The organism is Rhodococcus sp. ACPA1 (genome assembly GCF_002300195.1).
In the GTDB taxonomy this organism is placed as follows: Bacteria; Actinomycetota; Actinomycetes; order Mycobacteriales; family Mycobacteriaceae; genus Rhodococcus_F; species Rhodococcus_F opacus.
The window spans coordinates 1-57,671 of sequence record NZ_NSDX01000016.1 but is presented as its reverse complement, the minus strand read 5'-3'; the positions used below and the strand labels follow the sequence as shown (position 1 = coordinate 57,671).

Below are 57,671 nucleotides of genomic sequence, written 5' to 3'. Positions count from 1 at the left end.
CGTCGCGTCGAAATGACCTCCGGCCACAGCAGGACCACTGCGACGGCGATGAGCAGCAGTAGCACCGCGAGAAAGCCCCTCGAGGGTGTGCACTCTCATGACTGGTCCCTGTCGAGAATGCTGGACGCGGTTGTGGTGGCTGATTTCCCACCGGCCGGCTTCGAGGTCCTTGAGGAGGTCGCGGCACCGCTCATCGGTCCTCACGTCCACGCTGTGTGCGATCACGTTGACCGGGCCGCGGATTCCGTTGCGCCAGTCAATGACCGTGTAGACGAACTCACCTGTGGTGGCGAAGTCGCGTTGGCAGGCTCAGTTGAAGACGTCGACGTACCAGCGTCCGTCGACCTTGTGGGTGGTCACGGTCTGGGTGCCGCGTTTGACCGGCTGGGCGGGTTGCATCACGGACAGATCGACGAGGTAGACCCCGTCGGACAGTTCGACGGCGCGCAGGCAGTAGTTGGTGCCGATCGGGACCGCGTCGATGACCTTCTGCAGCTCGGGACCTGGCAGCACCGATGAAGTGGATGTGGCGAGGCCGCGGGCGGCTTCGCCGTTGCGCTGGCTGTAGTAGGCGTGGTTGAACGCTGCGATCACTCCCGCGCCGCTCTTCTGGTCACCGCGGTCGGCCCGGCACTCCCCGTCCGACGCGGATGTCTGTTCGACCTGTTCGGGTTCGGGCAGGTTCAGGATGGGCAACCCGTTCGCGTCGGCAGCTGCGGTGGCGCTGGTTGTGGCCGCGGTAGCAGCGGATTCACTGTCTCCGTTGCGCAGGTGGCTGATGGCCACCCCGCTGGCCACGGCGACGGCGGCCACCGCGACGGCGGCCACCGTCTTCGTTCCCGGCCCGCGGCCGCCGCGTGGGGACGGTAGAGGCGACCGGGGTGGGGGCGGTGGGGTGGCCGGGCCGCCGAGCGCCGTGGTGCGGGCGCCCGGCGGGTGGCCGGCGGTGGGTGAGCCTACGAGGAGGTCGATCACGGCGGGATGCCGCGGCGGCTTTCGGCTCAGGGTCGGCTTCTTCATGGTGTGCACCCGCCTTCTTCGATGTCAGTTGGCGGTCGGAATGCCGCCGCCGATGGCGTTCGAGAGCAGGTTTCCGGCCAGGCCAGGGGTGGCGTCGGTGAAGAACGAGTTCAGGGCGCCATCGACCTGGTCGATGATCTGCTCGCCGCCGGGCTGGGCGGCGACGAAGTCGCGGGCCTGCTGGTCGATCGCGGGCGCAGCCAGGGCGGTGTCCTGGACGGCGTCGGCGGCTGCCTGACCGACCGGGCCGAAGTTCTCCCAGTTGCTGAGCACGGTCTCGGTCTGCGTCGTCACGGCCTCGGAGTCGATGTCCGGGACCTCGATCTCCCGGGGTTCGCCCTTGTCGCCGGCGGCGATCGGGGTGACCGCAGCGACCGCGGCCGCTCCGCCGACGACGCCGCCGAGCGCTGCCGCGGGAAGCCCGAATGCCGCGGCCCCGGCCGCAGCACCGGCGCCGGTCGCGATGGCCCCGACCGGTGCCCAGCCGATGCCGGGGATGAACGCGTTGCCTGCGGTAGCGCCTACGAGTCCTGCGACGGTGCCGACAGCGGCCCCGCCGGCGATGGCGGCAGGAACACCGGCGGCAGCAGCACCGGTGACCACTCCCAGTGCGCCGGCGCCGACCTGTGCGGCGGCGATTCGGTCGGCCCGGTTCGTTTCCACGCCGATCGACCGCCAACCGGTCGAGACCCCTGCCTGGACAACCGACATCGTGTTGTTGGTGCGGTCCCGGTCCAGGTCGCTGATCCAGTTCGGCTGCTTGATGTGCAGCTCACCCAGACGAAGGGTGTCTCGGGGCGCGATGAACGGTGCGGTCGGCTCCACCGGGGTCGGCAGGTGCAGCTGGTCGAACGCCACCGGCGCGAGGTAGTAGTTCTCCGGCTCGACATATGCATTGGTGTCGTAGTCGTAGTTCGGGAGCGGCTGGTACTCGATGTCCTGGTACTCGGCGGGCGGGGTGGCCCAGTACACCGGTTCCGCCGGGGTCTGCGGCACAAATGCGGTCTCGGGCTCGGGTGCCGGTGTCGGGGCGGTGGTTCCGCTCTGGGTCTCTCCTCCGGTGACACCTTCCTGGGTCTCGCCGCCCGTGACACCGCCCTGGATCGGGTCGGCGAATGCGGACGGGGACAGAGCGATTCCGGAGGCCAGGGCAGCGGTGATCACCGCGAGCGCGGTGGCGGACTGGGTGGCGCTGCGGCGGCGGTGCCGGGCGCGGAGGGCGGCGCGGCTACCGGTGTTGATGTCGTTGCTCATCGAGCATCGCCTTTCATCTGGGTTCGCCCCTCGTGGGAGGGCCGGATCTTCATGGAATGGGAAGGATCGGAGGTAGGACGGTCACGCCCGAGCGGGCTGGCCGGGCCAGCGCATCAGCCCACGGCGCCCGCCATCAGGTCGACAACGGTGGCCGCGAGCACGGACAACGCGTCCTGCGTCTCCCGCCGCAACTGGCTCAGTGCAATTCGCTCGCCGGAGGCGAACAACGGCTCGAACGGCATCCGGCACACCCGCAGCGCGGGGAGCGCGTTGACAACCTCGATCTCGACCATCGGCACGTCCCCGGGCCCGGCGGTGATGACCACGACGGTGTTGGTGAGAACGTCGGGCCGGACTGCTGCGATCGTGGCGAGGGTGCGCTGGGCGGCCGCGGCGGCGTCGCGGCGCAGCGGAACCGGGAGTATCACCGCGTGCGCGGCCGTGATCGCCCAGCGCCAACTCCCGGCATAGCTGGAATTTCCGGTGTCAGCGACCAGGACGTCGCGGTGCCGGCCGAGGATCGCCCCGAGCGCTGCGGCGTCGTCGTAGCTCAGGGGCGAGTTGGCCCCGTCCCGCTCGGCGATGATGTCGGAGCCGGACGGCTGACGCGTCAGGTAGCGGGCAAGCGTCGACGGCCGGACGTCGGTGGCCGCCGGGTCGAGCGCGGCCAGCAGGCCGACCATGTCCTTGCCCGCGGCTGGAGGAACGGCCACGCGATCAGCGAAGCTGCCGCCGACTTCGCCGAGGTCCATGCACGTGACGGTGGCGGGGCCTCGGTGCTCGGCCAGCGTCTCGGCCAGGCTGATCGACATCGGGGTCTTGCCGACGCCGCCCTTGAGGTTGGCGAAGGTGATCACTGCGTCCTCGGGGAGCGGGCGGGCGATCGTTGTCTGCGAATCGCGCAGTCGCCTCTCGAGGGAGTCCGTCTTCGGTGCGAGCTCGAGTCCGAGTATGGCGTTGAGTCGGCCACGCGCACCGAGCCGAGCAGGGTCGCTCGCCGCGGGGTTCGCGCGCGGCGCGGACAGCTGCCCGAGCACGTCCAGCGGGCCCGCGATTGGGCCTGTGATCGGCTCTGCCGGCCGCTGCCCCACTGGGGAAGGTGCGGAGGCATCGGAGGGTGGCGGGGTCGCCTCGTAGGCGATCTGTTCGGCCGCCCCGACCACCGGCCCGTGCGGCGGCGTGGAGACAGGCTCCGCCGCCACCGGTTCGGGCGCGGTCTGCGTGAGGGTTGGCAGGGGCATGCTCGGGGCGCGTTCCTCCGTCTTCCCGTCCGGGCCGACGGTCAGAAACCGAGTGTCCTTTGCCGTCCGGTAGACGACCTCGACGTCAGCGCCCTGCGTCTGCGCCATGGTGTGTAGGAACTCGTGCACAACAGTGGAGAGGGTTTTGCTCTCGTTCGCCTCCAGGTTCATCGGAGGCACGTTTGCGTCCGCCAGGGTGGCGCGGGCAGTGGTTGTGGAGGTGATCTCGACATCAACGGTCGGCGGCGTCATCGTCAGCTGACCCCGAAGGCGCTGGCGCCGGACAGTGCCGTGTCCATGTCGTCGACGACGGCCTCGGCCGTTTCCAGCTCGGCGAGGGCTTTGTCGCGGGCGCTTCCCTCGGGCAGCGCTTCGATGACGACGCGACGCTTGGACGAGGCGTCCCGGATCTCTGCGAGCCGCTCGCGGGTCAGCTCCTGCTCCTCACTGAGCTTGGCCAGCCATGCGGGGACCGAGCTCTTGAAGTACTCGCGCAGCGATTTGATGACAGGGTCGTTCGCCCCCTTGGCGACGAACGGTCCGCGCAGCGCGGCCACGTCCTCGGTAGTCGGGGTGATCGACTGGGAGATACGGCGGCTCATGGGTGTTCCCTTTCGGTGGTGGTGTTGATGGAGCTGAGGTCAGTCGCATCGGGAGACGTTGTCGAGGAAATTCGGGAGTTCCCGCGAGTACCAGGTCATCGCCGTAAAGGTTGTTTCTGCGGGGGCCTGCTCAGGGGCTCGGATCTGCACGGCAGTGGGCCGACCGTCGTCGCCGAGCGCGACGCCGCGTCCCTTGACTGAGGCGTCGACCTCACGGCCCACGGTCGAATCGCCCCACATCATCAGCGCACCGTCCTGCGACAGGTTGCCGAGACTGATGCGGGTACCAAAGTTGTCGCGCGCGTTCCCGGACGCACCACCGAACAAACTGGCGTCGGGACGCTGCACACCAAGCAACAACCGGATACCAGCCGAACGGGCAAAAACAGCGAGATCGGCCCACGCCCCGAGCGGGTCGAGTTCCGTGAGCTGCGCCCGGGTCTCGTCGTCACCGGTCTTGGCCAGGCGCTGCCACTTACCGGAAAGGATCAAGAACTCGTCGACCGCGACCATGAGCGGCTGAAGGTCTGTCGGTTGTGCCCGGTTCTCCTGAACCCATTCCACCCGCGCGTGCATCTCGCGGTGCAGTGCTCGGATGAACTCGGCGGCATGCAGGGCATCGCCGATGATCGTGACGCAGTTCGGTTCGGTTTCGAGGCCGTCGAATTCGATCGTCTTCGGGTCGATGCCGACGAAGGGAATGCCGCGGCGGGCGGCCTGGGTCAGCAGGGTGCGGATCACCGACGTCTTGCCGCCCCCGGTCGGGCCGACGATCAGGCAGTGCGGCCAGGCTGCGTGGGAGGAGATATTCCAGGACAGGGTTTCGCCGTTGGCGGCCGTCGCGTAGGGCAGATGCATGTCGGTCCTTTCAGGCGGGTTCGCGGCGGTCATGCAGGCGCTCCTACGAGGTCGGGTTCGGGGAGGACGACGACGCCGGTGGCGTCGAAGGTGATGCGGGTCTTCACACGGCCGGTGCCAACGGTCAGGACGGTCTCGACGACCTCGCCCTTGACGCCGCGGCGGACGTCGACCGAGTCGACGGTGACGGGGACGAGTTCGCCGTTGTCGTCGTCGACGAGGACGGTCTGGCCGGCCTCGACCGCGGAGGCCGGAATGACGTCCGAGAAGTCGTCGTCGCCGGTGGGCGCGGCGTCCACAGTCGGTGACGAGACGGACGTGCCGTCGTCGGTGGCGGCGGTCGCCCCGATGACGATCGGCTCGGGAGCACGGCCGTGCTTGCGTACTCGCGTGGCCAGGGCGCGCTCGGATTCGATGAACGAGGCCAGCTCCTGCGAGTAGCAGGTGAACTGCGGGGCCTCGGTGGGTTTGAGGCCGTCGATGATCGCCTTCTCACTCTCGGCGAGCTGGTTCCACTTGTTGGGGTGGCGGTCGACGTTGGGGGTCCACCACATCTGCGCGTCGACGGGCCGGCCGTCGTCGCCGAGCGCGATGCCGCGTCCCTTGACGGAGGTGTCGACCTCACGGCCGACGGTCGAGTCGCCCCACATCATCAGCGCACCGTCCTGCGACAGGTTGCCGAGACTGATGCGGGTACCGAAGTTGTCGCGCGCGTTACCGGACGCGCCACCGAACAGGCTGGCGTCGGGGCGCTGCACACCAAGAAGCAGCCGGATACCGGCCGAACGGGCAAGAACGGCGAGGTCGGCCCACGCCCCGAGCGGGTCGAGTTCTTTGAGCTGTTCGCGGGTCTCGTCGTCACCGGTCTTGGCCAGGCGCTGCCACTTGCCGGAGAGGATGAAGAACTCGTCGAGGACCGCGATCATCAGCGGCAGCTGCGAGCCCTCGATCTTCATCTGGTGGATGTAGGCGTTGCGGGCCATCATCTCGGTGTGCAGTGCGCGCACGAACATCGCTGCGCGCAGGGCGTCGTAGATGATCGCGCCGCAGCCGGGGTAGCCCTCGAGGCCGTCGAGTTCGATCATCTTCGGATCGACGCCGACGAACGGAACCCCGCGGCGGGCGGCCTCGGTCAGCAGGGTGCGGATCACCGACGTCTTGCCGCCACCGGTCGGGCCCACGATCAGGCAATGCGGCTTGTTGGAGCTGGTGGAGACGTCCCAGTACATGATTCGGTCCGCGGCACCGGTCGCATACGGCAGGTGCCGCAGGTTCTCGTCGACCAATTCGAGCGGGTGGTCGACGCGCGAGGGCATCGCGGTGACCAGACGCATCACCAGGTAGCCCTTGTCGGGGTACCAGTCGGTGGTCCAGTTGCGGCCGGACTCGTGCTGCCCCGCCAGGGAGGCGAGGGCTTCTTCGACCTTGAGCTGGAAGCCTTTGGCGCCTGCGTTCATCGACTTCTCGAACGCGATCCGGTAGCCGGTCTCGACGCCGGCCTCGTCGACAGTCTCTACAGTGACCTTCGGGTCCTTGAAGATCGAGGCGTCATCGAGCGCGCTCTGGAGGACCTTCTGGCGGTCGGAGCGGGTGTCCGGGGTGATGGTCTTACGGGCGATGATGATGCGGTCGTGGTGGGCCTCGTGGCGGACCTTGACCTCCCACTTGTCACTGCCGGGGAACGCGGCCGCGATCGCGCGGGAGACCTCCTCGAACTGCTTGGGCCGAATGACGGTGCCGCGGTGCAGTGTGATCGTCGCGCGTCGGATCACACGCCACCCGGGCGGGAACGGGACGGCGATCGTCTTCGGCAGGCGTCCGGTGCCTTGCCGGACCACCGATTCGAGCATCTGCGACCACCTGTGCGTGCGGTGGCGCAGGACGTCGACGATGACGAGCAGGGCAGCGGCGGCGACGAGCAGCACCCGGTGGCCGTGCAGCTTCGTCAGCACCTCGACGACGGTCTCGTTGTCGGTGGCCGCCGACATCAGGCGCGGGGAGTACACAGCAAGGCCGGCGGCGACGATGGTGATCGGCGAGAGCGGGGTAAAACGGCGGATGCGGGTCGGCTGGCCGTCCTCCCTGACCTGGTTGCCGCGACCGTCGCCGGAATCGCCGAAGATGTCGCGCCACGCCGCGACCAACCAGTCCTTGAGTGGGTCGTGATTTCCGCTCACCGCCTGTGCCTTTCGATCGTTTCGATCCTGAACGCCGTCCGGGGGACGTCTTTGAGCACAGTGACAGAAACCCGCGATTTTCCTCAACGGGGTGTTCCCCTCGTGCGGCGCACCCCGGCGGTGCGACGAACACCGCTCTCGCGAGATCTCCAGGCCGGATTGCCGAACCCTCAACATGTTCGACTCGCACCCTGACGGGCGCCGTGTTCACCGCCTGTGTGAGCGGTGGTTGCATCGGTATGTCGACCGCTGCGCCGAGGCACTCTGTCGACCACTGTTCGGCACGCTCGTTCGAGCGCTCTGCGGGGGCGTTCACCGAGTGCTCCACGGGGCAGTGTGAGGCGCGGGATTCAGCGCTCGCGCGAGTGCTTTGTCGAGTGCTTCGCCACGTGCCTCTGTGGGTGGGTGTGCCAGTGCGATCGAGCGGTGTTGTGAGCGCTGCGGAACGCGTAGACACGCGTCGGCGGTGAGTGCTCGCCGCCGCACTGGTTCGAGCACTGCTCATAGCGTTCTACATGGGCGTTCCGAATAACGTTGGCGCTGAGCGCAATTCTGGATTACACTCCCCCCCAAGGAACGCCGGGGGGGAGTGGCCCCCGGAGGGGGTGGCCGCGGGAGGCGCTTTTCCGAGCGCTCGAATCCACCGCCGAAATCCATCGCCGAATCCGGCGCCGTTTTCACCGCGCAACCGAGCGCTGTCTCCACGCACCGGCGCACTGGGTGCTCGAGCCGCTCGCTGCGCACCTGCCGCGACAGCCCGTCTGGGCGCGGCCTTTGGACCCGCCGTCTGCACCGGGTGCGCACACCGCCCGACCTGACGCCCACAGAGCCCGTGTGGACCCATAGCTCGACGCTCCATCGCACTCCTATACGCGAGCCTCCAACCCCTGCGCCTTATAGGGTCCTGATCGCCGCGCCGACACACGGGCCGCCCCCATCGTTCGAATCACCGCGGGGAATCCCCTCACGCGCAGCCTGATTGCCGGCTGCCCATCGAGATCGTTCCGGCCGCGCCGCGCCGCCGCTTCGCACCCATCGCTGGAAACGACATTCCCGATGCCGCACCGCCCCCGTTCACCTGCACCGATGACCCGATCCCGGCGCGGACACCCCGTTGAGATGAAAAGCGAAATCGACTTACGGTCGTGCGCATCCACATTCAGATGCACCTACCGAACTCAGCGATGGAGAGTGCTCATGTCCCTCACGTCCGCAGTCATCGAACTGGCGACCACCCCGCCCGGAAGCATCGACGTACTCGCCCAGAACACCGAAGTCACCACTGGCGGCCTGCGCGCGTGGATCGGCGACAACATCATCTTCACGATCCTCGCCCTGATCGCGTGCGTCGTCCTCCTCGGCGGCCTGCGCGGCAACCTGTCGAAGGTCTTCACCGTAGGCGGTCTGTCGCTCGTCGGTATCGCGTTCTTTTCCCTCGCGAGCAGTGAGAGCGCCGCGACCGGCATCGGCAACTGGATTCTCGGCCTGTTCGGCATCCGAGTGGTCTGACCTGCCGTGCCCGATCACCAATCGACGATCGAAGGGAGCCGACTGTGATCGACAACGACGACCTGCTGCACCGGGTGGATCAGCACTACCTCGGCCCAACCGGGTTCACCCTGCCCGTCCGGATTCGGTACGCGGCGCTCGGACTCGGGGCCGCATTCATGGTCACCGTCTTCGTCCTCGCCCGCGCCGTCGTGCACGTGCCGCTGGGTTTCAAGTCCCTCGTCGTGATGGTGGTCATCACCGTCGTGCTCACCGCGCGGGTGACGAAGTTCGTCAACGCCGACCGCCCGGTCCGGTCGGTGATCCGGGCCGCGTGGAACGACCTGAACGCACCGCGCCCGCCGAAGCCCGACCAGACCGTCGTGCTCCGCATTCCCGCCATTTCCCGCGCCGCCGGCAGCGCGCATGCCGTCACGCCGATCGAAGGTGAGTACTCCCGATGACTTTGCAGCCCGACAACGAGATCGCCGCACTGTTCGATCCGAACTTCGCCGAGCCCGAGCCGGCCATCGTTGCGCCCGGTGCGTTGCCACCATCGTGGGCGGCGGCGATGGCGGCGAACCGAGCGGCCGCCACACCGGCCCCGGCCCAGGAATTGGCTTGGTCACAGGCTCCGAACAGCAACATCGCAGCCCCCACACCTGACGTGGCCCCCTCCCCCGCACCTGACGCGGAGCCAGAACCCACCGCGAAAGGCACGCGCCGCGGAAAGAAGCGCCGCAGCCGCGCCGACCCGGCGGCGGAGTTCACCAGGCAGGCCGCGGCGGCGAAAAAGCGCGCCGACCGCGAACGCAAGGCGGTGCGGCTCGCGCTGGTCGGGGTGGAGGGCAACGTCACTCGCACGCGCCGGCAGTCGACGGCGTGGTTCGTGCAGCCGCCGGGACCGTGGAACATGCGTCCGGTCGGCAAGCAGCGCCGCTACATCCAGAACGAGGGGTTGGTCGTGGCGAACCTCGCCGAGGCCGGTGTGACGGGGCTGCACCGGCGGCTGGTGCGCACACCGTGGCCGGTGCGGCAGTGGGCGCAGGCGCATGACGCGTGGGCCGATCCGATCCCGGACGTGCCGGGTGCGTTGTCGTGGGCGGATTACCTACGCGGGCAACAACACGCGATGTTGTGGGGCAACCCGACCCAGAAGGGCCGCTACTGGGGCGTGGAGCTGCCGCCGCGCTCGGTGCTCGCGCAGGGGCTCGACACGGTCGGGCAGTGGCTGGTTCCTGTCGTCGACTGGCCACTGCTGGGCACGTTCGCTCAGCTGTGGCGCAAGTGGGCGCGCGATGCGTTCCTCAATGAGCAGAAGGCGATCGCGGACCATCTCGCCACGATCGAGCGGCACCTGTCCGGGCAGGGCGTGAACGCCACACCCGCGACGCCGGCGCAGATGGACTACCTGATGCTGCGCTCGGCGACACTCGGGCTGCCGCTCGATGCGGACGGCGTGATCTGCGGCGGCGGCGACTGGGAAGAATCCGACGTCGCCGCACTCGAAGACCTCACCACCCTCGAGCTGACCCCCGGCGACGGCTACACCACGGCGCGCGGCCAGGTCGGCGGCCGGGACTACACCGGCTACGCGATCGTCCTGACGGTCGGGCGCATGGCGCCGCTGCCGATCCCGGAGAAGATGTTGCCGTGGCAGGTGATCGGAGATCCGTCAGGCGAACCCCTCGAATGGTCCGAGCGGATCTCGCTCATGACCAAGGGGCAGACGCTGCGCGGCCTGCGCCGGTTGACGTCGAAGATCGAGGCCCAATTCGACCACTACACCGTCGAACACGACCAGGTCCCGCCGCAGGAACTGGCCGAACAGCACGCACTCGCCCAACGGGTGATCTCCGACATCGAGGAGGACCACTCGGGCCTGTCGGTGCGCACCCAGGGCTGGTACCGCGTCCTCGTCGTCGGTTCGTCGCCGGAGGAGGCCAAGGAGAAAGTCGCGCTGCTGCAGGAGATGTACGCGCCGCGGATTCGTCTGGAACCCGAGCACGGCCAGTACCAGCTGCTGCGCGAGTTCATCCCGGGTGAGCCGCTGGCGAACATCGCGCACTGCCGGCGGATGAACGTCGAGGCGCTGTCCGCTGGCATGGCCGCGGTCGGTGACCGGATCGGTGACCGCACCGGCGTGGTGGTCGGGCAGACCGCGTCGATCGCTCCGCGGCCCGCGGTGTGGGATCTGTTTGCCGCGCACGAGAAGAAGCACAAGTCCGGTCTGACGCCGATCGTCGCGGTGCCCGGCTCGGGTAAGACATTCCTCGCCGGGATGCTCGTCTACCAGGCGGTGCGGGCGGGCGCCTACGGTGTGGTGCTCGACCCGTCGGGGCCGCTGAAGAAGCTTGCGCAGCTGCCCGAGTTTCGGGGTATCGCCGAGGTGCAGGCGCTGACCGGTCGCACCTCGCGTCCGGGATCGCTCAACCCCTACCGTGTGATCGTCGACCCTCGGCGCGAGGATCCGGAGTACGACTCGTCCAATCCCGACTACGCCGACGATGCCGATCCGGTCGCCGCGGCGCAGTCGCAGTACGAGGCGGATCTGCGAGCCGCGGAGGCGGAGCGGATCTCGGTGGCGGTGTCGGTGTTGAAGATGATGCTCACGCCCTCGCGCCTCGACCATCAATGGACCGAGACGGTTCTACAGACCGCGGCGAACATGGTCGGCGGCGACCGCCGTCACAACCTGAGCGAAGTCCTCGCCGCCATCGCCACGATCGGCGAAGGCAAGGACGAGATCAACGTCGACCTGATTTCCTGCGCCCGGTCCATCCACCAGGACCTGGCGATGATGTCCCAGCTCGCCGAGGCTCGCGTGCTCTTCCCGGAGGAGGGGACCATCGGCGACGGTGAGGACGGCGGGCGCAACGTGCGCCTGACGGTCCTGACGATGCCGGGCCTGCAACTACCCCCGGAGGGCACCGATCCGGCGCAGTGGACCCCGCAGCAGCGGATGGCCGGCCCGCTGATGCATATGGCGGCGTGGATGGCGAACCGGCTCGTCTACGAGCTGCCGCGTTACGAACGCAAGGTGCTCTTTCTCGACGAGAACAAGTATCTCGAGCAGACCGGCGCCGGACGCACCCTGAACCTGCGGATCGCCCGCGACAGCCGCAAGTACAAGGTTCGCGCGCTGGTGTGCTCGCAGCTGCCCGACGACTACCTCGGCCTCGACGGCACCGACGACAAGTCCGCGCTGACGTACGAGGTGGTCATCGGTGATCTCGGCGGCAACGCCCACGCGATCGAGGGTGCGCTCAAGCTGTTGAATCTTCCGCTCGGCGAGGGCTACGAGTCACTCCTGGCCGGCCTCGGCGGCGGCGGGGAGGACACCCTCGATGAGGACGCCGACACCGAGCATCTGGACCAGGCCCGCCGGTTCATCGTGAAGATGGCCGACGACATCGAGCTGATCCGTTCGGACTGGACGCACTACGTGCACCTGGCCCACGTGTTCGACGCCCTGGACTCACGAGCTACCCGCGCGGCGATCGGGGGTGGGGCGTGAGCCCACTGCGGCCCGGAGCCGCACTGATGGACCGTTCCCCTTCCCCGCGCCGTTTCGGGTGGCGTACGGGGCTCGTAGGGCGTGTTCTGGTGGTGCTGATGCTGGCCGCGGTGTCGCTGATCGGACTCGGTGGCGCTGTCGCGGCGGCCGGCGGGTTCGACTGCCAGGACGTCCCGCCGCCGGAGTTCCCGAACGAGGTCATCGAGATCACCTTCGACTCGACCAGCGCCGACCGGCCGACCACCGGCGGCACCGGCTATCAGACCTACGGGTGGGCCGGGCTCGAGTGGCACACCTACGACCTCGGCTGCGGCGCGGACCTGGTCAAGGCACCGGGTGCGGTCGGCGACACCACCCTGGGCAACACGTTCTTGACCATCGGCAAGTCAATGGCGGCCGCCGCGTTCTGGCTCGACGACCAGACCAAGACCGGCCAGGACGCCACCGCGGCCGGGGTGACGCCCGCCCTGGAGCGGTTCGACCAGATCGTCTTCTCGATCACCGAGGGCATGCGGGACCTCTACGGGCAATGGGTCGGCATCGGCCTGGTCGTCGTGGCCTCGATGATCCTGTGGAAAGCCCTGACAGCCGACACAGCCGGGGTCACGAAGACCGCGGCGATCGCCGCCGCTGGGCTCGCGCTCGGCGCGTTGATGGTCGGGGCCCCGCAGAAGGCGCTCCAGGTGGCCGACGAGACATTCGGGGCGCTGATCACCGAGACGCAGGACCAGATTTTCGCGGTGCAGTTCGGCGACGACGGAGGCACGCTCGCCGGCGGCAGCACCGACCCCCGAAACGTGTTGGTCGACCAGATTTTTCTTCCCGACTGGCGCAAGGGATGGTTCGGTACCAATTACGACCCGGAGGATAAAGCTGGCCTCGGTGTGAAGCTCCGAGACTCACTGGCGTTCACCTATGACCAGCAGAACGCGGTCAAGGACGATCCGAAGGCCCAAGCGCAGCTCGCCGAGGAGAAGGCCGACCAGTTCCGGGAGATCGTCACCGATCTCGAAACCGACTACCAGCTCTCCTACTACCAGTTCCAGGGCAAGGACTCCGGCCGCACCTCCACCGGCTTCATGGGCATGATCAAGCTGGCCATGCCCTCGCTGCTGTGGATCGGCGCGTCCCTGCTGAAACTGACCGCACTGCTGGCGATCCGGTTCGCGGTCCTGTTCGCCCCGATCTGGATTCCGGTCGCGATCGCCTACGGCGGGTGGCTGGCCCGGGTGATGCGCATGCTCGCCTCGGCCTACATGTGGGGCGTGGCCGGCTCGGTGATCGTCGCGCTCTACCTGATGGCGCTGGTCCAGCTCTACGTCAACTCGAACGGGGCCGTCGAAGGGTCCTGGCGACTGTGGTTCATGGTGCTGCTGACCGTCGTGTGCTGGGCGATCATGCGGCCGTTCAAACGGATGAGCCAGACGTTCACACAAAACAGTGCGAGCATGGTCAACCGCAAAGCCCGAAGCGCCAAGAAGTCCATCAAACGCAAGGCATTCGACGCTGCGAGCTTCGCGGTCGGCGGGCCCGCGCAGGCGATCACGGAAAAGGTCACCGAGCGCTTCGCCCGCCGTGGACGCGACGGACAGGAGGACGACGACGGGGCGAGCACGGTCACTCGGCCCGAGGGTCGCGCACTGGGCAACCGCCGCCAGCAGACGCTCACGCAGTCACGGGCCGATGCCCGGAAGGCGCAGGGGCTGGGCCGGGCCGCACGCCTGGGCCAGGCCTCCGACGCCGCGGCCGATCGCGATGCACGTCTCGCCGGGATCGCTGCCGTGGCCAGCCGCGACATCGCCCGCGGCAAGGGCGGGGTCGACAGCAAGGACGCCGATCGCGCGGTCAGGTCCGGCGCCGCGGCGTGGAAAAGGTTCGACCAGAAAGAGGCCGACAACCTCGTCCAGGAACGCCGCGCCCGCAAGGAACTGCTGACCGCCAGCGTCGGGCAACGGTGGGACGGCGGCGACCGCTCGGCCATCGCCCCGATGAAGGTCTACACCCCCACCCGTGGCCAGCGAGCGGCACATCACGCCACCGCGTCCACTCCGCACCGCTCACCGGCGAAGGCGCCGCCGAACGCGAAGGTGTGGAACGCCGCCGCCCCAGCTCGCACGACACCTGAGGACCGGTACATCTGATGTCGTCATCTGGACCCAACCCTGTCCTCGCACCGATTCGCCGATGGGTGCTCTACTCCCGCACCCACCTGGCGATCACGGTGGCCGGCACAGTGGCGTTGCTGTTCGCCGCCGGCGCGGCCTTCGGAGAGAACGCTCCGCCGCGGGCAGTCACCCACCAGGCCGACACCACCGTCGAATCAGTCACGCCCACGGAGGTGATCAGCTACGACCTCGACGAAGTGAACGAGTCCCTGGTCGCCGCCAAGACCGTAGCCTGGGCCGCCTCCAGCGCGCCTGCCACCGCAATGGCCTACGCGCACGCCTTCGTCGACACCACACCGTCGGATGCGATGTGGGCCAGCACCATCGGCCGCCACACCGCCGACAAGCCGGGAGAGCACGTCGTCGCGGCCCGGCCGCGAACCACGGTGGTCATCACCGGCCCCACGGTCAGCACGCTCACCGACGGGCCCGACGGCACGCGAACCGCGCGGGTGACCGTTCCGACGCAGGCCGGGGACCTGCGGATCACGCTCACCGTCGACGTCGACGAGGTCAACGGTGAGAAGCGGTGGGTGGTCGACACTCCCCTACCGACCCTCGACCTCTCCGAGGTCGAAACGATCGCCCCGGCGACCACCACGGCCACACCACTCACATCGACGACACCGACCACCACAGCGGCCGAAACGACACCGCCGCAGCCGACATCGATGTCGAGCCTGTCAACGACGCCGCAGCCGACGTTCGATCTCGACGAACCGGAAACCGCCCCGAGCCGAGGCAACGACCCGACACCGATTCCCGGTCCGATCCCGATCCCGGAACTCGACACCCCGATCCCGGGAGGACTGTGAACATCGGCGGCGCCCAACGGGCGCTACTGCTCACCGGCGCCATCGGCATCATCATCGGGACATCGGCGTGCTCACTGGGCGCACCGGTCATCCCGAGAGACCCGTGCCGGACCGTCACCTCCGACAGCGCCAACAGCGCGGGGTCGATCGCCGAGGATCTGACGCTGACCGTGTCCGGACCAATTCGCCTGCCGGTCGAACCTGGGACCACCACGTTCACCTCCGGATTCGGTGAGCGCTGGGGAGCCCAGCACCAAGGAGTGGACCTTGCCGGGCCGGTCGGCACGAAGATCCTCGCCGCGCTCGACGGCAACGTCGTCAAGGCCGGGGACTCCGGCGAAGGGCCCGGGGTCGGGTTCGAGAACTGGGTGGTCATCGACTCGAACGTCGACGGCAAGCCCGTGAGCACGGTCTACGGCCACATGTTCGCCGATGGAATTCACATCAAGCCAGGCCAGCAGGTCAAGGCCGGCGACCACATCGCCGACATCGGCAACGCCGGCGGATCGACGGGCCCGCACCTGCACTTCGAGTACTGGCAGGGCGGCCGACTGCAGGGCGGAACAGCCCTCGACCCCGTCACCGTCCTACCCGACATCGCCAAGCAGAACGGCACTGGCGGAGGCGACCCCGACACCGCCAGCAACAGTCCCATCCAACTCGTGGCCGCATCCCGGTCGACAGCTGACTGCTCCGGCTTCGGCATGGCGGGCGGCGGCGAGCTGGCATTCGGGATCGTGCCGGCCGAGTTCGAGCCGTGGCTACGCCGCGCCGGCAGTGTCTGCCCGGAGATTGACCCTCCGTTGCTCGCCGCACAGCTCCAGCAGGAGAACGGATTCCGGCACGGCCCCCATGCCCCGGTATCGGACACCGGAGCAATGGGTCCCGCACAGTTCATGCCCGGCACCTGGGCAACATGGGGTAAGGACTACGACGGCGACGGGAAGGCCGACCCGAACTCCATCGGTGACGCGGTGATGTCGCAGGCGCATTTCATGTGCGCCCTGTACCAGGACGTTTCCGGCTACATCGCCAGCGGCCGGGCCACCGGCGACCCCATCGAGCTGACACTTGCCGCCTACAACGCCGGTCCCGGCGCCGTGCAGAAATTCGGCGGTATCCCGCCCTTCGCCCAGACCGAGAATTACGTGCCCACGATCCTGCAGGCCCGCACAGGGTTCACCAATCCCAATGCCCGCGGCCGATTCATCCCGAACACTTCCGGTGACAGCAGCCAAGTCGTCACGGCCGCTCGCGAATACCTCGGTACCCCGTATGTGTGGGGTGGCGGCGGAACCGGCGGACCCTCCGGCGGTGGGTTCGACTGCTCAGGTCTGACCTCGTACGCGGTGCACGCGGCTAGCGCAGGCAAGGTCTCCCTCCCCCGCACCTCGGAGCAGCAGTGGGGCGTCGGCATCGAGATCCCGATCGACCAGGCGAGGCCCGGCGACCTCGTCTTCGGCAGCTGGGGGCCGAATGGGCCTGGACACGTGGGTGTCTATTCCGGCACCGGAAAGATGGTCCACGCCCCCACGCCGGGCGATGTCGTCAAGGAAGCTCCACTCCAGGCAGGGTTGAAGGCCCGCCGCGTCATGTAGGGGGACGTGCAATCTCCGCATGTGTAGGTTCTCACGCTACTTTTGCCCTTCTCACGATTCTATCGCCAATTCGTCGACGGCGAACCGGATTGCCAACGAACCTCCAGGTCAGCGACTCATGCGGATGGGGCGGGAGGCACCGCCGAGTGCTGGAAGCTGGCCGCCGGCCAAGGAAAGCGACATTTCGATGAGAAGAGCCACCGACAGAACGGTGAGAAAGCTACGCGAAACCGTAGGTTACGAGACAACTCGGCGACAAGTACAACGAATACCTCCAGCTGCCGTGGTCGATGTCGACCGCCCCGCGCCGGACCACCCATTCGGAGGACGGGGGACGTGTCATTTATCGTGGTAAATGGCCGAATTCTGCCACGGGGAGGGAGGGCGACGTGAGTGCACGGAAGCTCGTCATCGTGGTGTTGGTGGTCGCTGTCGTCGGATTCCTGGCCTACGCGTATCTCTCCCGAACCAACGACGGCGAGGACTCGGCGAGCGTGGCAGCGTCGATGACCACCAGCGCGCCCACGGCCACTGCGGCCGCGGTGTCGCCAGTCGACGTCGAGACCGCCGAGCTGCCGACTTCCTCCCGCGACGCTGAAGAGGCCGCGCGACAGGGGCTGATCGTGGCGTTCACCTGGTACCCGGCTACCGACACCAACCAGAACGACGCATATGGGCGGGCCCGAAACTGGCTGACCGGCAGGCTCGCTGACCGCATGCTCGTCGACGCCCGCACTGAGCGCGGGCCTGGCGTGCAGTGGGATGAGTGGGCGCAGGAGCAGGCCAAGGTCATCGCTGACGTCAGCGTCGAATGCTCCGGCTGCCCTGAGGACACCGATACCGTCGTCCACCGCGTAGCCACCATCAAGCAGACCGCGGTCGACGGCAGCAACACCGATACGGTCAAACCTGACACCACGGTATGGGTCTCCGTCGTCCGCGAGGGCGACCACTGGCTCATCGACGACATCCGCTACTGACCCGGAGGGCCTCGTGACCCGCAAGAACGTTGCCGCAGCACTGATCACCGCTGTTCTCGCCGTCGGCCTGACCGCATGCAGCAGCGATGAGTCGACCACCGCGACTCCCACCAGAGAAATGATCAGAACTTGTGGATCGGGGAGGGCGTACCTTCCCGGAAGATGATCTGCAAGGTATCCGAACTCTGATCAAGACCAGCGCGGCAACGCTGGCGGGAAGGTACGCCCGTGCTCACGGTAGTACACGACGACGACCGGACCAACGACGACGACGGGCGGTCGTTACTCGACGAGATCGTCCGCGACGGTGCCCGGCAGATGCTCGCAGCCGCCCTGCAGGCGGAGGTCGCCGCCTATATCGAACAGTTCGCTGACCAGGTCGACCAGAACGGTCGCCGCCTGGTGGTGCGCAACGGCTACCACCACGAACGCGGTGTACTGACCGCCGCCGGTGCGGTCACCGTGAAAGCCCCTCGGGTCAACGACAAACGCATCGACCCGGACACCGGAGAGCGGCAGCGATTTTCGTCGGCGATCCTGCCGGCCTGGGTGCGCAAGTCCCCGCAGATGAACGAGGTACTGCCCTTGCTGTATCTGCACGGGCTCTCCACCAGCGACTTCGGGCCGGCGCTCGAGCAGTTCCTCGGATCCGGTGCCGGGCTGTCGGCGGCCTCGATCACCCGGTTGACGACCCAGTGGCAGGACGAGGCCAAGGCCTTCCAGGGTCGGGACCTCTCGGGCACCGACTTCGTCTATCTGTGGGTCGACGGTATCCACCTCAAGGTGCGGCTCGAGCAGGACAAACTGTGCCTGCTGGTGATGATCGGGGTCCGCGCGGACGGCCGGAAGGAGCTCGTCGCCCTCACCGACGGGTATCGCGAGTCCACCGAGTCGTGGGCGGACCTGCTGCGCGGCTGCCGACGCCGCGGTATGACCGCTCCCGTTCTCGCGGTCGGTGACGGCGCTCTGGGGTTCTGGAGGGCGTTGCGGGAGGTGTTCCCGGAAACCCGGGAGCAGCGGTGCTGGTTCCACAAGCAGGCCAATGTTCTTGCTGCGCTACCGAAGTCGGTGCATCCGGGGGCGCTCGCGGCGATGAAGGAAATCTACAACGCCGAGGACATCGACAAGGCCCAGGTGGCGATCAAGGCCTTCGAGCTCGACTACGGCGCGAAGTATCCGAAGGCGGTCGCGAAGATCACCGACGACATGGATGTGTTGCTCGAGTTCTACAAGTATCCGGCCGAGCACTGGGTACATCTCCGCACCACAAATCCCATCGAGTCAACTTTCGCGACGGTGCGGCTCCGGACGAAGGTCACCAAGGGGCCGGGTTCGCGTGCGGCGGGACTTGCCATGGCTTACAAGCTGATCGACGCCGCCCAGGCGCGCTGGCGTGCGGTCAACGCACCACATCTGGTCGCGCTCGTTCGTGCGGGCGCGGTGTTCCACAAGGGCAAACTGCTCGAACGACCCACCGATATCAGCCCCAACGCCGGGGCGATCGAGCCCGCAAGCACCGGATCGGAGGTCGCTTGAAACAACCTCATCCACAGGATTTGACAATATCTCCTCCCACCAGCGTGCCGACCACCACCGCGGACGCATCTCCGTTCGGGGCCGAGGCCAACAGTGACCTCATCGCCAAGATTCACCGTGACAACGCCACAGCGATCGTCGAGACCGTGGAGGCACGTCACGGAAACCCTGACCAGGCACTCGCGGCCCTCCTAGCGGCCGAGGCGGAAACCGGCTGGAGGTCAGGACTTTCGATGGCCCCGCCTGCGACGGGAATCCGCGACGTCTACGGCTGGCGCTTCGGGTACAACATCGCTGCCGACTCCACGGATGCGGTCAAGGCCGCCACGAACACATTCATGGACAACGCCATCACCGTCAGCGCCGACGACCCGGCTGCCTACGCCCTGGCCGTCCAGCTCGCAGACCCACGCGGCTACAACGAGAAGGAACACTTCTACAAAAAGGGCGAGACCGCAGCCACCGAGTACGCTGCCGCACTCCCCAAGGCCCAGGCCGCGTATGCCGAGCTACGCGGTTCGCAGTAGCGAGAGCTACGAGTGGGGACGTTTCTTGCGCAGGTCAACGGTATGAATCGCTCTCCAGTTCAAGGGCGTCGTTGGTGATGCCGGCATTCGCACGACTTCTTCGACGGTCCGTCTTCGGTCTCGATGTGCGTGCAGGCCGCATCGACCGATGCGTCGCTGACGTCACACTCGATGCCGTGTACACCTTCGGGGACGGCGGAGCCAGGTTGCGCTGTGCGTTCCCCACACTTGTTCTGTGCAGCTCCTGGCCCATATGGTGTGACACGGTGTACCACCAAATGATGGGAGTTGCGTGTCCAAGGTTGATGACAAGGCCGTCCAGGCTGGAGCTGCGCCGTATACCGCTCCCTTCCTGCTCATCTATGACCTATGGGTGGTTCATCTCTCCAACGATCTGGCCTGGCGCTGCGGCCGAGAACGATTCGTGGAGATGTACGACCAGCACGTCGGACGCGGTCATCTCGAGGTAGGTCCTGGGAGCGGCTGGTACCTGGCGAATGCCCAACTGCCAGCGGGGACCGAGCTCACCCTCCTGGACTTGAACGCCAACAGTCTCAATCACTCCTACCGTCGGTTGTCCCCGCGCTATGACGTGCGGACAGTGGAAGCCAACGTATTGGATCCCGTGCCGTCGGACCTGGGACCATTCGACTCCGTCGGTCTCAACTACGTCCTTCACTGTTTACCGGGTGGCTGGCGTGAGAAGAGTGTGATCTTTCAGAACCTGGCCGGTGTGCTTGCAGCGGATGGCGTCCTCTTCGGTTCAACAGTTCTCGGGCGGGGGGTGAAACGGAACATCTTCGGCCTCACGCTCGGTGAGGCATACAACCGTCTCGGGGCTTTCCATAACCGCGACGACGATTACGACGGTCTCGTCGAAGCTCTGCGGGTCTCGTTCGGTCGCGTCGAGGTCTCTCAGGTCGGCAATGTGGCGTTGTTCGTCGCCAGTAAGCCAAAGCGCTAATTTCGACGACGAGGGCGAAGCCGCAAGCCTTCTGGTTTGAGAGTGATCTGCTCCTGGACCTTGAGTTGGTATGCAGGGTTTTCCTCGAAGTTGAAGCGGTGCAGCAGGAACGCCAGCGCGAGGATCGTCTCGTGATACGCGAACTGTCGGCCAATGCACGCACGCAACCCGGTTCCGAACGGCTTGTAGACCACTGAGCTCTGTATTGGTCGCATGTTCTCAGGCAAGAATCGATCCGGATTGAACTCCTCCGCATCGGGGCCCCACACCGGGTCACGGTGCGCCTGCAACGTGAGCACGAAAACCCAGTCACCGGGAGCAAAGCGGTATTTTCCGCCGATTACCGTCTCTTCTTTCGCTTCTCGGAAGTAACCCGGAGCAATGGGCCACAGGCGCAGAGTTTCGTCCACGACCCGTCGGAGGTAGCGCAATCGCGCGACGTCCTCGTACCTGATCGCTGTCACGTCTCCGGCTGGCCACCTGTCGTCCAGTTCAGCGCGGGCTTTTGCAGCGATCTCGGGGTTCGTTGCGAGGTAATGCAATGCGAAGGCGAGGACCCCTGCCGATGTCTCGTGCCCTGCAACGAGGAAGGTGAGGATTTGATTCCGTACGTTGATCTCGTCGAGCAACTCACCGGTTTCCGGGTCGGGCTCGGTCAGCATTCGGGCAAGCAGATCGTTGTGTGTTCCTGAGTCTTCTGTCTTGCGTCGTTTGATGACGTCGTCGACGACCTGCTTGACGTAGTGAATATCGCGCTGGTGTTGCGCGGCCTGTTTACGGCCGATTGTCTTCTGCAGGATTGGAGGCAGGTTCGAGTTGCGATTTATGTAGGTCAGGCCGCGCATCATGGCCTCGACAAAGGGATGGGTGTCGGCACGCCGAAATGAGTCGAACGTGTAGTCGAAGCCGGTTCGGGCGATCACCTCGAGGGTAAATCGGTTCATGTCCTCGGGGACGTCGACCCAGCCGCCCTCCTTGCTCTCCCACGCCGACACCAGTTCTTGGGCGGTCTCGCACATCGTGTCGTGGTAGCCGCGCATGGCCTGCTGGGTGAACCCCGGCGCGAGAATGCGATGTGCTTTCGCCCAGTTCGGCTCGTCGTTGTACGCCGTGAACAAACCGTCGCGGGAGATCGGGCGGAGTTTCTTGAAGAGGACGCCAACGTGCTTGGTCCAGGTGTCTTCGTTATTGACCTCGGCGATCAGTTCCGGGCCTGACACGATCACCATGGGATAGTTCACGATCAAGCGTTCGAAAATGGGGCCAAGCTGTCGCGCGTCTTTCATGCTGGTCTGCGTGGGCTTCGCCGGGTTGATCGTGAGGAGATCCCCGAGCAGCGGAAGGCGGTAGCGCGGGTGCGGCAGTGCCTCACCAGTTGTCGTTGTAACCATCAGGGTGTGCCTTTCTCAGCTGGCTGGGCCAGTGGTTGCGCTCGGGCCTTGCACGTAAGTCTCGACGTAATGGCGGACCGTCGGCCAGTCGTCTGCCAGCGCGATCAATTGATCGCTCGTGGCGGTGAGGTGCTGTTCGCGGGGGCGTAGGTTGAGGAACTGGAGCCGAACGCCTCCATCGTGGGGAGCGAGGTCCGACAGTTTGGCTTCAAGGGCGCGCGCTATCTGCAGTCCAGCCAGGAGTTGCTTGCGCCGGTCTTCGTCGGTGTGCGTAGCTGCGACGTAGTCGATGTCGTCCTGCGCGGCGGGCGCGACGAATCGGCGCAGTCGGAGCAAGGCGTCATGTATCTCGATGATCATCCGATGAAGTTGGCGAGCCGGGTTTTCGGCACGAGCTGTACGGACATCGGGAAATGCGTCAGTGAGGTCTTGCCACAGCAGATGCAACCGACGGATGCTTCGCCCGGTCCTGTCCCAGCCCAGCCGACTCATCACGACCGCGACTGTCGGAACGGTGACCACCGCAGTGGCACCTGTAGTTGCCAGGAAGAAGGTCAGAGCCTTGACCGTCATCTGCGGATCTCGTGTTGGGGTGGCGGTGACGACCTCATACAACGTCGTCAGTGGTGCAACAACGGAATCGATTACGAGCGCACCCGCCAGAGCCACGTTGAGGACGTAGAGAAGGCGCTCTCGACGAGTGGTGTCCTTGGCGCAAATCTCCTTCGAAAACACGCGGACGATCAGCGCACCACACATAAGGATGGGTGCGTAGAAGGCGAGCCAAGCAATCACGGCCGGCCAACCGAGGTACTGGTCAATGAGGAGTCCGGCGTTTCGTGCAGGAGAGCCTGCTACAAGGACGGTCAGGCCGGACGCCAATCCGATTCCGTAGTAGATCCACTGCCTCCGCCACACTGCCACCTCATCGACCTGGGCGGCTTCGACCCCCGTTCGCTGACCCGCGGCCCACAGTTGTGCCATTCCGTAGATGGCCTGCACGATGAGAACGATGAAGCCGAAAGAGATCTGCCGGAGAAGATCAACGTCGCCGAATGGGCCGAGGTAGCGAGCTAAGACGTCCTCCACGATCTGCTCACGGAGGAGCATGCCAGCAGCGGCAAACGACAACGCCTGGTTGATAAGTTGATCGGTCGGCGTTCGATTGAGTAGCCGGAATCTCGTGAGGGTTACGACCAGCAGCAGGATGATGATGGGCCAGGCGATCCAGCCGGTTACGGGTGAAGTCACCGGAAAAAGGTACTGCGGAGAAGGGACGCTCGCCGTTGGCGGACTGTCATTGCCTCGACCATGATCAGGTCTGCGAAGACCTCGGCGTCATGCTCCTGCTCGTCCTCAAAGCTGCTTCGGCCGAGCACCTTGAGGATGGATGATCCCGCAAGGTCGGGGAGCAACGTCGAGAACACCCCGCCATCGAGATCAACCAGGGCACGTTCGTCGTGCTTGAGCATCATGTGGCCCACTTCATGACCGATAATCTGGTCCGCGTGGTACTCCAAGACATCGGAGCCGTAGACGATGAGGTCGTCGTGCTCTCGAAAGAGCCACAGGCCGCAGGTCGTGTCCGAGTCGGTCGCCGCGCTCAAGGCCTCGGATCTGACCGGCACAAGGCGTACCGGTCGTCCCCGGTATTCGGCGACGACCTCGATGAACTTCTGACGTGCCCACGGGACATTGGTCGGCATCCGCCTGACCAGCTCCTGAGCCATTGCTGCGATCGAACCCTCATCCACCCCGGACACAACTCCCGATCGGTTCAAATTGCTCGAAAACCTATCCCTGTTGATAGATCGCTGGCAAATCGCTCCGCCCAGCGCAGGCTAGGCATCGACGTCTGTCTTCGCGGACGGCTCCGGTGGAAGTTGAGTCAGAATTTCGGCGATCGCACTCGCGAAGGGACCTTTCCCGTGTCGTGCCTCGATTCGCTTTACACCGGCGTTGCGTGCACGAATGACCACCTGCAACTGAAAGTCGACGGCCGCCGCATGAGGCCCATCTTCCGTGAGGTATGTACGTGGCGCGTCAAAGTGCTGTTCAAGCGCCCGGAGCAGCTCAGGTTCTGGCGGAGTCGCCGCTTCACCACCACGTAGTTCTTCGATGCGGCTTGCGGGGATGTCTTGCCCAAGGATCGTGCTAATCGAGCGCGCAACGTGACCGGTGGTCTGTTCAGGGTCCTCTTTGAGGTGAGCCACATCAAAGAGCCTGTTGATTCGCTCGGCGACGACTGGATTATCAACTGTCACGCCAGCTTTCCCCCTTCACGCGTGATCTGTATCTGTTTCGCTCGCAAACGTCGGTGGAACCGTTTGATCATAGTGGGGTCAAGATCGGTGGTCTTACCGAAGAGCCATCGCCGGTACCATTTCTCCTCCGCATTCGGGTCATCATCTGAGACAGGGGGGCTGAGCAGCTCTGTGAACGCATACTCAAGGAGCGGGTGCGTGGTCGAACCGTCCTCGCCGTAATTCCGCTCGAGAAGGTCCGTAATGAACGCTCCGGCGACAGCGCTCACGCATGCGTCGACGTCATCACGCGCTCCACGGAGGTCTGCCGGCGCGATGGGCTGGTTCTTGTCCGAAAGATCGTGCAGAACCTGTTGGGCACTCATCAGACGCAGTACCGTCTGGAGGGAAACCGTCATCGCTCCGCCGCCGGTAGCCAGCGGTTGCTTTACCTTTTCCCTGACCGTCGGCTCTCCGCCATCCCAGTAGACCCGTGCGGCGCTTCCCGGACTCCACTGCAGACCGACATCAAACTTGGAAAGAGTGCTTGGCCTCGGGTTCTGAAGCTCCGCACGCTCAGCCTGCGTTACTACTGGCGGTGTCGGGCCCCCAGCTGCCTTGAGGCCCCCAATCGTCAGATTGAGGAGCTTTCGTCGCTCAGCAACCTTGGCTGCAAAGCGCTGAGGGTCTCCTGATCGCATGCCCACATCATAGGTGCCCAACGAAATCGGACAGCAATTTGCTCACAAATATTAAAGACATCGCGCCAGCATATCGTCAGTAGAGGATGGTTTTTTGCATCTTAATTGTTGATATTCCCGCTGGAGGCTCTAGGCTGCTTCCGTGACATCCGGGAGCGCAGCCCAACGGCCGGGCGATCGTCGGGGTGACGGTGGCGCATTGAGACCATCGCGATTGACCACCGGCAGGCCCCTTATCCAGATCAGAGCTGCCCGCGGCTCAGGGCTTGACGCCGGCGGGGCGGTTCTTCGTCCGCTCGCAAGCGCCGACGACGACCTCAGCAGGAAGACCGAGCACCTCGGCGATAGCTTCGGGCGTGCCACCACTGAGCCTGGATTCGCCTCGCTCAAGCGTGCTCAACGTACTCATGGAGACGCCGATAATTCACTCCAACCGATCCTGGATGTAGCGGCCGTAGATGATGCGAAGGTCGCCGAGGAACCGCCCATCCGGCGCGATCTCGATGAGATCGTCCATGCGCAAGTCGAGCACGTCGGCGACTGCAGCCAGTCTCTTCGTATCCGCGACGCCCGAGGACTATGCGGGAGTGCCGGCGGGGCGGGTTCGCACCCGCTCGAAGCTTGCTCGCAGCTCCTCCTCCGAAATCTCCAGAGCTTCGGCGAGCTTCTTTGCGAAGTTGTCGGTGAGGCGGGCGTCGCCTCGCTCGATCGCGCCGACCATCGAGGTGCTGATGCCGGCCTTCGCGCCGAGTTGGGGCTGAGTCAGGCCGAGAAGCACGCGCCAGTCGCCCGGGTAGCGATCGTCGCGCTTGATATCGACGAGGTCCGAGACTTCGACTTCCAGCGCGCGGACAACGCGCATCAGGATGTCGATCTGGGGCGACTGACCGCCGGATTCCCACTTGTGGATCGTCTGCAAGGACACGTCGGAGAGGCGAGCAAGTTCAGGACGCCCGAGGCGACGGGATTTACGCAGTGCGATCAGGCGCTCGGGATCGAATCCACGCAGCACACGTCGACTCACACTCACCCTTTTCATCGCCCCGCCTACAGCTTCGCTAGACACCTTGCACTCCCACCATTAACATACGCACGTAGCTTAATGATGTTGCTTAATTATGGACGTGATAGCCGAGCGCCTGAAGCCACACACACAAATGTTTGGAGTCGGAAGTGACCAGATGTGAACGGTCCCCCGGCTGTTAGCGCAGCCAGGGGACCGTCAGAACAGCAAGTCGACTGTTAGCGCAGTCGGACAAGCCATGAGACCAGCGGGTTAGCGGCCCGCGGCCTCGAATGCAGATCGGAGCCTGCAAATGAACACGTTAGATGGCGCTGGTGCTCTACGCCTAGCGACTGCAAGTTCTCATGCTGGTAGAGAGAAGGTCGACGGGCACGACCGCGTGACCAACGGCCCTCTCCGCGAGATCCTGGCCAAGCATCGTCCGAACCATGACCACACGTCCTGCACGGCCTGCGGGTTCGTCTACACCCCGGCCCGCCCACTGTGCCCGCCCGTCGCTGGCGCTCTGCGCGAGCTGTCCACGGGCGCCCTCCGGTCCCAGGACCGGTCTCTGGGCCACTACACGACCGGTCGACTCCGCGCGATGGCGCGCGAACACACCGGCGAGGGCCGGTGCCGGCGGTGCGGGTTCGTCTACGCCAGTCAGGTGCGTCTATGCCCGACGTCGCGGCGGATCGCCGCCGAACTCGAGACCCGCGGCAAGGCGCCCGTGACCCAGCCCCACATAGGTCAGGGGCTGTGCGCGGGTAAGGGTTCCGGTTGGACCGTCACCGGAACAACAGCCGCGGCGTGGAAGCGTGCGATGGCGGCCTGCTCGGTGTGCCCGCTGCTCGCGCAGTGCGAGACGCAACTGGAGGACAGGCTCGCTACTGGTGTGAAAGTTCGCGAGCAGATCATGGCCGGACGGCTGTTCACCGTCACCGGCCGCGAGATCGAAGCCGCTGGGGTCGATGCGTTCGCAGTTGCCCGAGGGAGGACGAAGAAGAAGCAGAAGCCCCCTGCCCCACTCCCGGCCCCCACTCCGGCTCCGGCGCGGCAGCCCGCGCACTTCGGGAACGGGGCGGCATGAGAGCCCGCACGGGTTTCCGCCTGTTGGACGCGCCCGCACAGAATGCCCTCGAACGACCGGCCAGCGGCAACTCAATCCGGAGATCCGAGCAACTTCTCGCCGAATGTCCTCTGGTGACCTCGGCTGAGGCGCCGACTCTGAGTGTGGGCGCCCGAGAGAAGCTCACTTGGTCGTGACGAACCCTGAAACGGCTTCCGTTGAGCAGATCCGTGAGGTCGCTTCGCTCGCCCGTCTACTTCTCCGCCGATATCCCGCGTAGCAGTACAGATTCAGCGCGCTTCAGAGCAGGGTAGATCGTCCCGATCACCCAATCTTGTCGCCCTCATTGGAAGCGGGGTCGCTGAAACCTGCGACCAAGTCCGTTCAGTCCTGATACGCCGAATCGTTCACGAAAGGCAGTCCCCTTCGATGTCCACTTCAGTCACATGCGACACACCGAAGAGCGCCGGTTACCCGTATCGGTTACAGGTTCGATCTAGGGTTTCCTCATGGCACAGCACAACAAGGGGCCCCGCGGTCAGATCGCTACTCGCGCACCCCTCAGACACCACAAGGTTTACGAGAGTCGGGCAGCCGAACTCGGCATCCCTGCTGGCGACTACTCCGTGCTTATCCTCGCCATCACGCACGGACTGGACATCCCGGATTACATCAGCGAGAAACTTCGACCGGAACAGCTCCGGCTACTCGAAATCGAAGCTGCGGGATCGCTGCACCGCGTCGAGCAGTTGGCGATGGGCGCATGAACGACACCTAGACAGCGAACAACCCCCAGGGCTTGGCGGCATCGGGGGTTGTCCGGTTATGAAATTTCGGGACCTTGCCAGCTCCCTGACCACCACTACCTCGGAAGGAAGAGGCGGTGCTTACTCGATGATAACGCATGGCCGTAAATCTGGCCTGCCTGCAAACTTCCACTCCGTAACGTGTCTGTCTCAACGAGACCACATGCCGGCTACGGCGCTCCCTCACGCGCCAGAACACTGCGACGGCGCTGCCCCTGTGTTGGCTTACCAGGGCGCCCATTACGCGACGGAATCTGCGGGTTCTGAGCTGCGACTTCCGGTGCCGCCTATGCGCGCATCGGCCCTTCTAACTGAGGAGGGCGGTGGGCCTGGCGAATAGCGCATTCGAACTAACTCGATAGCTAATTCAAAAGCAGCGGTACAAGCCAAAGGGACCCCCGGCGGGGGTGGGTTTATCCAATGAATCCCGATGGGAGGACTGGCAGGTCCTCCCCGTCTAGGGCGATCGTCTGGCAGGACGGTCATTCCCTGAGGTGAGTAGAAGAAGTTAGCAGCCTCTTCGACTCGGTACTGCATTCCCCGAAGGGACTACCTGTGCTAGGTACGTCTCAGGGTAGCGCATACCCTGAATACCTCTCAACGGTTCAACATTCCGATCTCGGCGTGTCGTGGGCTAAATCACACAACTCGCCGATTTCCCAAACCACGCAACCAGCAACGCAACCACTTCAGACCCCGTGGATTGACGAGCTGCGACGCCTCAACACGGACACCGATCAGCGCGGGAAATCCTGGACGCTGCCCGTCAGCACCGGCCAAGAAGCACGCATCCCGATCTGGACAAGCCGCGACGGATGGATGCGACAGGTCCGGTACGCAGTCACCAAGACCGCCGCCGGCCGCGCCGCAGCCGCCCGACACAGGATCGGCGTCGAAAGTATGGTCGCCATCGCTGGCGCGCACGCGTCGTCAGCCGACTCGAAAACTGGGCGCCGCGTTACTGCCACAGTCCAGAACCTCGCGGCCCGCGCCGGTGTGTCCGAATCGGTGGTCAAACGAGGTCGCCGCGTGCTGAAAGCACTACACCTCGGCTTCGAGCTTGTACGGGGCCGCACCCTGACTACGCGTGAATTCCAAGCCGCCGAAATCCACCACGGTGGGCGCCAGCACCGCGCTGCCAGCGTATGGGCTCTATCCTCCCCACCTGACCTCGTCGCAGCCACCCCCGCTCCCCCACAACCAAAGAAGCGCGGCAGCTCCCACGGCAGGACACACCGCGCGGCGAAGCACGCTCGCCAGACCACCACGCCGGGTTCGAATCCCAATCCCCAAGCCCGCGACCGTGACCCCCTATCTTTGAGTGGTTTTTCCCCGAAGGGGATCTCTTGTAGAGAAGTAATCACCAAACGCGCATGCGCGCGAGAGAATCAACCCTCATCCCCGAATCAGACGAACCCACGCCCAATAAATCTGCAACGAGCCGCCTCGACGCTGGCCGCCGCAGCTCCAGTTATCGCACCCAGCGGCCACATCGGAGCCGTGTGCGACGTCATCGATCGCGCAGGAATCGACACCACCCGCTGGACAGGACGGGATATCGCCCAAGCCCTGACCACTGACACCGTCGCGCGAGGTGAGCTCTGGCCAAACACGGTTCGCTCGCCGATCGGATATCTGACCTGGCGTTTGTCCAGAATCGACTGGTCGGGCCCCTCCCCCAGCGAACGACGCGCAGCAGACGCTGCGCACAGCGCACAGCGCCGCGCTGAGCGTGACGCCGAACGCGAACGAGCCCGTCACGCAGCGGCCTCGCCTGAGCACCGAAAAGCTTTCATGGAACAGATCCGCGCTACCTTGGCACCCCAGAGGCAGGCGGCCTAATAATGCCCATCGATCCTTGGCGCACCCTGCACATAGGGCAACGCTGGTCGGACTGGCCGCGGACGATCCCCACCGCGCCGACCGACGTACCACTCATCACCAAGTCTCGGCCATATACTGCGAGAATCATTGTGGCCGACTCGCACAGAATGGAGTGCGCTCGTGGGTAAGAAGAACACCGCGTCCCGATCGCCCCACCGCCACCCACGGGTCTATGTCAGCCGGGTCCAGGTGCCTCCCCACATCAGCCGCAACGCAGACTCGATCCGCGAACGCCTTCGCAACGGCGCCAAAACAGTCGTAGTTGACACTGCAGGTCAGCTAATCGAACTCGACGACAAAACATTCGCATCGGCCGGCGACGAGTGGACCCTACGATTTACCGCTGGATCGCAAGCACGGATTCATCTCGACTCACCACTACCCGCCACCGCGCACATCGTCGCCACCGACGCAACGACCGTGGAAGTCACAGGGCAAGTTCATGTCTGGGCCTACACCCACGCGACAGTAACTGCCTTCGACCGGTGCAGGGTCGTAGCTCACAATCACGCATTCATCAGAGCATGTGACCACTCCACTGTGTGGGCCGACGACAATGTCGTTGTTCACGCCTACGACGAGGCCACCGTCCAGGCTAGAGATCACACGATTCTCGCCCTGTCCGACGAGGCACGCGCAGTCGTGGACACCGCAGTTGAGGTTCGCGGTCCGGCCCGCAAGAACATCACCATCTGGGGCACAACATGATTCCCGATCATCGGCAGACTCGGCTCCCTTGACGCACCACCTGTCCAACAGCAGTTCCAAGAGGGCCTTCGTATACCTGGCTGTCGAAGTCGGCCCTCTCAAGAGCGGTGTGCTCGATCCCTCTTGGCTGCCTGGAAGCTACGCAACCCAACCTGACGTTGCTAGCAATGCGAGCTAGCGTCGCTAGGCGACTCTAGCGGCCCTGAATAGTTGGGCGGAGCGCCGATGCCCCGGCTATCTACGGTTTCTGTCACGTGACGGCAGATACGGACGGCACCGGATCTCACCGGACGGCGCGTCGTGATGGCGCCGTAGTCGGTATCTGTGGTGGACTGCGGTTATGCCCAAGAGCCGTGGCCGCCGCAAGGGCGGCAAAAGCCGGCCCGTTCGCCGTGCTCCCAGGCAAGTTCACCCGGCCGATCTTCTGCTGCGCGACGCTCGGCAACTCCTCGAAATCGACGATGTGCTCACTGCCGAGACCTGGGCCAGCGGCTGGCTCGGCGAGGCGTGGTCGACGGCGGCAGTGACCGAACGCGAGCCCGAGCATCAACTGTGTATGCAGGTCACCGGCCGAGCATGCTCCACACCGTCTCCGTACGCGCTGGCCGCGGTCGACGCGCTTGCGCGGGTCGCACCTGCGGCCGACATCTCCATGCTGACTGAAACCCTCGGCATCTTGGTTGAAACTCAACCACTGCCGGCCTGGCACACTGTCGCGGCGTGGACTCCGACCGCGGCGTGGCGGGCGGTCGACGTGTACGAGAGCGAACGGGTCCTGTTCATTGACTACGACGGACCCCACCCACACACATTGATGGCACATATCTACCAGGTCGGCGGGCTGATGATCGACAAGCTCGCTCTCTTGAATCCCGGCGCAGCCACCGCGTGGGGCCAGCTGCGTGAGCCCGACGAGGCACCGATGCCGCTCCAGTCGGTCCCGGTCGCCGAGGTGCTCGCCGATCTCGCGCACGCGTTGCGCACCACCGACATGACCTGGCCCCGTACCGCCGACGAGGACTTTTGCGATCACCGGGCGCTGGCATGGTCCCGCTGCCGGGACTACCTGCCGGAATGGCCCGAACATGTCGGAATTCTCGAGCAGAGGCGCCGCCAACTGGTCGAGGACTTCCTCACCGACATCGGAAGCGACGATGAGGTGAGCCGTTCGTTGGCCGAGCTGTTCCTGGACTATGGCGACGGCTACATCGGCGCAGGGGCGCTGTGCTGGAGTCCGGGCGAGGTGATGTTGCTGCTTACAGATTGGCTTCCCCGCAAAGCAGTCCTCGACGCCGACGAGCGCAACGCACTGCCTTTCGTGTTGCGCCGATGGCTGACCTTCGCGTTGACCCAACAGGGGGTCGACCGCCAGTGGATCAGTCTCGTCGTTGATGCTGTCGACACCTTCCTACCTGAGTTCCAGGACGCGTTCGACGATGAAACTGCCTGGGGCCCCGGCAAACAGGTGGTCGCAGCGCTTTCCGAGAGAGGCATCGACCTCACCGACCGCCACGCCGTCGACGACGCTATTCGGCAACTCAACGCCGAACAACTTGCCCACCGATTACTGCCCTGAACCGTCAGCTGTGAGCACACCCGATTCACACGTCGTGCCGATTCCTTCTGAACCTGGGGAATGCTCTCCTGCGACGCGCTGCCCAGCGAATGTGGCTCGTTGGGAAAGCTACGTAACCCCACAGTGCGATGCTAGTCATGCTACCTATCGATGCTAGAGACACTAGATAGCAAAGTAACGCTATTTGAGCTAGCTGGATTAGCGATGCGAGCGTTGATTGCTCGCGCGACTAAGGCTGCTAGGAGTGACGCATTAGCTAGCGGTGAAGCGACCTTTGCGCTAAGGACGCTGGCGGAAATAGCAGTTCTCGCGCATAGAGATAGGGACGTTAGCCTAGCTAGCGGGGCGCGGCTAGCCCGAAAATCGTGCTTGGTTGATCCGGGGCCAGATCCGCTCGGGGAGCCTGTCGAGCTGTGAAGACTCATAGCCGGCCGGCTCCGTTTCACTGGGTTCCGCCGCACCCAGGCAGATGCGATCTGGTCGAGGGAAGCGTTTCGCGTGACGGTGCCTCGTGCATAGTTGTTGTGGCGACTCCCTGACCTGCTGAAATATCAACGCTAGCTCCTATAGCATTGACGGGATCTGCTTTGGTAGCAAGGGAAGCGCAACTATCCAGGCTACCCGGGCTATCGGCTCTAGCCTTCATGTCGCGGATAGTTCTGCTAATGAGACGATCACGGCTACTCGTTCTAGCGCAGCAATTCTCGCAATTGTGGCTATCAGAGAGATGCAAGCAACGATATCTACGTGAGCTAGGCGCCGTATAAGCGCTACAGTAGCGCCGCATTCTATAGACGCTCGCACGTCTAGGCTGGCTTGCCTTGCTAACAATACCAGCCTTTCTAGGCTGGCTACGCAGTCTAGGGGCCGTAGGGTTGCTTGCAGAGTTATGAGTGCGAACAAAACTACGAGCGCGATGCTTGCTAGAGAAGTACAACTATCGTTCGTTGCTGTCATAGCTATAAGCGCAGACGTATCTAACCGCGCTATGAAGACTAGTGCAGTAACTGCTGCGAGCAAAGCGATTACAGACACCGTAGATAGGGTCACAACCATAGAGGCCATAGCTATGCGTGCGTCCGCAGCATCTATTGCTACGAAAGCCAAACTAGAGACGCTAGCTGCGTTATTCACGCTAGCTCACCTAGCAAAGAACGCTAGCGTTGCTCGGCGTGTCGAGCTAGTTCAGCAGCCAAGCCTGGCTATGCTCCCTACGCGAGCGTGCGGAGTTGCACTAACGCTCATCGCGCGCATCTGGAAGTCTCCTGGCCTCGACGGAACGGAAACCAAGTCATGACACGCAAATGCGCGATCTGCAATCAGAAAGGGGGAGTGGGCAAGACCGCCACGACCCTCGGTCTCGCGAGCGCAATAAGCAACGCCGGCGGACACGTCCTCATTGTCGACGTCGACCCCCAGGGCAACGCCACCAACGGCGTCGGCGTCACCATCACCGCCGAGATGCTGACAACCTACGACCTGATGAGCCGAACCGAGTCGGGCACGGCGATCGACGCCGTCATTGCCACCCCATGGGACGGCGTCGATCTGATCCCGGCCGACCAGACGCTCGCGAACATCGAGTCGGATGGGGCCAACGACCTCATCTTCCGCCTCGACATCGCCTTCGAGGGCCTCGACCTCTCCGCCTACGACGCAGTCCTCTTCGACTGCCCACCGTCGCTCGGCAAACTCCTCTTCGCCGTTTTCTGTGCAGTGGACGGGGTTATTGCAGTGACCGAGCCCACCATCGACAGCGTTCAAGGCGTCACCAAGCTCTTCGAAACCGTCGAGAACGTCCAGCGACGCCCCAACCCGAACCTGGCTATCGACAAGATCGTCCTCAGCCGACAGCGGGGGACAGGCGAACACCGATTCCGGGAGAGCGAACTGCGCGAGGTCTACGGCGACCTCGTCGCGCGCACCACCATCCCGGAATACGCCACGCGGCAGGACGCACACAGCGCGCGCACCCCGATCCACAAGTTCACGGGCGGAAAATCGCTGTCATTGCAGCTCGCCTACACCGACCTTCTCAACGAACTACCCATCAAGACCGCAGGAGCGACCGTATGAGCGTCCAACGTGAACCCGCTATCCGCAGGCCGGCGCACCCTGCCGCAGATCTTCCTGAGCGCCCCCGGGTCGTCAAAGACCCCACCCCGTCCGCCGTCGACGAGCAGCCGACGCAACTTCCGACCGAATCGACGATCAGACCCGTCGCCGACGTGCCCGTCACATCGGTCGTGTCTCCTGCACCCGAGGCGGCATCGCCTGTTGAGAAGCTCAGCGAACAACACAACGTACGGTTGCGGCCTTCGACCAAGGCCCGCCTGACACGCGGCGTGGACAAGCTGCGCTACGAGACCGGAGATCGGAGCATCACCATCTCGTCCGTCACCGACGCCGCTCTCATCGAATACCTGACCAAAAACGGCTGCTAGCACCGACAGCGACGATAGCTAGCGTTGTTAGGTGGGTGTTGGAGTGCAAGTTATGCCGACCGCAACGCACTGACCGAGCCGACATAAGGAGGCCCCCGCCGATTGCGCCGGCGGGGGCCCCGTGGACCGGGACCCCGTGGAAGGAAACCCCGATCATGAACGACCTTAGTATCCGAGCAGCACGAATCCAGCTCCGCGCCCTCATTGCCGCCCTAATCGTTGCGATCGCCATTGCGGTCGGCATCACCACCGGAGCGTTCGTGCTGTCGTTCGCCGTCCAACGCGACCTCGCATTGCAGGCCGGAATCCCTCACTACCTCACCTGGATCTTCCCCGCCATTGTCGACGGCGCAATCCTCGGCGCAACGATCGCCATCGTTGCGCTAAGCAAAATCAACGGCCGCGCAACGGGGAAGCATTTCTTCCTCTGGCTCGCAGTGGTCGTCGTCTTCATCAGCGTCTTCGGCAACGCCTACCACGCCTACCGCGCCGGGGAAGCCGCCGCACGGAGTGCTGCAGCTGGCATCGACCTGGGATACACCCCACTGACTCCAACCGGCGCATCGCTCATTGCAGTCATCCCGCCACTCTTGGTCTTAGCTTTCACCCACGGTGTCGGAATCCTCATCAAGGCCATCGGCACCGCCCACACCGAGTACACCGCGGTCGTCCGAGACACTCGTGACCGCGAACATCGGGACGGCGAGGACAACGCGGCCCATTACCCGACGGTGGTGGCTGAGTCGATGCCGGCATCCGAACGGAACGTTGGCCATATTGCGGACATCGCTACTCCGCGCATTGCGCAGGAGCTCGACGTTGCGCAGGACCTCGACGTTGCGCAGGACCGCGACGTCGCGGCGGACCCCGACGTTGCGGCGCGCATTGCTCAGGACCCTGACGTTGCGGCGCGCATTGCTCAGACCGGTGCGCAGTTCGCCGACGTTGCCACGGCAGACGACTCCTCGGCAGTCGAAGACAGCAGTGAGGCCGCCGTGACCGGACCTGAGAGTTCTACGCGCGTTGCGGATGCCGCGCAACCAACCGCAACGAACCCAGATGACCTCACCGATGTTGCGACTCTCACCGAGGAGCACGTTGCGCGCAGTGCACTGGACGGACGCAATGCCGATGCACTGAAGGTCGGCAATGCGCTCGAGGACTCGCAGGAGCCATTCGTGTTGCCGGACGAGGCCCAGACTATCGAGAACCTCCTCGACTTCATCGAAACGTGCGCCGACTTCGAGCCTGTAGTGAAGGAGACGGCCCGACTGCGGATCATCGAACAGCACAGCTACGCGGAGATCGCCACACTCACGCGGGCTAAGGCCGCAAGCACCGCAATGCGCCGGTTCGACAAGGTTGCGCAACGCGCGGTCGACGCCGGGTTCCGGACGCCCCCGTTGCCGGAACTCGAGGAGATTGCGGACGGACGCAATGCGGCAACGCTCGATCCGCAGTACACATTGGTCGGGACACCCTGATCACACGCCCCGGCAAGGCGGCGACCGCCAGTCCCTGCTCTCCGCGGGTCGACTGGGGAGACGACCGACCAACAGAACGAAGCACACCCCACACCCAGGGAATCCCGAACCGCCGCAACCCCCAGCGACTCTGACCGCAACACGGCCCGACGTTGCAGACCAACCAGATGGAGTTGCAGCGCAACGCCGACAGTGCGAGATTGGCAACGCAATGTTCGATTCGGATGCAACGGACAACCGGACGTGTGGGCCGCTAAGCGGACGCAACAACGTCGGCGATCATTTGCGCATTGCAGGTGGGCGAGCGCCGCGTTGCAAGTTGGACGCTGGTGATTTTCGCAGTTCACCTAAGAAGAGTGGATGAGGGAGCGGTTGTGGAATGGTTCGTATCGTTTTGGGATCTGGAGACTCAGCGGACATCGGTGCGCGCGGGGGAAGCGTCCAATCGCGTTGACGCCATGACTCAGGTCATCGCCACTGGGCGCGAGCTGGCGCGCCGCGACGACGGGTCGGTGGTCAATAAGACTGCCCACATCCGTATCGGAACAGAGCTGGCGGTGGTGGCCGGGTTCGACAATCCACACCTCAGCGACGAAAACCTGCGCTGCCGTATCGAGGCCGCCATCACCGCGAAGCAACAACACGCCCGCACGATGCAGCAACGTATATCCGTCGAGTTGTAGTTGCGGTCTTCTCGGGGGCATCTGGTGACGCTGACATCCGCCGCAGGCACACCCATCCAGCCACTCGATCTCGAAGTGGGCGAGTAAGATCCGGTTCCACATCGCCCCTCGGGCCAATGTTGTTTCGGACGTCAGCGCCGTCGGCGCGGCACATTAAGGTCACGAGCTGGTTGAGCCCGGTCTCGGCAAATGCCTTCGCGGCCGCTTGAGTCGTTCGACGGTGCCGCGGGGTGTCAGTGCGCGGTCCGACGCTTTGGATGGGTGGGTATCGATCAGTTGCGGAACGGTTGGCGAACCCATCTCACGCGGCGCTGGTGGCAGGGGAGAGCGGACAGAATTTCATCACTGTGACGTAAATGCCCGGGCCTGGACGGTTGTCTGTTTTCTTCACCGGCGGCCGGATGGCTGCCGCGGAAATGGCAACGTCACGAATTGTGCTCCGGAACGCGCCGCGACCGTGACGGCAAGGCGGAGAGATAGCTAACTCCGCTACGCTAGCTAGCATTGCAATTGTAGGTTGCGTATTGCGCAACGGAACGCACCCGTCGTGTTTACAGACCGTCCCTCGATTGTGGGCTCACCGGGCCGACCTCGAACAACGGGTCGACGAGATGTGGAAGGTAGTACTACCCAGGGTGATGCTGGCAGCACCGCATCAGCACCGTTCGAGCGGCGCGCAGCAGTGTCGCGGTATCTAGTGCCGTCTAGTGTTTCAACAGTCGGGCTCGTCGGTTCTGCGGCGCTCACTCTCACACTGACACAGGCTCGCTGAGGATCACAGGTCCCACAACCCCAGCAACGCGGACCTCAGGCCAGGGGAGCGGACGTAGTGGTCGGTCCGCAGTCGTGACCCGGGGTGCCCGAGATCGGTCAGCGCCTTCTCGGCGTCTGGGAGGGGGAGCGGGGACAGGCCGGTGCGCAGGCGCAGGAAGTACAGAACCGCTCCACCGGACCGTGGGATCTTCATCGGGTCGGACACCACGACCGCCGGCGCGTAAATCCACTCGTCATCCGCGAGGACGATCACGTCACCCCGCTTCACCCCGCTGGGCCTGTCGAGGCGAAGCGATTCGAGCTGATACTTCGCCGCCGGGCCGCCGCGGCTGTGGTGCCGGCCCCGCTGGTGGTCGAGGACCTGTTGTTCGGTGGGGGTGGGTTCGTAGTCGACGGCGTGTTTGACGAACATCCGGGTCACGGGCGTCGGCAGGAAATCTGTCTCGGTGCGGACGCGGCCGGTGACCCCGGGCAGTGGGACGGCGCGGCCGATCTCCCACTCGAGGATCGCGTCGTCGAGGAACACCTGATCGACTTCGGTGATCTCGTCGAGGCTGTCGATGAACTTCCGCACGGAGGCGATGATGTCGGGGTCGTCGGTGATGACCACCGCGTCGTCGGCGAGGGTGGAGTTCTCGGATGCGTTCGCCGACCCGATCACCGCCCGGGTGTTGGTGACGATCACCTTGGCGTGCAGGGTCGGCGAGGACAGCACCCGCACCCCCTTGTTCAGGTAGTAGGCGAGGGCGGCGGGGGAGGTGGCGTGCGCCCGGATCGCGGCCTTGGAGGCGTTGACGACCAACAGGTCCCCGGCGCGCAGCGGGAGCAGCGCGGGCGCATCCTGTCCGAGGTAGCCGATCGCGGCGTACCGGGCGCCGCGGGTGCGGATGGCGCGGGTGATGTGCGGCCACGGACTCGGCCCGTGGAAGGTGGTCCCCATACCGACAGACGGTAACCGGCTCGCCTTGCGTGTGGTGCCGGTCCCTGGCAACGCTAAAAGAAGCTAAAGGGGGAGGCGCCGTCGGTCCGGCGCTTCCCGGCGAGGTCGACGGTGGCGCGGGGGCGGGTTGACCGCGGTCGCCCTGGGGTGCAGCGATCCGGCCGGATCACGCGGTTGCGGACAACGTGTCGGCGTCGGTGTCGGCGTCGGCCCCGACCGGCGGCCCGGCGCTCGTACGCTATGGGCACCACGAGACGAGACCGGCGGGAGAAGGATGATGAGTTACGAAGCGATCTACGACGGGGTCCGATATCCACTCGCCGATGCGGCCGCCGCCCACGGCCTCGAGGACGACATCCGGGGCCTCTTCGCAGACAACGGCAATGGTGGATTCGTCGGTTTCGTCAGCCAGAACTCGACGGTTCGCCTGCTGATCACGCCGGCGACTCCGATCGCGATTCGGGGCAGCGACGAGCCGGACCCGAGCGTCGTCTACCGCTGGTAACCCCACCCCAGCAGATACCTCCGCCAGGCCGCGACGGTGTGTCCGCCCTATGGACGAGGGGTTGTCAGCGAGACTTTCGGCAACGATGCACCGTCAGCAAAGGAGGTAGGGTGCCCAGCCTCATTTTTAATGGTGTCACCTACGGCATCAGCCAGACCAGGTTCGAGGCCACTCGGGAGTTGCTCGCACGGTTCGCCGAGGGACACACCCTGGGTGTGGCGATGTCGCTCACCCATGATGGTGCCCGGAACCACCTGTTCATCACCCCCGGGGTGCCGGTCACGCTGGTGAAATGACGACTCCGCGGTGGTCGCATCATGATGGTTTCCTGCGGAGACACTGCCTGGGCAGTGTCTCCGGCGTCGTCGCTACCAGCGTCCGTCGATGCCCTCGGCGGGGGGTAACACCCCGGTCACAGTTTGGGCGTAAATCTGCGCGCAAACATGCCAGCGAAAATGCCGGCAACACGGCACGTAGTGGGTAGGGTGAGGTCCGCGCACGTACACGGGCGGCACACCGAACACGAGGGGGTGGGGATGGCGAAGGTAGGAAATTCTGAAGGCGGCGCCCGCCGCCGCCCGACCGCGGCCGGACGAGGCGCCGCGGGCTCGGCGAGGCGCGCGTCCGGTGCGGGAGAGTTCGGTGGTGCGGAAACGCCGAGTGCGGAATTGACGGCGAAGCTTGAACCGCGGAAGGGCCCGGCGAAGGTTCCGCTCAATACCCGGGTCCTGGCCTCGACGGAGGCCCGGTTGAACTGGCTGGTGAACGATCGCCAATCCACGGTGACCAACGTCGTGGACGTGGCCCTGCAGGAGTTCTTCAACCGCTACCGCGTCCCGCCGGCCGATCACGACGGCCGGATCACCGAGCAGGAGTCATGAGCAGTCCGTGGGAACAGATACCCCTGTTCGCACTGCCCGAGACAACCCTGACGACATCTCCCTCGTCCGCCGATGACGTTCTTCCTGACGATGACGTTCTTCCTGACGATGACGTTCTTCCCGACGACGACTTTCTTCCTGACGATGACGTTCTTCCCGACGACGACGCTGTCGCCGTCGATGCTGATGTCTTCTTCGAAGCCGATCATGCGGATTCTGAGCCGGCCGCTGCCGCACACCCTGCATCGCCCGAGCGGTCGGATGTCGCCGAAGCCGAAGCCGGCGCCCCGACCCCGCCGACACCCGAGACGGACAGCGAAGAAGTGGACAACGCTGCGGTCGACGGCGACGAAGTGCACGACGACGCGGCTGGCAGCGACACGGCTGGCAGCGAAGAGGCGGGCAACGACGCGGAGAATCCGCCGGTGTGGGAGACGCTGCCCGCCGGAGAAGAAGCCGATGGCCATGCGCTGATCGTGACCGCCGACGGGACCTACACACCCTCCGGGCGGGAGTTGACCGGTCCCGTCGACTCCGTCGAGAAGCTGGACAAACTGATCCGCTGGGCCGCGCTGACACCGTTGGGCGCCCCCGCACAGATCTGGATCGTCGGACAGGCCGCGTGCGAGCTGCTCGGGTGGATCATCGACCCAGGCAGCGAAGACGACGTCGACGACATGGAAGCCCTCCGCAACCGCGCCGCCCAAGAACTGACCGCCGTCCTGCACGCCACCCTCACCCCACTGCTGAACGCGGGCTGGGAACTCCGCGGCGACCCCGGGCATGTTGTACACCTGTCCCGCTCAATCGGGAACTTCACCTCGATGGTCGATGTGGTGATCGAACCGTACGTGTGGACCTACTGGAACAAGGACTTCGGTTGGCACAACCGCGTCGGAGACATGGGCATCCTCGGCTCACCCACCGCCGGAACGTATCTCCCGGACGACGACCTCCCGGCGGCACGTGAACTCGGTCGCCGGTTGGCCTGGTGCGCCCAGCACCTGGGGGTGCTCCCGGGACCGACGCCCGCGCGGACCGGCGCCGCCCTCGTCGACAAAATCAAGCGTGAACGCACCCGCAGCGGTAAAGGCATCGTCGTCACCACACCTGGCTCGGTCCCACCGCTGGACGGCCCGCCGCGGGGAGACCTCGAACCTGCCGTCGGCTGGACCCGTGTCCCGGAGGCCGATGATCTCGACAATGCCCACCGGTTGGTCTCGATCGATCAACGTGCCGCCTACCTCGCATCCGCGGGCATGCTCGAATTCGGCTACGGGCAGCCCAAACTCCTGACTGGTGACAATGCCGCGGCCGCGGCGGTGGGGGAGAAGGGTGCACCGTTCGGGCTGTGGCGAATCACCCTGCCTGCCGGACAGGCACTGTCGCTGCCCGAGAAGTTACCCCTGCCGCACCCGCACATGCTCACCGACCAACCGGTGCAGACGTGGGTCACCTCCGTGAGCCTCGACGGACTGTGCTCACCGGTCGCGGACGGAGGAATCGGCGCCGACCGGGGCGACCTCGACATCACCGAGGCCTGGGTCTACCCACAGCAGGGCCGGGCGCTGGACAAGTGGGCCAAAATCCTGCGCGAGGCCCGCAAGGCCGCGGTGGACACCGACGACGACGCGACGAAGCGGTTCCTCGGCACCTGCTACAAGGGCTACATCGGGCGAATGGTCAACCCGGACATGTGGACTGCGAAGCAGATGCAACATCACCACCAACCTTTGTGGCGGGCGTCGATCATCGCGCACTGCCGGTGGCGTGGCCGCCGTGTCGCGATGCGGATCGCCCGCGAACACAATCGTTGGCCGGTCCGCACCGTCACCGACTCCTGGGTGTACCTCCTCGCTGACAGCGAGGACATCGCCGATCCGAGCGAGGCGTTGGGGAAGATGTCGGTCGAGAAGGACGTGGTCCTCACCGACACACTCCTGTCCGCCTTCACTTCGGCGCAGGACGTGCACGAGGTGAACCTCGCGATCAAGGCGGCCTTCGCCGACAACGAGGACGCCGCCGACGAAGGGGAGGGGGTGCTCTGATGGCCCTGCATCTTCCGAAGCCGCGCACCACGAAGCCGGCGCAGGAGGCGGTCGGTCTCGACGGCCTCAAGGTCTCCGTGGCCAACGCCGCGACCAGCGGTGTCGAAAAATCCAAACAGGTCAAAAGTGGGGGACTGGCCGGACTGACCAGCAAGGTCTCGGTCAAGCAGCTGCGCAAGGAACTCGGCAACGAGGGACTGCGGCAGGCGGCGATCGATGCCGGCCGCACACCCCCGTCGGCTCGCACGTTGCGCCGGTGGGCGCAACAGGGCCGCATCCCACACCCGGATGTCCTCGAGCGAGCCCAGCGCCGTGCGGCGATCGAACGCCTCGGCGGCGTCGACGCCGTCGCGGCGAAGATCGGCCGGTCCCGCTCCGCCGTGTCCCGGTATAGGTCGGGGGAAACGAACGAGTTGCGTGCCGACGCCAGCAAGAAACTCCGCAACGTCAAGGCCGAGGACATCATGAAACGCGCCGGCGTGCTGCGGCCGGACGGAACCCCGAAGAAGGCGGTCATCCGCGTCAAGGGTGGCGTCATGGTCCGCAACGGTGCCGACGAGGGCTACGACTACCGGGTCCGGACCCTGGATTTCGCGAACTCGGACACACCGTTCACCAGTGAGGAGTCCCGCGAACTGGCCGCCGCACTGGCGAATGACGATCACGCCCGGGTCGTGGCCTTGCTGGAGCGGCACGCCACCCTCGACTACCCGGAGAACAAGGGTTTCGACAAGTACAGCGACCAGTTCGGATTCCACTTCGACCACATCGATTCGGTCCACATCGACTGGATCTAAAACGCCTGGGGACCACACTAGCCCGCTGCGGCACGGGTCGGGTGGCCCCTTGTTCCATCGCAGGTGAAAACACCCGACTCCGGCCCATTCTCGCCGGTCAGCGCCCGAAAGAGGAGCGGGGGCACCCCGACACCCCGTTGAGGGGAAACGCCGAAATGGGTGAAGGTAGGCATCAGTGTCCCTTCCGGCAATTCGAGGTGCCCATGCCCGCCAGACGTTCGAGAACCCGTCGCACGGTCGCACTGATCGCCACTGCGACCGTCGTCGTCGGCGTCGCTCTTACCGCACCCGTGATCGCTTATGCCAACCCGGCCAACTGCGCGGCGACGTTCAACTTGTTTATCCCCGGAACGTGGGAGACCAACGAGAACGCCGACCCGACCCGGCCCGTGGGCATGCTGGCCCCGGTCGCGGAGGCAATCGAGGCACAGAATGGTGCTCGCGCGCAGATATACACGCTGCCGTACATGGCGTCCGCGTTCGACAACGGCCACACCTACGCCGACAGCAAACTCGACGCGGTCAGCAAGGCCACCGCCGTGTTGAAGTCCTACTCCGACACATGCCGGGGCGCGAAGATCACGATCACCGGATACTCCCAGGGTGCCGACGCTGCAGGCGATCTTGCGTCGGCGATCGGAAACGATCGAGGGCCGGTCGATGCGGACCAGGTCCTCGGTGTGGCGCTGATCGCCGATCCCGGTGCCGGCACGAAGGGCGCCGCGACGGTGGGGCCGAAGACCTCCGGGGAGGGGATCGCCGGTCCCCGGTCGCAGGGCATGGGCACGCTGTCGGGGCGGGTCGCCTCGATTTGCGATCCGAACGACCTGTACTGCTCGATCCGCAAGGGCGCCAATCCGTTCCTCGGATCGCTCGGGTCGATCCTGTCGAAGACCCCCGGCACCACCGGTGCCGGCGCCGGTGGGGGTGACGCGGCGGTCGCCACCGCGCTGACCTCGGATTTCACCGACGCAGACCTCCCCGGTCTCGGATCGACTATCGACGCGCTCGGAAGGCAACTGTCCGGCACCGACACCGGCGGCTCGATCGATGTGAACCAGATCGCCGACACCGCGACCGCGCTGAGCAAGACACTCAGCCCCCTCGCCGACCTGCTGCAGTCCGGGGCCGCGAACACCGCCGCCACCGCGGGCCTGGCCGCAGCCCCGGTGGGCACACCGGAAAACGCGGCCGCACAGGTCCTCACCGCAGCCAGCCATGCGGACCTGGCCGGTGCACTCGACTCGGTGACCACGATCGCGAACACCGCCGCCAAACTCGCCCATAATGGCACCACCACCCTGCCGGCCACCGCACCCGAAATCTCTCAACTCGCGGGCACCGCCGCATCACTTGGTAGCCAAATCGCACCCGTCGCCGCCACCCCGGCAGATGCCCTCTCCTCCGCCTCGAGCGTGCTGTCGGTCCTCAAACCGACAGTCGTCGTCGACCAGGCCCTGAACGTCGTCACCGGCGTCACTGCCCTCGATATTCCGAAGATCCTGCACAACCTGATCGTGCTCCCGCAAAGAATTGCCGCCGGCGATGTCCGCGCCGCCCGCGATACCGCCCGAGAGCTGAACGTGCAGTTCGAGCCGCTGGTGAAGATGGTCGCCGGTGTCGACTTGAAGTGGATCTCCCAGATCCTCGCGATCATCCCGGACCCGTCCGGATACACCCAGATCGCAGCGCTGGTCACCAGCATCCTCGGCAACGTCGACGTGATCAAGCTGGCCAACATCGCCGGCCAAGCCCAGGAAATTGCGTGGGCAGCCGCGGACAAGCTCTTTCCCCCGCCCGGGGTATTACCCGACCCGGTCGGTGCTGCGGCGCAGACCACGGCGTTGCTCCCACTCGGCCTCGAACTCGCCTCGGTGGCCGCGAACATGCTCACCGGCAAAGCCAGCAAGACCGACCCCGCGCTGCTCGGCAAGCAGACCAATCCCGTAGGCAACGCGATCACCACGCAGGCGCAGACCCTCGACCTCGCAGGACTCGCCGGGTCGGTGTCGACGATGGCGCGCTCGCGGGGGGCCGAGGATCTCGCCGCGGTGGTCGGGGAGGGCCTGACCGCGGCCAGCTTCTTCGCCTCCGGGGCACACCAGAGCTACCAGAACCTCGTCGTCGACAACGCCGGCCGCAACGCCATCCAGTGGGTCTCGGATTGGCTGAACCTGCAGATCACCCGCGCCGCCTGACAATCCAAGCGCGTCCCGGTAGGAAAACCTTCCGGGCTTCATCATCTCCCGTCCCACATCATCCGAACTTCACCTTCGACCACGGAACCGACACCTGGCAAGTCAGAGCGGTGGCTGTGCCGAGGGACGACTGGACCGGGTAAAGAAACGACGCAGTTCAGGTCATCGCCCCGGCGTTGACGTACTGCCCGAGAACCTATATCTGCCAGTCGAATAGGAGCACCGAAAAGTGGCCCCTCGAACGCACCGTCCGGCATCCTGCTGGGTGACCTGTCCGCACTGCGGCGGCAAACGCACCTACTTCACCCGCAGGGCCGCCCGCGCGGCCCGCACCCACCACGAAAAACGGCACGGCCTGGCGATCTACCCCTGCCCCCACCGACACCATGCCGGTCACGTCGGTTTCCATCTCGGGCACCGGCCAGAGGGGTTGCGCCGCGGCCACATCGACCGGAACACCCTCGCCGACAATCAGCGCACCCCGTGCCCCGAAGGACCGTCCGCGGACGGGGGTGCGCGGTGACACTGATGAACGCCAAGGGATCACCCACCACCCCGATCCCACTCGATGCCGGCGCCCGGATCCGCTTCGGTCTCGAACCCCGCCGCCACTACACCGTCCGCGCAACCTCGGAGCACTTCGTCGTCTGCACCCGCCCACGCGACTTCCCCAGCCAAGGTGAGTTCGTCTACACGGTCATCGACTGGCGGGGCGGAATCCGCGGCCCTGTCAACATCGTCGCGCAGAGCGTGGACGTGAGCACCGACGAGCAATGCCGCGACCTCCTTCACGACCTCGAAGCCGGCCGGTGGGAAATCAGCCACCGCAACCGCGTCCCCCTCGACATCCTCGACCGAGACCAGTCATGACAGCGCACATCCCCGAGAGCCCTCTCGCGCTGCTGCTGCTCTACATCGCTTGCGCCGTAGCGAAGTCCACCGAGCCTGTCCCCGCGGGTGTCCGATGCGTCGCGGGCAGGAACCTGTGGTGTGCGCACTGATTTTCCGAGGGCACACAACGCCAGCAGCGCGGTCCGGAGGCTGGGGGAGCGGACGAAGTGATCGGTCCGCAGCCGTGACCCGGGATGCCCGAGGTCGGTGAGCGCCGTCTCGGCATCGGTGAGGGGAAGAGGGGACAGATCGGCGCGAATACGGAGGGAGAACAGCACCGCACCACCGGACCGCGGAATCTTCATGCGGTCGGACACCACCACAGCGGGCGGGTAAAACCACTGGTCGTCGGCAGCGACGAAAACGATCACGTCGCCGCGTTTCACGGCCGCGGGTTTGTCGAGGCGAAGCGATTCGATCTGGTACTTCACCACCGGCCCAGCCGTCGTCCGCTGCCGCGCCCGGTGCTCGGCAAGCCCCTGGTGTTCCGTCGGGGAGGGTTCGTAGTCGACGGCATGTTTGACGAACATCCGGGTGACCGGGAAAGGCAAAAACTCCGTTTCCGGGTCGTGGATTCTGCCGCTGACACGGGGATCGGCACCGCCCGGCCGTCTCCCACTCCCGGGCGGTTGTCGATGAATACCTCGTCGACCTCGGTGATCTCGTCGATGCCGTCGATGTACTTCCGCACCGAGACAACAACCTCGGGGTTGTCGGTGATGATGACGGCATCGTCGGCGAAGGCGGAGTTCTCGGACGCGTTCGCCGACCCGATCACCGCTCGGCTGGATCACCTTCGCGTGCAGGGTCGGGGAGGACAGGACCCGAACACCCTTGTTCACGTAGTACGCGAGGGCGGTAGGGGAGGGGAGGTGGCATGCGCCCGGACCGCGGCCTTGGAGACGTTGACGACCAGCACGTCACCGGCGCGCAGCGGAAGCAGGGCGGGTGCGTCCTGCCCGAGGTAGCCGATCGCCGCAGAGCATACCCCCGTGTGCGGATGGCGCGGGTGATGTGGGGCCACGGACTCGGCCCGTGGAAGGTGGTCCCCATACCGACAGACGGTAACGGGCCAGGCGTCCCGGAGCGCGGGAGTTGGACCGGATTCGAGGACACGAGATCTGGTGAACGACCCCTGGGCGCGGCAGCACAGGCAACGGAGGCACGGTGCTGCCGCCGCCGTGCCTCCGTTAGGGATTGAACGTGCGGCCGCTTCGCGGTCATCGCTAGCTCGCATAACTAGCGTAGCTAGCGTGCCCTGGGTGTGCCTGTATGCGGATGAGGGCATCGCCGGCCACAGCGAGGCTCTGGGAGAAGGTCGGTGGTGAAGGACGTGGTCCTCCCGACACGGTGCTTGTCTTTTCGCCTCAGCGAAGGGCGTGCCTGAGGTGAAGCTGACGTTCGAGGCAGCCGTCACCGACGAGGAGTTCTCTCCAGGGAAAGTCTGATGGCCCTGCATGTTTCGGCCGAAATAGCGGTCCACATGTGAGCCCGCCACCACTGTCCACCGGAGAGCGGTCCGAGCCCCGATGGGCAGGGCGGTAGGGGTGGTTATCCGACGGGTTGTGCTGCTGTTCGTGGTCCCCGGGGGCGTGGGCCAGGGGAGACGCCGAGGGCGGCGAGTGGGCGCCGTTCGTCGCCGGGCAGGGTGTTGGCTCGCCACTTCTTCACCGCCCGGTAGAGCCACTGGCCGACTTGTTCACCGTCGGCGGTGACGTAGTTCGCGGGAACGAGTGCGTCACCGTGCTCTTCGCGGTAGGCGGCAATCTCGGAGAGCCTTCGTCGCCGCTTGCAGTCGGCGAATGATACGGCGGGAAGGGGACGGTCGTCGTCACTCCACACGAATCCGATCGCATCAAGTTGCGCAATGCGGTGGGGCGGCAAGGTGCCGAGCATGCGGGCTATCCGCTGCCGGTCCTGCCAGCGCCCCAGTCGGAACCTCAGTTATCTGGTCTGGAGCCGGTGGGTGAGGGCGGTGTGGCGGCGGCCCGCGCCCGGGGTGCGGACCGCCGCGGCCAGGGCTTTGCGGGAGCCGACCAGGACGACGAGTTTCTTGGCGCGGGTGACGCCGGTGTAGAGCAGGTTGCGTTGCAGCATCATCCAGGACGAGGTGGTGAGGGGGATGACCACGGCGGGGTATTCGCTGCCTTGGGAGCGGTGGATGGTGACGGCGTAGGCGTGGGCGAGTTCGTCGAGTTCGGAGAAGTCATAGTCGATGGATTCGTCCTCGTCGGTGAGCACGGTCAGCGTCTGGTCCTCCGTGGTGATGGCGGTGACGACGCCGACGGTGCCGTTGAACACCCCGGCTGTGCCTTTGTCGTAGTTGTTGCGGAGCTGGGTGACCTTGTCGCCGATCCGGAACACCCGGCCGCCGTAGCGGCGTTCGGGCTGTCCGTCCTTCGGTGGGGTGAGCGCGTGCTGCAACAACGCGTTGAGGTTGCCGGCACCGGCGGGGCCGCGGTGCATCGGTGCCAGGACCTGCACGTCCTGGCGCGGGTTGAGCCCGAACTTGTGGGGGATGCGGCGAGCGACGATGTCGACCACCAGCTTGGCGGTCTCCTCGGCCGGGTGCAGATCCGACTGTTCCGCGGGTTCGCAGGCGAACCAGAAGAAGTCGTCGAACCCGGTGAGCTGCGGGCCGGTTGCGGCGTTGATGCGGTGGGCGTTGACCACGATCCCGGACTGCCGGGCCTGCCGGAAGATCTTCGTCAACCTCACCCGCGGAATCGTGTCGGCGGCCAGCAGGTCGCGCAGTACTTCTCCGGCACCGACGGAGGGGAGCTGGTCGACGTCCCCGACCAGCAGCAGATGCGCCCCCTCCGGGATGGCTTTGATGAGTTTGTTGGCCAGGATGACGTCCATCATCGACGACTCGTCCACCACCACAAGGTCGGCATCGAGGGGGTTGTCGCGGTCGTATTTCGGGTCGCCGCCGGGTTGCAGCTCCAGCAGGCGGTGGACGGTGGAGGCCTGGTGGCCGGTCAGCTCGGCCAGCCGTTTGGCGGCCCGCCCGGTCGGCGCCACCAGCACCACCTTGGCTTTCTTCGCCGTGGCCAGCTCGACGATGGAGCGGACGGTGAAGCTTTTGCCGCAGCCGGGCCCGCCGGTGAGCACCGCGACCTTGCGGGTGAGGGCGAGTGTGACCGCGCCCTTCTGCTCGTCGGCCAGGTCCTGCCCGGTCCGGTCCCGCAGCCACGTGAACGCCGTGTCCCAGTCGACCCGAGTGAACGCGGCGAGCCTGTCGGCCGGAGAGTGGAGCAGGCCGAGCAGGCCGCCGGCCAGGGAGCTCTCGGCGCGGTGGAAGGGCACCAGATAGACCGCGGGGACGCTCCCGTCACCGGCGGGGACCGGTTCGCAGATCACGCCGTCGTCTGTGGCGAGCTGGTCCAGGCAGGGGCCGATCAGGTCCCGGTGAACCTCGAGGATCTTGGCGGCCTCGGTGATCAGGTTCGGTTCGGGCAGGTAGCAGTGCCCGTTGTCGGCGGCCTGCGACAGGGTGTACTGCAGCCCGGCCTTGATCCGCTCGGGGCTCTCGTGCGGTATCCCGACCGCTCGGGCGATGGTGTCGGCGGTCTTGAACCCGATGCCCCACACGTCGGAGGCGAGCCGGTACGGTTCGGCGCGGACGACACCGATGGCGCCGTCGCCGTAGTTCTTGTAGATCCGTACCGCCAGCGAGGTGGACACCCCCACCCCCTGCAGGAACACCATCACCTCCTTGATCGCCTTCTGCTCCTCCCACGCATCGGCGACCTTCTGGGTGCGTTTGGGGCCGAGCCCGTGCACCTCGATCAGCCGCTGCGGCTGGTGTTCGATGATGGTCAGGATGTCGAGACCGAAGTGGGTGACCATGCGTTCGGCCATCATCGGCCCGATCCCCTTGATCAGCCCGGAGCCGAGGTAACGGCGTATGCCCGCGATGGTGGCGGGCAGCACGGTGGTGTAGGAGCGCACCTGGAACTGCTTGCCGTACTTTGCGTGGTTGCCCCACTGACCGGTCAGCCGCAAGCTCTCACCGATCTGGGCGCCGAGCAGCGGCCCGACCACGGTCACCAGATCCGGGCCGGACCGCTCCGTGGCCAGGCGGGCGATGGTGTAGCCGGTGTCCTCGTTGGCGTAGGTGATCCGCTCGAGCACCCCCTCCAGCACCGCCTGGGGTGCGGCATCGGGCGAAGATCGCGCAACGGTCATGGTCATCATTGTGCCGAGCGCACCCGACATGATCAGCCGTGGTCCCGGCCCGCCAGGGCTCCCAGATCCCGGCCGGAGCTTGCCCCTGCACCGAAGAAGAACGACGCCGAGACCCAGGAGCGTGCCGTACGGATACCTCGGGACCGGATCCGCGAGCACGCAAGCCCGAAGATCGCAGCCCGTCGCTCTGATGAGAGCTCACCACGGCACCGCCGCCACTCTCGGCGGTGCCAAGCCGCACCGCCGTAATGCACCATCACGTACGGCGGCAACATCCCCGACGCTTGGCCTGACGGCCCTGCTCGGCGATCGCGACCCCCACCGCATCACGCCGGCACCGTCGCGGGTAAGCAAGCCGACGGAAATCTGATCAACCACCGGCCCCGGCAGCAGTCACCAACCGACACTGGAGGGTGGCGAGCGTCGGGGTGGATGCGGCGCCGCGCGCATCAGGTCGAGGATCCTGGTGTCGACTCCGAAAAGTTTCGGCGGCTGCCCAATGTCCACGATGGACGATGTGCAACAGTAGTCAGCCGTGAGCAAGCGCACGCCGCCCGCGAAACGCCCGGGAAACCACTGGCCGTCACCCCTGGTCGACTCGACAGCTCAACCGCCCGACGATCGTGCCGACGATGCCGACGACGGGAGCGATCCGAGGGCCGTGATGGAGACGGTCCTCACGGGTTTCGCCGAGATCACCGATCCGGTCGAGGCGGAAATCGTCGGCTCGATGTTCCTCGGAACGATAGGCTTCCTCGGCGCAGATGCGGCCGAGGAAGCCACGTCCGAGCTCATCCCGGTTATCGAGGCGGTCGGCGACCCACAGGCGGCCGGGATGCTCGCCGCGCTCGCCACGCTCGGTGAAGGACGAATCGGCGAGGCCGCTGCTGCGGGACTGAACCGACTGCGGGCACACCGCGTCACCGCCCCCGAGTGGACGAGGGCACTGTCGGCTCCGGTGACCGCACGTGACTGCGTCGAACTGTCCGCGGACAGCGAGGCGCTGGTGCTTGCCGCCCGATTCGACCGCGCGGGCGCGGGCCATGCGGTGATGATTCTGCTCGACCCCCTGGAGTGCGGGGAAGCCGCCGAGATCATGCTGCTGGACTCGGGCGATCTGACCGAAGCGCTCGCCGAGCTGGCCCGCAACGCCGAACGGGACAAGGTCCGGCTCACCACGACGACCCTCGACCCGGCCGAATTCCGGTGGCGGGCCGAAGTCGCGATGGACACGCGCGACCATCACGACCGCGACGACGAGGACGACCCGTTCGATCCGGACGACCTCACCGACCCGGACGACCTGTTCGACGACGCGGACCTGCTCGACGAGGACGGTCCCGGATACTACGGCCTCGCGTCGCTGCTCCGGGCCCGGCTGCGAGCACTGCCGCTGTCGACAAAACCCAAGCCGCACGGCGGGTGTGACGAATTCGACGGCACCGACCTGTTGGCGACACTCGATCTGCTCACCGACCTGCCCGGCGTGTTCGGCGGCAAGGCCTCAGCCGCCCCGGTGGGCTCGATCCCGAAGCTGCCCGCCAAGCGCAAGACACGCAACGGCCAGGCCCCCATTCTGCAGTTGCGCGTCGACCTGCGCGGCGCCAAACCGCCGATCTGGCGGCGTCTGCTGGTTCCCGGCGAGATCACGCTGCGCGAGCTGCACGAGCTGTTGCAGGTGGCGTTCGACTGGCACTCGACGCACATGTACGCCTTCGACACCGCCTACGGCCTGTTCGGTGTTCCCGACCCGGAGCTGGGATTGCGATCCGACACGAAGGTCACTCTCGAACAGGTCGCGACCGGTCCCGGGACGAAACTCACCTACACCTACGATTTCGGCGACAACTGGGAACACGTGATCACCGTCGAGGACTCCACGCCGGGAGCCGATGGCGCGACCTCCCCGCGGTGCGTCGGCGGGCGCCGGAAGGCCCCACCCGAAGATTGCGGCGGCATCTGGGCATACCTGGAGCTGCTGGAGATCCTCGCCGACCCAGCCCATGCCGAACACGGCGAGCGGCTCGACTGGCTCGGCATCGACCGACCCGGCCAGCACGACCCGGCACATTTCGACGTGGACGAGATCAACGACACGCTCACCGCGCGTCGACAGAATCCGCGACACCAGAAGTAGGCCGCACGCTGGGAGGTTACGTCGCGCCGACGTGTATCTCGGGGAGCTCGTCCGCATGTGCAGTGCAGTGGCCGATCGTCAGGGAAGTCACTGTCCGAGCCGGCCAGGTAGTGCTCACCGACCGGTCATCGTCCGCTCAGCCGATCTACCACGCCTGCTTCGGCCCTTGCGGGCCTTGGGATAGGTGCCCTCGCCGGTCACCGCCCCGTCTGGTGAAGAAGTCCCGGATCGGGGCGACGAAGGGGGACGGCTTCCGAGATTGATCGGTTGTTCCTATTGAGGCGGCTGCGTCCATCATTCGTTCCTTTCTCGGACGCTGGCGGGCAGTCGCCGGCGATCTTTCGTTATCGAAATCGTTGATGTCGCAAAACCCGTCCGAAAACGTTTGTAGGTCAGCATTTCCTGTCGTCGAGTTCTGCAACGATGCAAGCCATGACCGGCCGCGGAGAAATTCTGAGGGTGCGGCGTGTCGGTTAGGTCGTTCGACTTTCTGGTCCCAGAATTGCGGGCATGGCCGAGATCGTTGCTTCCAGCCGCCGAGGGCGGCCCAGTAAGGGCACCCGTGCTGTAGTCAAGGCGCTGGTGCCACCAGAGCTCAAAGAAGCAGCTGCCAGCGCCGCGAAGGCACATGGCATGACCGCGAACGACTACATCGCGGCGCTAATCGCGGCCGACACCGGCCTGACCGAGCTGATGGCATCGATTCACGAGAAACAGGCCGCCACACACCAATCCGCGGAACCCCGCAGATCAGGACGGTGACGGATCACCGGTCTGGGCAGTGAGGGGCGACCTGTTACTCGTCACGATGGTCACGGTAGATCGTCCTCCGACAGAGAGGATCTCAGAAATCCGCCGGAACGAGAAACTTCAGGATTGGTACATGTCACGTCACTAAATTTTCACGAAGGGACAGGCCCATGACCCGCACCATCGCACTGGTCAACCATAAAGGCGGCTCCACCAAAACCACGAGCACGGTCAACCTCGCCCAAGCCCTCGTCGAAGCCGGCTACACCGTCCGCGTCGTCGACCTCGACCCACAATGCAACGCCACCACCTGGCTCGGCGCCACGCCCGAAGCCGTCGACAACGATGTCCTGTCGGTACTCATGATGGTGGCGAGCATCGAAGACGCCACCACCATCACCGCGTCCGGGATCCACCTCGTGCCTGCCACCAAGGAACTCGATTCCGTCGGGCCCTACTTCCTCAAGAAGCCCGGTGCACACGGCGTCCTGCGCAAAGCCCTCGCCGGCGCCCCCGACGTCGACTTCAACCTCCTCGACTGCCCCGGAGACTTCGACCACCTGACCATCAGCGCACTCGTCGCCTGCACCGAAGTGCTCGCCGCTGTCATGACGGGAGCCATGGAACTCGAGGCGCTCATGCGGATCGAGAACTACATCACCGAGCAGGTCGAGTTGCTCAATCCCACGGCACGGCTCAATCACATTCTGTGCGGCCGGGTCGAACTCGGCCAGGTCATCGACCAGCAGGTCCTTGCCGCGCTCCGCGAGACCTACCCCGACCAGACGATGCGGACCATCATCCCGAAGTCCGTCCGTGTCAGCGAAAGCTACAGCGCCGAAGAACCCGTCGTCAGGTGGGCACCGTCCTCGTCCGCGGCCCGCGCCTACCGCGACGCCGCCCGAGAACTCGTCGAAAGGGACCTCCGATGACCGTGACACGTAAGCCCGGACTTGCCAACAACCCGCTCGAACGCCGCCCCCAGTCCCGCGCAGGCGTCCATCAGGGTGGGACGTGCTCGAGAACTCGTCGGAAGGATCTCCTGATCAGCGTGACACGTGAGCCCGGACTCGCCAACAACCCCGTCGAACGCCGCAATCGACGACTGCCGAACCTCGTCGAACAGGGCGTGGACGTCGCGCGAGAAGCAGTCACCATCGCCGAAACCCAATCGGGGCCGGTGGCCCTCGGCGAGGAACAGAAGACCACCACACGGGTTCCCGCGGACACGAAGCAGGAATTGGTTTTCATCAACCGCGCCAAGGTCGAAAGCGGCAAGAATGCCGTCGCCGCCATCGGCCATATCGCCGGCGCCCCCAACAGTTGGTCCAACCTCGTCGACGAAGCCCTCGCCCACTACCTCGCCGTTCTCGAACGCGAATACAACGATGGCGAACCCTTCCCGCAGCGCAACGCCGAACGCGTCCGGGGACCACGCATCAACTAGCCCGCCCACGCCGGCACGGCGTCCGCGTTGATCGTCAGCTGGGCGACGAGCTCACTGATCCCGGCGACCGTGGCGGCGGCGTTGCTGTCGATGAACACCGCCAGCATCTCGTCCGGGTAGCGAAGCGCGGGCGGGGGTTCGGTCGCCAACAGTGACACGTACCCGGGCCGACCACGACTTCTCCCGATCCGCCATGGCCCCTCGTTGCCGAACCCGGCCCGCAACTGGTGTTCAACGCGCCCAAACCGAACCCCACGGATCTCGACGGGCATTGAGCACGACCGGCTCGTCGGTGGATCGTGGCAGGCTGAACCGGCCGACCCCGAGATCGCGCAGGACTACAACGTCGCGCCCACGAAAACCTCACCCCTCGTGGTGGCGCGGACGCCGAAGGACACCGGGGACGACCTGCGGCGAAGTGCGCACCAGGAATCTTTCTCGAACAGCTCTACGAGCTGGCGGATTGTCAGGACCTGCATGGCGAACGACTCGCATCGTGCCGGTCCGCACGAGATCGGCTGATCGTGTTGGTGCTCTCGCGGGCAAGACTGCAGCGCGGAGAGTTGGTCGGCGTGCGGCGCAGTGACGTGCATCTACTTTCCGGATAATGCCGTGCACCACTGTCGCGGCCGTCGCCATCGGGGATGCGTACCCGCGACACGTCGGCGGCGTCGACGTCCGCGGTGGAATCGACGGCAGACCGGGCCTGGGAACTCGCGCCCCCAAGGGAGGATCGAGCGGGTCTGCGGCAACATGCACGCGCTTCGTCGCCAGGCTGTACGACTGACGGCGACGAGAAACCGCTTGTGGGCGCACCCCGAGTCCGGTCACACCGCAACGGAACCCGGCATTCACGGGACTCCTCGGTCGGGGCGGTCAGGACACCGACCCGCATGACGCCATGGGGACAGTCACCCGGACCGTCCATTACACGCGGGCGGCCGCTACTCGGTGCACGTAACCCAACTCGTGCGCGAGATTCTTGCCGCCGAAATTCACCGAGTCCTCGCTGTACGACGCTAGGGTGTGCTCAGGAATCCGCTCCCGTCGCGAGGACACCACCTGGCGAACATCGGCATCACGCGCACACCCCCACCCACGCAGAACGACACAGAACCGGGCGACCTCATGGAACGCACGAAGACCATCGCGGCTTCCCTCGTCGCGGCCGCCGTGATGACGGTCGCGGCGTGCGGGACGTCCCAACCGACGTCCACCCAGTCGGCGACAGCCACCACGGGCACTGAGCCGGCGTACGCGGCGACATTGGAACCACTGATCGACCGGTTGATGAAGGACAACGCCATTCCGGGAGCGGTGGTTCTGATCACCTCGCCCGATCAGGGCGATTGGTCGGCGACGTTCGGCACGACGACGATCGACGAGAACAAGCCGATGTCGATGGACGACCACTTCCGGATCGGGAGCAACACCAAGACGATGACGTCGACGGTCATCCTCCAACTGGTGCAGGAGGGCAGGCTCAGCCTCGACGATCCGGTCTCCAAGTACCGCCCGGGCGTGCCGAACGGCGACAAGATCACCATCGCGCAACTGTCGGATATGCACAGCGGGCTCTACTCCTACACCTTCGACCCGCAGTTCAACGCGACACTCGACAGGGACCCGGACAAGGTGTGGACGCCGGACGAGCTGCTGGCGATCGCCTTCTCCCACCCGGTGAACTTCCCGCCCGGGGAGAAGTTCGACTACAGCAACACCAACATCATCCTGCTCGGCGTCATCATCGAGCAGCTCACCGGCAGGTCGGCGGCCGAGGCCTTCGCGCAGCGCATCTTCGAACCTCTCGGACTCGAGCACACCTCGCTGCCCGCGCCCGCGGACTCCTCGATCCCCGAACCACATCCGCAGGGCTACTCGTTCGGCACCAACGTCTCCACCATCGACACCTACGCGCTTCCGGCGGACGAGCAGGCCGCTGCCGTCGCCGGCACCCTGAAGCCGAACAACGAGACGAACGCCAACCCGTCATGGGCGTGGACGGCCGGGGGCGCGATCTCGACGGTCGCAGACATGGCCACCTACGTGAAGGCACTGGTCGGCGGCGGACTCCTGGACGAGCAGACGCAGAAGATCCGCCTCGACAGCATCCAACCGACCGATCCGGCCAACCCCACCGCCGCCGGATACGGCTTGGGTATCGCCCGGTTCGGTCCCCTCATCGGCCACGACGGCCAGATTCCGGGCTTCATGACCTTCATGGGCATGGACCCGAACACCGACCTCAGGATCGTCATCGGCACGAACCTCGCCACCGTGCCCTCCGGTGAGGGATCGGCCCTGACGCTCCTCAAAGGCATCCTGCCGGTCTTCTACGGTGCGGGTTCGGTGCCCGCCGGGAACCCGGCCGCGGTGCCCGGAGCGACAGGCGGCGCTTCTCCGACCACGACGCCCGTCGGCGGCGCGACGGCAACCACCGGCGCCGGCGGCTGACATTTCGGGCCGAACCCGCCCCGGTGCGAGCACCGTACCCGATCCGTCCCGTCCGGTCTCGCTGTGCCCGGCTGCGTCCGTCATCGTGCCGATCGTCGGCGTTCACAATGACGTCACAGCAGTCACCGTGCCGACGAGCCCGTCAGCCTGCCGACGAACGGCGACACCTGCGTCTGCAAATTCCGTGAGGCCATCGTCTGGATTCTCAGCGACGGACAACACACGGCCCTGGCCGCAGTATGTGCCCGGTTGATGCCGGTACCAATCGCCGATCTGTTCCCCGCTGGCCCACGCCCACAACGCCCTTGGGGGAACGACTGCAACACCCGCGACCACGGACACCGGCCTCATCGAGTCGATCAGCGCCGCTCCCACGGAGCCAAAACGTCGCTGACCTCGAGGTTTCACCGGATGCGATAACTGAAATTATCGCGGCCTAGTGCTCACGAACCATGAGTGACACGGAGCGATGCCCCGGAGGGGGCCCGGAGTCCGTTGTTGTAGGTTCTCGCGGTCGGTGTAGATTCTCGAGTTCCGTGTCAGCAATTCAGGGGCGCTTCGCTGGCCCCTCCGTCGAGACGGAAAATCCGACCCCTGTCCTCACCCGCGGTGGTCACCTAATTTTCGTCGGAGGAGCCCAGACCTAATCTCCGCATTCGCCCAGCTCAGGGCATCCGCGAGATCTCTCCCGGTCGGGCATGCTCTCGCGGATGCTGAGGAGATGGTGAGATTCCCCGCACTAACATCGTGTTGAGAAACCGCAGGCCAACTCTGTCGCCAAATGACAAGTCGGGCGAGAACCTACAGGGTCGATGCCCGATTTGTCCGCTATGAATGCACGGACTGTTGTCCTGTGACAGTCGATCGTCCTTTTTGTCAGTGAATCTTGCTCGTTCCCGTTTCTCTGCCAGTACAGTTTGCTCG

Annotated in this window: 46 protein-coding genes and 3 pseudogenes; 31 read left to right on the top strand and 18 right to left on the bottom strand. The window is 65.5% G+C overall.

Features of this window, described 5'->3' with window-relative positions; genetic code table 11:
* Positions 1 to 309: 309 nt before the first annotated feature.
* From CJ177_RS46310 to CJ177_RS46285, 6 genes and pseudogenes are all read right to left on the bottom strand, one after another.
* Positions 310 to 1,020: a hypothetical protein gene (locus CJ177_RS46310; protein WP_257015105.1), complete on the bottom strand. Its 711-nt coding sequence runs from the start codon at positions 1,018 to 1,020 to the stop codon at positions 310 to 312.
* 24 nt (positions 1,021 to 1,044) lie between these two features.
* Positions 1,045 to 2,274 carry an insoluble domain protein gene (locus tag CJ177_RS46305; RefSeq protein WP_095871073.1) on the bottom strand — a complete coding sequence of 410 codons (1,230 nt, stop codon included), beginning with the start codon at positions 2,272 to 2,274 and terminating at the stop codon, positions 1,045 to 1,047.
* Between the two features lie 113 nt (positions 2,275 to 2,387).
* Positions 2,388 to 3,767, bottom strand: a complete 1,380-nt coding sequence (locus CJ177_RS46300) for a ParA family protein (RefSeq protein ID WP_095871072.1) — start codon at positions 3,765 to 3,767, stop codon at positions 2,388 to 2,390.
* 2 nt (positions 3,768 to 3,769) lie between these two features.
* Positions 3,770 to 4,117, bottom strand: a complete 348-nt coding sequence (locus CJ177_RS46295; RefSeq protein WP_095871071.1) for a hypothetical protein — start codon at positions 4,115 to 4,117, stop codon at positions 3,770 to 3,772.
* A gap of 141 nt (positions 4,118 to 4,258) precedes the next feature.
* A pseudogene (locus tag CJ177_RS46290) lies at positions 4,259 to 4,972 on the bottom strand (type IV secretory system conjugative DNA transfer family protein); the annotation flags it as partial.
* Between the two features lie 32 nt (positions 4,973 to 5,004).
* Positions 5,005 to 7,152, bottom strand: a complete 2,148-nt coding sequence (locus tag CJ177_RS46285; RefSeq protein ID WP_095871069.1) for a type IV secretory system conjugative DNA transfer family protein — start codon at positions 7,150 to 7,152, stop codon at positions 5,005 to 5,007.
* A 1,197-nt stretch (positions 7,153 to 8,349) separates the two neighbouring features.
* Here CJ177_RS46285 and CJ177_RS46280 point away from each other — a divergent pair.
* From CJ177_RS46280 to CJ177_RS46235, 10 genes are all read left to right on the top strand, one after another.
* Complete coding sequence (locus CJ177_RS46280) at positions 8,350 to 8,661, top strand: hypothetical protein (RefSeq protein ID WP_095871068.1); 312 nt, start codon at positions 8,350 to 8,352, stop codon at positions 8,659 to 8,661.
* A gap of 44 nt (positions 8,662 to 8,705) precedes the next feature.
* Positions 8,706 to 9,104 carry a hypothetical protein gene (locus CJ177_RS46275; RefSeq protein ID WP_095871067.1) on the top strand — a complete coding sequence of 133 codons (399 nt, stop codon included), beginning with the start codon at positions 8,706 to 8,708 and terminating at the stop codon, positions 9,102 to 9,104.
* Complete coding sequence (locus CJ177_RS46270; RefSeq protein ID WP_095871066.1) at positions 9,101 to 12,157, top strand: ATP-binding protein; 3,057 nt, start codon at positions 9,101 to 9,103, stop codon at positions 12,155 to 12,157. Before CJ177_RS46275 ends, CJ177_RS46270 begins: the two co-directional genes overlap by 4 nt.
* 26 nt (positions 12,158 to 12,183) lie before the next feature.
* Positions 12,184 to 14,298: a hypothetical protein gene (locus CJ177_RS46265; RefSeq protein WP_257015104.1), complete on the top strand. Its 2,115-nt coding sequence runs from the start codon at positions 12,184 to 12,186 to the stop codon at positions 14,296 to 14,298.
* Positions 14,298 to 15,137, top strand: coding sequence for a hypothetical protein (locus tag CJ177_RS46260; protein ID WP_095871064.1), 840 nt, complete (start codon positions 14,298 to 14,300; stop codon positions 15,135 to 15,137). Before CJ177_RS46265 ends, CJ177_RS46260 begins: the two co-directional genes overlap by 1 nt.
* Positions 15,134 to 16,735, top strand: coding sequence for a peptidoglycan DD-metalloendopeptidase family protein (locus CJ177_RS46255; RefSeq protein WP_095871063.1), 1,602 nt, complete (start codon positions 15,134 to 15,136; stop codon positions 16,733 to 16,735). The genes CJ177_RS46260 and CJ177_RS46255 overlap by 4 nt, the downstream gene beginning before the upstream one ends.
* A gap of 389 nt (positions 16,736 to 17,124) precedes the next feature.
* On the top strand, positions 17,125 to 17,715 hold the full coding sequence (locus CJ177_RS46250; protein WP_095871062.1) for a hypothetical protein: 591 nt from the start codon (positions 17,125 to 17,127) through the stop codon (positions 17,713 to 17,715).
* 228 nt (positions 17,716 to 17,943) lie between these two features.
* Positions 17,944 to 19,251: an IS256 family transposase gene (locus CJ177_RS46245; RefSeq protein WP_095867872.1), complete on the top strand. Its 1,308-nt coding sequence runs from the start codon at positions 17,944 to 17,946 to the stop codon at positions 19,249 to 19,251.
* A gap of 20 nt (positions 19,252 to 19,271) precedes the next feature.
* Positions 19,272 to 19,778, top strand: a complete 507-nt coding sequence (locus tag CJ177_RS46240; RefSeq protein ID WP_257015103.1) for a hypothetical protein — start codon at positions 19,272 to 19,274, stop codon at positions 19,776 to 19,778.
* A gap of 292 nt (positions 19,779 to 20,070) precedes the next feature.
* On the top strand, positions 20,071 to 20,742 hold the full coding sequence (locus CJ177_RS46235) for a bifunctional 2-polyprenyl-6-hydroxyphenol methylase/3-demethylubiquinol 3-O-methyltransferase UbiG (protein ID WP_095871061.1): 672 nt from the start codon (positions 20,071 to 20,073) through the stop codon (positions 20,740 to 20,742).
* Here CJ177_RS46235 and CJ177_RS46230 read toward each other — a convergent pair.
* The 7 genes from CJ177_RS46230 to CJ177_RS46205 form a co-directional block, all read right to left on the bottom strand.
* A complete protein-coding gene (locus CJ177_RS46230) occupies positions 20,739 to 22,133 on the bottom strand; it encodes a cytochrome P450 (protein WP_095871060.1) in 1,395 nt (464 codons plus the stop codon). The two genes, CJ177_RS46235 and CJ177_RS46230, sit on opposite strands and share 4 nt — an antisense overlap.
* 15 nt (positions 22,134 to 22,148) lie before the next feature.
* Complete coding sequence (locus CJ177_RS46225; RefSeq protein WP_095871059.1) at positions 22,149 to 23,384, bottom strand: DUF6545 domain-containing protein; 1,236 nt, start codon at positions 23,382 to 23,384, stop codon at positions 22,149 to 22,151.
* Positions 23,381 to 23,863, bottom strand: a complete 483-nt coding sequence (locus CJ177_RS46220; RefSeq protein WP_095871058.1) for a hypothetical protein — start codon at positions 23,861 to 23,863, stop codon at positions 23,381 to 23,383. Before CJ177_RS46220 ends, CJ177_RS46225 begins: the two co-directional genes overlap by 4 nt.
* 111 nt (positions 23,864 to 23,974) lie before the next feature.
* Entirely contained in the window at positions 23,975 to 24,397 is a 423-nt protein-coding gene (locus CJ177_RS47200; protein ID WP_143548829.1) for a hypothetical protein, read from the bottom strand.
* A complete protein-coding gene (locus CJ177_RS47195) occupies positions 24,394 to 25,077 on the bottom strand; it encodes an XRE family transcriptional regulator (RefSeq protein ID WP_143548828.1) in 684 nt (227 codons plus the stop codon). Before CJ177_RS47195 ends, CJ177_RS47200 begins: the two co-directional genes overlap by 4 nt.
* Before the next feature lie 259 nt (positions 25,078 to 25,336).
* The gene (locus CJ177_RS49715) at positions 25,337 to 25,486 is read right to left on the bottom strand and encodes a hypothetical protein (RefSeq protein WP_143548827.1); all 150 of its coding nucleotides are present in this window, start codon (positions 25,484 to 25,486) and stop codon (positions 25,337 to 25,339) included.
* 168 nt (positions 25,487 to 25,654) lie between these two features.
* Positions 25,655 to 26,089: a helix-turn-helix transcriptional regulator gene (locus tag CJ177_RS46205; protein WP_306453434.1), complete on the bottom strand. Its 435-nt coding sequence runs from the start codon at positions 26,087 to 26,089 to the stop codon at positions 25,655 to 25,657.
* Positions 26,090 to 26,480: 391 nt separating this feature from the next.
* Here CJ177_RS46205 and CJ177_RS46200 point away from each other — a divergent pair, with 391 nt between their 5' ends.
* The 8 genes from CJ177_RS46200 to CJ177_RS46160 all read left to right on the top strand — a co-directional run bounded on the left by CJ177_RS46200 (position 26,481) and on the right by CJ177_RS46160 (position 36,734).
* Positions 26,481 to 27,170 carry a hypothetical protein gene (locus CJ177_RS46200; protein WP_257015102.1) on the top strand — a complete coding sequence of 230 codons (690 nt, stop codon included), beginning with the start codon at positions 26,481 to 26,483 and terminating at the stop codon, positions 27,168 to 27,170.
* A 488-nt stretch (positions 27,171 to 27,658) separates the two neighbouring features.
* Positions 27,659 to 27,916, top strand: a complete 258-nt coding sequence (locus tag CJ177_RS46195; protein WP_095871055.1) for a hypothetical protein — start codon at positions 27,659 to 27,661, stop codon at positions 27,914 to 27,916.
* Between the two features lie 2,043 nt (positions 27,917 to 29,959).
* A complete protein-coding gene (locus CJ177_RS46185) occupies positions 29,960 to 30,547 on the top strand; it encodes a hypothetical protein (protein ID WP_095871053.1) in 588 nt (195 codons plus the stop codon).
* Positions 30,548 to 30,887: 340 nt separating this feature from the next.
* A complete protein-coding gene (locus tag CJ177_RS46180; protein ID WP_095871052.1) occupies positions 30,888 to 32,123 on the top strand; it encodes a hypothetical protein in 1,236 nt (411 codons plus the stop codon).
* A gap of 1,293 nt (positions 32,124 to 33,416) precedes the next feature.
* Positions 33,417 to 34,199, top strand: a complete 783-nt coding sequence (locus CJ177_RS46175) for a ParA family protein (RefSeq protein WP_095871051.1) — start codon at positions 33,417 to 33,419, stop codon at positions 34,197 to 34,199.
* Complete coding sequence (locus CJ177_RS46170; protein WP_095871050.1) at positions 34,196 to 34,567, top strand: hypothetical protein; 372 nt, start codon at positions 34,196 to 34,198, stop codon at positions 34,565 to 34,567. Before CJ177_RS46175 ends, CJ177_RS46170 begins: the two co-directional genes overlap by 4 nt.
* 155 nt (positions 34,568 to 34,722) lie before the next feature.
* A complete protein-coding gene (locus tag CJ177_RS46165) occupies positions 34,723 to 36,051 on the top strand; it encodes a DUF2637 domain-containing protein (protein WP_095871049.1) in 1,329 nt (442 codons plus the stop codon).
* A 374-nt stretch (positions 36,052 to 36,425) separates the two neighbouring features.
* Entirely contained in the window at positions 36,426 to 36,734 is a 309-nt protein-coding gene (locus tag CJ177_RS46160) for a hypothetical protein (protein ID WP_005574595.1), read from the top strand.
* Between the two features lie 775 nt (positions 36,735 to 37,509).
* Here the strand turns inward: CJ177_RS46160 and CJ177_RS46155 are convergent.
* The gene (locus CJ177_RS46155; RefSeq protein ID WP_095871048.1) at positions 37,510 to 38,448 is read right to left on the bottom strand and encodes a phospholipase D family protein; all 939 of its coding nucleotides are present in this window, start codon (positions 38,446 to 38,448) and stop codon (positions 37,510 to 37,512) included.
* A 277-nt stretch (positions 38,449 to 38,725) separates the two neighbouring features.
* On the opposite strand from CJ177_RS46155, the gene CJ177_RS46150 reads away from it, so the two are divergent.
* The 8 genes from CJ177_RS46150 (at position 38,726) to CJ177_RS46115 (ending at position 45,747) form a co-directional block, all read left to right on the top strand.
* Complete coding sequence (locus tag CJ177_RS46150; RefSeq protein WP_095871085.1) at positions 38,726 to 38,953, top strand: hypothetical protein; 228 nt, start codon at positions 38,726 to 38,728, stop codon at positions 38,951 to 38,953.
* 110 nt (positions 38,954 to 39,063) lie between these two features.
* Complete coding sequence (locus tag CJ177_RS46145; RefSeq protein WP_095871047.1) at positions 39,064 to 39,249, top strand: hypothetical protein; 186 nt, start codon at positions 39,064 to 39,066, stop codon at positions 39,247 to 39,249.
* A 240-nt stretch (positions 39,250 to 39,489) separates the two neighbouring features.
* On the top strand, positions 39,490 to 39,834 hold the full coding sequence (locus CJ177_RS46140; RefSeq protein ID WP_095871046.1) for a hypothetical protein: 345 nt from the start codon (positions 39,490 to 39,492) through the stop codon (positions 39,832 to 39,834).
* Positions 39,831 to 41,882, top strand: a complete 2,052-nt coding sequence (locus tag CJ177_RS46135; RefSeq protein WP_095871045.1) for a hypothetical protein — start codon at positions 39,831 to 39,833, stop codon at positions 41,880 to 41,882. Before CJ177_RS46140 ends, CJ177_RS46135 begins: the two co-directional genes overlap by 4 nt.
* Positions 41,882 to 42,679, top strand: a complete 798-nt coding sequence (locus tag CJ177_RS46130; protein WP_095871044.1) for a hypothetical protein — start codon at positions 41,882 to 41,884, stop codon at positions 42,677 to 42,679. Before CJ177_RS46135 ends, CJ177_RS46130 begins: the two co-directional genes overlap by 1 nt.
* A 203-nt stretch (positions 42,680 to 42,882) precedes the next feature.
* A complete protein-coding gene (locus CJ177_RS46125; RefSeq protein ID WP_095871043.1) occupies positions 42,883 to 44,877 on the top strand; it encodes a cutinase family protein in 1,995 nt (664 codons plus the stop codon).
* Between the two features lie 229 nt (positions 44,878 to 45,106).
* Positions 45,107 to 45,400, top strand: a complete 294-nt coding sequence (locus CJ177_RS46120) for a hypothetical protein (RefSeq protein ID WP_257015101.1) — start codon at positions 45,107 to 45,109, stop codon at positions 45,398 to 45,400.
* 5 nt (positions 45,401 to 45,405) lie between these two features.
* Positions 45,406 to 45,747 carry a hypothetical protein gene (locus CJ177_RS46115; RefSeq protein WP_257015100.1) on the top strand — a complete coding sequence of 114 codons (342 nt, stop codon included), beginning with the start codon at positions 45,406 to 45,408 and terminating at the stop codon, positions 45,745 to 45,747.
* A gap of 146 nt (positions 45,748 to 45,893) precedes the next feature.
* On the opposite strand, the pseudogene CJ177_RS47900 reads toward CJ177_RS46115, so the two are convergent.
* The 3 genes and pseudogenes from CJ177_RS47900 to CJ177_RS46100 all read right to left on the bottom strand — a co-directional run.
* Positions 45,894 to 46,821: pseudogene (locus CJ177_RS47900) on the bottom strand (phosphatidylserine/phosphatidylglycerophosphate/cardiolipin synthase family protein); the annotation flags it as partial.
* A 498-nt stretch (positions 46,822 to 47,319) separates the two neighbouring features.
* Positions 47,320 to 47,706: pseudogene (locus tag CJ177_RS46105) on the bottom strand (helicase associated domain-containing protein); the annotation flags it as partial.
* A 6-nt stretch (positions 47,707 to 47,712) separates the two neighbouring features.
* Positions 47,713 to 49,959 (bottom strand): ATP-dependent RecD-like DNA helicase, encoded by a 2,247-nt coding sequence (locus tag CJ177_RS46100; protein ID WP_095871084.1) that lies wholly within the window; start codon positions 49,957 to 49,959, stop codon positions 47,713 to 47,715.
* Positions 49,960 to 50,494: 535 nt separating this feature from the next.
* Between CJ177_RS46100 and CJ177_RS46095 the strand changes: the two genes are divergently transcribed.
* The 4 genes from CJ177_RS46095 to CJ177_RS46080 all read left to right on the top strand — a co-directional run bounded on the left by CJ177_RS46095 (position 50,495) and on the right by CJ177_RS46080 (position 54,293).
* Positions 50,495 to 52,096 carry a plasmid pRiA4b ORF-3 family protein gene (locus CJ177_RS46095; RefSeq protein ID WP_095871040.1) on the top strand — a complete coding sequence of 534 codons (1,602 nt, stop codon included), beginning with the start codon at positions 50,495 to 50,497 and terminating at the stop codon, positions 52,094 to 52,096.
* Positions 52,097 to 52,606: 510 nt separating this feature from the next.
* Positions 52,607 to 52,858, top strand: a complete 252-nt coding sequence (locus CJ177_RS46090; protein WP_081276653.1) for a hypothetical protein — start codon at positions 52,607 to 52,609, stop codon at positions 52,856 to 52,858.
* A 158-nt stretch (positions 52,859 to 53,016) separates the two neighbouring features.
* Positions 53,017 to 53,778: a ParA family protein gene (locus CJ177_RS46085; RefSeq protein ID WP_095871039.1), complete on the top strand. Its 762-nt coding sequence runs from the start codon at positions 53,017 to 53,019 to the stop codon at positions 53,776 to 53,778.
* Positions 53,775 to 54,293 carry a hypothetical protein gene (locus CJ177_RS46080; RefSeq protein WP_095871038.1) on the top strand — a complete coding sequence of 173 codons (519 nt, stop codon included), beginning with the start codon at positions 53,775 to 53,777 and terminating at the stop codon, positions 54,291 to 54,293. Before CJ177_RS46085 ends, CJ177_RS46080 begins: the two co-directional genes overlap by 4 nt.
* Here CJ177_RS46080 and CJ177_RS47895 read toward each other — a convergent pair.
* A complete protein-coding gene (locus CJ177_RS47895; protein ID WP_218835213.1) occupies positions 54,290 to 54,442 on the bottom strand; it encodes a hypothetical protein in 153 nt (50 codons plus the stop codon). The genes CJ177_RS46080 and CJ177_RS47895 overlap by 4 nt on opposite strands.
* Positions 54,443 to 55,421: 979 nt before the next feature.
* Between CJ177_RS47895 and CJ177_RS46060 the strand changes: the two genes are divergently transcribed.
* Positions 55,422 to 56,747, top strand: a complete 1,326-nt coding sequence (locus tag CJ177_RS46060; protein WP_095871083.1) for a serine hydrolase — start codon at positions 55,422 to 55,424, stop codon at positions 56,745 to 56,747.
* The last annotated feature ends 924 nt before the right edge of the window (positions 56,748 to 57,671 follow it).

What these genes read in the sequence shown, in the direction of transcription:
- CJ177_RS46310 (WP_257015105.1), bottom strand. Translation starts at nt 1,020, where the DNA reads ATGAAGAAGCCGACCCTGAGCCGAAAGCCGCCGCGGCATCCCGCCGTG.
- CJ177_RS46305 (WP_095871073.1), bottom strand. Translation starts at nt 2,274, where the DNA reads ATGAGCAACGACATCAACACCGGTAGCCGCGCCGCCCTCCGCGCCCGG.
- CJ177_RS46300 (WP_095871072.1), bottom strand. Translation starts at nt 3,767, where the DNA reads ATGACGCCGCCGACCGTTGATGTCGAGATCACCTCCACAACCACTGCC.
- CJ177_RS46295 (WP_095871071.1), bottom strand. Translation starts at nt 4,117, where the DNA reads ATGAGCCGCCGTATCTCCCAGTCGATCACCCCGACTACCGAGGACGTG.
- CJ177_RS46280 (WP_095871068.1), top strand. Translation starts at nt 8,350, where the DNA reads ATGTCCCTCACGTCCGCAGTCATCGAACTGGCGACCACCCCGCCCGGA.
- CJ177_RS46270 (WP_095871066.1), top strand. Translation starts at nt 9,101, where the DNA reads ATGACTTTGCAGCCCGACAACGAGATCGCCGCACTGTTCGATCCGAAC.
- CJ177_RS46265 (WP_257015104.1), top strand. Translation starts at nt 12,184, where the DNA reads ATGGACCGTTCCCCTTCCCCGCGCCGTTTCGGGTGGCGTACGGGGCTC.
- CJ177_RS46260 (WP_095871064.1), top strand. Translation starts at nt 14,298, where the DNA reads ATGTCGTCATCTGGACCCAACCCTGTCCTCGCACCGATTCGCCGATGG.
- CJ177_RS46230 (WP_095871060.1), bottom strand. Translation starts at nt 22,133, where the DNA reads ATGGTTACAACGACAACTGGTGAGGCACTGCCGCACCCGCGCTACCGC.
- CJ177_RS46220 (WP_095871058.1), bottom strand. Translation starts at nt 23,863, where the DNA reads ATGGCTCAGGAGCTGGTCAGGCGGATGCCGACCAATGTCCCGTGGGCA.
- CJ177_RS47195 (WP_143548828.1), bottom strand. Translation starts at nt 25,077, where the DNA reads ATGCGATCAGGAGACCCTCAGCGCTTTGCAGCCAAGGTTGCTGAGCGA.
- CJ177_RS49715 (WP_143548827.1), bottom strand. Translation starts at nt 25,486, where the DNA reads ATGAGTACGTTGAGCACGCTTGAGCGAGGCGAATCCAGGCTCAGTGGT.
- CJ177_RS46195 (WP_095871055.1), top strand. Translation starts at nt 27,659, where the DNA reads ATGGCACAGCACAACAAGGGGCCCCGCGGTCAGATCGCTACTCGCGCA.
- CJ177_RS46180 (WP_095871052.1), top strand. Translation starts at nt 30,888, where the DNA reads ATGCCCAAGAGCCGTGGCCGCCGCAAGGGCGGCAAAAGCCGGCCCGTT.
- CJ177_RS46175 (WP_095871051.1), top strand. Translation starts at nt 33,417, where the DNA reads ATGACACGCAAATGCGCGATCTGCAATCAGAAAGGGGGAGTGGGCAAG.
- CJ177_RS46170 (WP_095871050.1), top strand. Translation starts at nt 34,196, where the DNA reads ATGAGCGTCCAACGTGAACCCGCTATCCGCAGGCCGGCGCACCCTGCC.
- CJ177_RS46165 (WP_095871049.1), top strand. Translation starts at nt 34,723, where the DNA reads ATGAACGACCTTAGTATCCGAGCAGCACGAATCCAGCTCCGCGCCCTC.
- CJ177_RS46155 (WP_095871048.1), bottom strand. Translation starts at nt 38,448, where the DNA reads ATGGGGACCACCTTCCACGGGCCGAGTCCGTGGCCGCACATCACCCGC.
- CJ177_RS46150 (WP_095871085.1), top strand. Translation starts at nt 38,726, where the DNA reads ATGAGTTACGAAGCGATCTACGACGGGGTCCGATATCCACTCGCCGAT.
- CJ177_RS46140 (WP_095871046.1), top strand. Translation starts at nt 39,490, where the DNA reads ATGGCGAAGGTAGGAAATTCTGAAGGCGGCGCCCGCCGCCGCCCGACC.
- CJ177_RS46135 (WP_095871045.1), top strand. Translation starts at nt 39,831, where the DNA reads ATGAGCAGTCCGTGGGAACAGATACCCCTGTTCGCACTGCCCGAGACA.
- CJ177_RS46130 (WP_095871044.1), top strand. Translation starts at nt 41,882, where the DNA reads ATGGCCCTGCATCTTCCGAAGCCGCGCACCACGAAGCCGGCGCAGGAG.
- CJ177_RS46125 (WP_095871043.1), top strand. Translation starts at nt 42,883, where the DNA reads ATGCCCGCCAGACGTTCGAGAACCCGTCGCACGGTCGCACTGATCGCC.
- CJ177_RS46115 (WP_257015100.1), top strand. Translation starts at nt 45,406, where the DNA reads ATGAACGCCAAGGGATCACCCACCACCCCGATCCCACTCGATGCCGGC.
- CJ177_RS46100 (WP_095871084.1), bottom strand. Translation starts at nt 49,959, where the DNA reads ATGACCGTTGCGCGATCTTCGCCCGATGCCGCACCCCAGGCGGTGCTG.
- CJ177_RS46090 (WP_081276653.1), top strand. Translation starts at nt 52,607, where the DNA reads ATGGCCGAGATCGTTGCTTCCAGCCGCCGAGGGCGGCCCAGTAAGGGC.
- CJ177_RS46085 (WP_095871039.1), top strand. Translation starts at nt 53,017, where the DNA reads ATGACCCGCACCATCGCACTGGTCAACCATAAAGGCGGCTCCACCAAA.
- CJ177_RS46080 (WP_095871038.1), top strand. Translation starts at nt 53,775, where the DNA reads ATGACCGTGACACGTAAGCCCGGACTTGCCAACAACCCGCTCGAACGC.
- CJ177_RS46060 (WP_095871083.1), top strand. Translation starts at nt 55,422, where the DNA reads ATGGAACGCACGAAGACCATCGCGGCTTCCCTCGTCGCGGCCGCCGTG.